This is a genomic window from Pseudomonas sp. DD1, from assembly GCF_044510355.1.
GTDB lineage: Bacteria > Pseudomonadota > Gammaproteobacteria > Pseudomonadales > Pseudomonadaceae > Aquipseudomonas > Aquipseudomonas shahriarae.
In genome coordinates, this window is record NZ_MSAJ01000008.1 from 57,672 (window position 1) to 113,222 (window position 55,551).

Sequence of the window (55,551 nt, forward strand, 5' to 3'; positions counted from 1 at the left end):
TGGTCATCGCGATCATCGTGGGTGCCCTGGTCGGCGGTTTGACCGGTGGCCTGGGGATCGACGCGACGCTCAGCGCGTTCAACAGCGGCTTGGGCGGCGGTGCCACGGTGGCGTTGTCTTACGCATTGCTCGGTGCTTTCGCGGTGGCGATTGCCAAGTCCGGCCTGGCCCATGCCCTGGCGGACAAGGCCCTGCTGCTGGTGGGCCGCCAGGACGCCACTGGCGGCAGTTCTGTCAAATGGCTGCTGATCTGCCTGCTGGGAGCGGTGGCGATTGCCTCGCAGAACATCCTGCCGATCCATATCGCCTTTATCCCGCTGCTGGTACCGCCGCTGCTGTATGTGCTGACCAAGTTGCAGATTGACCGGCGCCTGATCGCCTGCGTCATGACCTTCGGCCTGATCACCCCGTACATGTTCCTGCCGGTGGGCTTCGGCAATATCTTCCTCAACCAGATCCTGCTGGCCAATGTCGCCAAGAGCGGGGTGGATATCAGCCAGGTCAACGTTACCCATGCCATGGGTATTCCGGCGCTGGGCATGGTGTTCGGCCTGTTGGTGGCGGTGTTTATCAGCTACCGCAAAAAGCGCATCTACGACCTGCAGAAGATCGAGCGGGTCGAGCAAGTGGCGGTGCAGTACAACCCGCTGACCCTGCTGGTCGCCGGGCTGGCCATTGCTTCGGCTTTTATTATCCAGTTGTGGCTGGACTCGATGATCATCGGTGCTCTGGCGGGTTTCCTGATCTTCTCGGTATCGGGCATCGTGCGCTGGCGCGACACCGATGATCTGTTCACCGAAGGCATGAAAATGATGGCGATGATCGGCTTCATCATGATCGCGGCGTCGGGGTTTGCTGAAGTGCTCAAGGCCACCGGCCAGGTACAGACGCTGGTGCAGGCTTCGGCCGAATTCATCGGCCACAGCCGTGGCGTGGGTGCGCTGTTGATGTTGCTGGTAGGCCTGCTGGTGACCATGGGCATCGGTTCGTCGTTTTCCACCGTGCCGATCCTCGCGGCGATTTTTGTACCGCTGTGTGTGCAACTGGGGTTCAGCCCGCTGGCCATTGTCTGCATCGTCGGCACCGCCGGGGCCCTGGGCGATGCCGGTTCGCCTGCGTCCGACTCTACCCTGGGGCCGACCTCGGGTTTGAACATCGACGGCCAGCACCACCATATCTGGGACACCGTGGTCCCGACCTTCCTGCACTACAACCTGCCGTTGCTGGTGTTCGGCTGGTTTGCCGCGATGACCCTGTAACAAGCAGATTCCTACAGTTTTCTCCTTTAGGGCCGTTAACCTCGTAACGTTGCCCTACAAGAGAGAAGATCCATGCGTCTGAGTCTGAAGGCCAAAGTCCTGTCCCTCGCTGTACTGCCAGTGTTGTTGTTTGCCGTGGTCATCAGCCTGACCACCGTGTGGATCCTCAAGGAACAGGCGCGCACCGAGGTGGCCGAAACCCGCCAGCGCCTGCTCAACAACGCCAAGGCCACCCTGCAAAGTTATGTCGAAGTGGCGATGACCACCATCAAGCCGCTGTACGACGCCGCAGCCCCCGGCGATACGGAGGCGCGGGCGCAGGTGGTCAAGCTGTTGTCCAACACAACCTACGGCAAGGACGGCTATTTCTTCGGCTACGACTCCGAAACCATCCGCCTGTTCAAGGGCAACAGCCCCGACGGCGTGGGCAAAAGCTTCAAGGACAACCGTGACCCCAACGGCGTCTACGTCAACCGCGACCTGGTCAAGGTCGGCAAGGACGGCACCCACTACCTGCAATACAGCTCGACCCAGCCGGGGCAAACCGAACTGGTGCCCAAGCTCGGCTACACCGAGTACCTGCCCAAGTGGGACATGGTGATCGGTACCTCGGTCAACCTCGACGGTATCGAGGCCCTGGTCAGCGAAGTCGAAGCCAAGGTCAACGAGCGCATGGAAGGGGTGTTGTTGAGCATTGTCGGCATCGCCGTAATCCTGCTGTTGCTGATCGCTGCAGCGGGCATGCTGCTGGCCAATACCATCCTGCGCCCCTTGCACCTGATGAAAGCCAACCTCGACGATATCGCCGCCGGTGAGGGCGACCTGACCCGGCGCCTGGCAATCACCAGCCAGGACGAGTTGGGTGAACTGGCCGGCTCGTTCAATCGGTTTGTCGATAAGATCCACGGCCTGGTACGCCAGATCACTGACATGACCTCGCAACTGACCGGGCTGGTCAGCCAGGTGTCCGAGCAGGCCCATCGTTCGGAGCAGGCCATGGAACGCCAACGTCAGGAAACCGACCAGGTGGCGACGGCGATCAATGAAATGTCGTCTGCCGCCCATGAAGTGGCCCGAAGTGCCCAGGGCGCGGCCGTGGCGGCGCAGCAGACCGACGCCGAAGGCCAGGCCGCCAAGCGCGTGGTGGATGGCAGCATCGCGCAGATTCATGCGTTGGTGAATGACATCCGCAGCAGTGGCGTGTCCCTGGATAGCCTGCAACAGGACGTGTCGTCGATTGTCAGCGTGCTTGGGGTGATCCGCTCGATTGCCGAGCAGACCAACCTGCTGGCCCTCAACGCCGCCATTGAAGCCGCCCGTGCCGGTGAAGCCGGGCGTGGCTTTGCGGTGGTGGCCGATGAAGTCCGCGCACTGGCCAGCCGCACCCAGCAAAGTACCCAGGAAATCCAGGGCATGATCGACCGCCTGCAAAAGGGCACCGAGGCGGCCGTGGAGTCCATGCGCCGCTCCAGCGATGCCGGCGACGGCACCTCGGCCCAGGCCAACGAAGCCGGGGCGTCCCTCGATACCATGGCGCAACTGATCGGGACCATCAACACGATGAACGCGCAGATCGCCAGTGCTGCAGAAGAGCAAACCGTCGTGGCCGAAGAGATCAACCGCAGCGTGCATCAGATTGCCGTGGCGGTGGACAGCGTGGCGGACGAGACCCAGCAGGGCGCACAGACCTCCCGCAGCCTGGCGGAACTGGGGCAGCGGTTGGGGCAGTTGGTGGGGCAGTTCAGGATCTGATCTGGCAATTGCGGTGCTGGTTCTGGCCTCATCGCAGGCAAGCCAGCTCCCACACTTGATCGGTGAACATGGTCAAAATGTGGCGGTTGCTGGGGTAGTTCGGGATCTGATCTGGCAATTGCGGTGCTTGATCTGGCCTCATCGCAGGCAAGCCAGCTCCCACACTTGATCGGTGAACATGGTCAAAATGTGGCGGTTGCTGGGGTAGTTAGGGATCTGATCTGGCAATGGCGGTGCTGGTTCTGGCCTCATCGCAGGCAGGCCAGCTCCCACACTTGATCGGTGGACATGGTCAAAATGTGGGAGTTGCTGGGGTAGTTAGGGATCTGATCTGGCAATTGCGGTGCTTGATCTGGCTCCATCGCAGGCATGCCAGCTCCCACACTTGATCGGTGAACATGGTCAAAATATGGCAGTTGCTGGGGTAGTTAGGGATCTGATCTGGCAATTGCGGTGCTTGATCTGGCCTCATCGCAGGCAAGCCAGCTCCCACATGTTGAACTGTGAATGCAGTCAAATGTGGGAGCTGGTGGGGCAGTTCAGGATCTGATCTGGCAATTGCGGTGCTGGTTCTGGCCTCATCGCAGGCAAGCCAGCTCCCACATGTTGAACTGTGAATGCAGTCAAATGTGGGAGCTGGCTTGCCTGCGATGGGGCCCTAACAGCCGCTACACATCCCGCATCAACAACCCAAACCCGATATCCATGTCCAACGGCACCGGCACATACACCGTGTGCCCATCCCCCGGCGCCACCTCAATCGCCTCACCCTTGGCGTTATGCATCACCCCCAGGTCAAAATGGAAGTTCCCCGCCGGGGTCATCAATTCCAGGTGATTGCCCACGGCAAAGCGGTTCTTCACCTTGACCTCGGCCAGTTCCCCGCGCCGTTCGCCGGTCAATTCCCCGACAAACTGCTGTTGTTCCGAGACGGAGCTGCCGTTCTGGTAGTTCTGGTATTCGTCATGTACGTGGCGGCGCAGGAAACCTTCGGTGTAGCCACGCTGGGCCAGGGACTCAAGGTTGGTCATCAAGCCCCGGTCGAACGCACGACCGGCCACCGCATCATCAATGGCCTGGCGGTACACCTGAGTGGTGCGCGCCACATAAAAGTGGGACTTGGTGCGGCCTTCGATTTTCAACGAATGCACGCCCATCTGCGTCAGGCGCTCGACATGCTGCACCGCCCGCAGGTCCTTGGCGTTCATGATGTAGGTGCCGTGTTCGTCCTCGAAGGCCGGCATCTGCTCATCCGGGCGGTTGGCCTCCTGCAGCAGGAACACCTGGTCGGTGGGCGCGCCAAGGCCCAGGGTCGGCTCGGGCTGATACTGCTGGACGATATCGCCCACGGTGTTTTCGGTCGCGGGTGTGGCCTGGTATTTCCAGCGGCAGGCGTTGGTGCAGGTGCCCTGGTTGGCATCGCGCTTGTTCATGTAGCCGGACAACAGGCAGCGCCCGGAGTAGGCCATGCACAGCGCGCCATGCACAAACACTTCCAGCTCCATGGCCGGCACGTGCTGGCGGATTTCGGCGATTTCTTCCAGGGACAGCTCCCGCGACAGGATGATCCGGCAGATGCCTTGCTGCTGCCAGAACTCGACACTGGCCCAGTTCACCGTGTTGGCCTGCACCGACAGATGGATCGGCATCTGCGGGAAGTGCCGGCGCACCAGCATGATCAAGCCCGGATCGGACATGATCAGTGCGTCCGGGCCCATGGCGATCACCGGTTCCAGGTCCTTGAGGAAGGTTTTCAGCTTGGCATTGTGCGGCGCGATATTGACCACTACATAAAAGCGCTTGCCCTGGACCTGCGCCTCGGCGATGCCCAGGGCCAGGTTGGCGTGATCGAACTCGTTATTACGCACCCGCAAGCTGTAGCGCGGCTGGCCGGCGTAGACCGCATCGGCGCCGTAGGCAAAGGCGTAGCGCATGTTTTTCAGGGTGCCGGCAGGGGCGAGTAATTCGGGAGCGAGGACAGGGAGCATGGGATTCAGATCGCAAAAGGGCGGCAGGGTAGCCGAGCCGGGCCTGGCGGTTATTGATCTGGGTCTACGCTGTAGAAATAAAGATGGCACTCGCCGGATGCGCGGTGGACTAAGCAACAGGGCGCGCTGGGCGCCCGACGTTTTTCTGGCACGGATCGGACATGAACCAAACGAATCTGCAATTCAAAACCCTGCTATTGCTGCTGGTCCTGGTGACCCTCGCGTTTTTCTGGATCCTGTTGCCGTTCTACGGCGCGGTGTTCTGGGCGGTCATCCTCGGGATCATCTTTGCGCCTATGCAGCGGCGCCTGCAGCTCAAGTTTGGCTGGAACCGCAACCTCACGTCGCTGTGTACCCTGATGGTGTGCCTGGTGATCGCGATCTTGCCGGTGATCATCACCAGCGCCTTGCTGGTGCAGGAGGGGGCGACGCTGTACAAGAACGTCGAAAGCGGCAAATTGGATGTGGCGGGCTACATCGAGCAATTCAAGAACTTCCTGCCGCCGTACTTCCAGAACCTGCTAGATCGCTTCGGCATGGGCAACCTGGAAGGCCTGCGCGAGAAAATCGTCAAGGGCGCGATGCAGGGCAGCCAGTTCTTTGCCAGCCAGGCATTCAGCTTTGGTCAGGGCACCTTTGATTTCCTGGTGAGCTTTTTCATCATGCTCTACCTGCTGTTCTTCCTGCTGCGCGACGGCCCCGAACTGGTGCGCAAAGTGCGCACGGCGGTGCCGCTGGCCGAGCCACAGAAGCGTCGCCTGCAACTGAAGTTCAACCGCGTGGTGCGGGCGACCGTCAAGGGCAATGTGCTGGTGGCGGTGACCCAGGGGGCGCTGGGTGGCCTGATCTTCTGGTTTCTGGATATTCCCAGTGCGTTGCTCTGGGCGGTGCTGATGGCGTTTCTGTCATTGCTGCCGGCGGTGGGTGCCGGGATTGTGTGGGGGCCGGTAGCCGCGTACTTCCTGCTCAGCGGTTCAATCTGGCAAGGGGTGGTGCTGGCCTTGTTCGGGGTGTTTGTGATCGGCCTGGTGGACAACGTGCTGCGCCCGATCCTGGTGGGCAAGGACACCAAGATGCCGGATTACCTGATCCTGATCTCAACCCTGGGCGGCCTGTCGGTCTTCGGCCTCAATGGTTTTGTAATCGGGCCGTTGATTGCCGCGCTGTTTATTTCCAGCTGGGGGCTGTTTGTCGAAACCAAACCTCGGGTACGCCTGCCATTGCCCTAAGCCGAGAAACAATGGGCCATCTTGCGTGACAGGGCCTGGGCATCGGGCAGCGACGTCAGGGGGCCACTGATGGCTTCACCGTCGCGTACCAGGTACCAGCAGGCGAGCAAACCCAGCTCGCGAAGGGGGACAGGGACGGCACTGCCGACGACGGACATGATCTGGATAGTGGGCATATCTACCTCCATTGCTGATGGAGGTCACCTTACGGTGGCCCGGCGGCGAGGGAAAATCACCCTGCTCGATAGTCAACATCACTGTCATCGAGGCTGCACCGGCAGGGGCTCAGTCAACCACCTGGTCCAGCATGTGCAGCACTTCCTGTTCATTGAGCAGGCCCTTGTGGACCAGGTTTTCTGCCAGCAGCGAAAGAAACTTGGCGCTGCGATGGCCTTCCAGGTGCTTGAGCTCGGTCAAGGCGCTATAGACCTTGCTCGAGGTGCAGAGGCCGGCGGTACGGTGCGGATTTTGTGTGGGCATGCTGGGGCGTCCTTGTTGTTATGGCCTGTTATAGGGGACAGTTTTGATAGTGAGAGTGCCGTGTGACACAAACATGACAGCGCGGCCCCCCATTGGGCAAGTGCACGTTGCCCCTAATAATGTCGGAATTAACAGCCAGGGTTGTCCCCATAACGACCCTGGCGAGATTTACTCAGACCTGGCCACCCATAAAAAAGCCCCGCCGGGTGTGCGGGGCTTTTGCTGATGGGTTTACCAGCCACGCCCGTAATAGCCACGGGGCGGGCCGTAGTAGCCACGTGGTGGCCCGTAATACACGGGCGCCGGGCGGTAATACACCGGCTGCTGCACGTACACTGGCGCCGGCTGATAATAGACCGGTGGCGGGGCGGCATACACCGGCTGGGGCTGGTAATACACCGGTTGCTGCTGCACATACACCGGTCGATCATGGCTGGCGATCACAGAGCCCACTACGGCTGCGCCGACAACCGCACCCAATACGGCCGGGCCACCCCAACCGCCACCATGGGCGGAGGCTTGGCCGGCTACAGCAAGTGCACCGATCAGCAAAGCGATCCTGGGGATTTTACGAATCATGGTCTTTCCTCGGTTGGCCCCTGCGCTTGTGGTCTGCAATCAATAGACTCAAGGATTGTCGCGGGGATACTTTTAAGACAACGTATTTCAGGAAAACAGCACGGCCACTAGGTAAAGGTTGTGTAAGGTCTGTACCGATTTGCTTACTTCGAAGAGGCGTTACCGATGCTGATGAACCCCAACAAGGATACCCAGTTGTGCATGTCGCTGTCGGCCCGTCCGGGCAATTTCGGCCTGCGATTTCATAACCATTTGTATGAGCAGCTGGGGCTGAACTTCTACTACAAGGCGTTCAGCAGTCAGGACTTGAACGGCGCCGTGGCCGGGATCCGTGCCTTGGGGATTCGTGGGTGTGGGGTGTCGATGCCGTTCAAGGAAGCCTGCATCGAGCTGGTCGATGAGCTCGACGAATCGGCCCGCGCGATCGCCTCGATCAACACCATCGTCAACACCGCCGGGCACCTCAAGGCCTACAACACCGACTACATCGCCATCGAGCAACTGCTGCAAAAACACGCGGTGCCCAAGGACTCGACCTTCGCCCTGCACGGCAGCGGCGGCATGGCCAAGGCCGTGGCCAGTGCCTTGCGGGATGGTGGCTATGCCAATGGCGTGATCGTTGCGCGCAATGAAACGGCGGGCCGGGCCCTGGCGCAGAACCTGGGCTATCAGTGGCAGGCGACCTTGGGTGAAGCGCGCCCGCAGATGCTGGTCAACGTGACGCCGATCGGCATGACTGGCGGCGCCCAGGCGCAGGACCTGGCGTTTGCGGCCGACGCGATTGATGCGGCAGACACCGTGTTCGATGTGGTGGCCATCCCCGCCGAAACGCCGTTGATCGTGCGGGGCAGGGCCCAGGGCAAGCGGGTGATTACCGGCCTGGAAGTGATCGCGATCCAGGCCCTGGAGCAGTTCGTGCTGTACACCGGCATCCGGCCGACGGACGAACAGTTCCAGAAGGCGGTGGATTTCGCCCGGCAGTAAACACCGCCGGCCCATGTGGGAGCGGGCTTGCTCGCGAAGACGTCGGCCCAGCAAACATTGATGTTGACTGACCCACTGCTTTCGCGAGCAAGCCCGCTCCCACACAAGCCCGCTCCCATAAGGGGGGACGTTTATTCGAGGCGTGACAGGCGCTCTTCCAGCGCCGCAATCCGCGCCTCCAGCTCCTCGATGCGCTCCACGGAAACCCCACTGGCACTGCTGCGCTCCACCGGGCTACCGCGGGCGGCCAGGATCGCCTCGATATCCGCGGGATCGCCCAGGGAGTGGGTGTAGCGGTCTTCGCGCTGGCCGGCCTGCTTGGGTACTAGCACCGCCAGGTCACGGGCGATCAGGCGTTCCAGTTGATGCACCACCTGCTCGGCATCTTCAAAATCATGCATGCGCCCGCTGCGGGTCAGCAGTTCGTTGACCGTCTGCGGCCCGCGCAGGAACAGCAGGCCGGTAAGGATCACCTGTGCCGGCACCAGTTCCAGGGCCTTGTCCACGCGGTGTTCCCAGCGGTCGGCGCGACTGCCCATCACCAGCTTGGTAAAACCACGGCCCTCCAGGGCGCGCAGGCTCTGGCCAACCTGGCCCTGGCTGAGGTTCATCACCGGTTCCCGGCTGGTTTTCTGGTTGCAGGCCAGGACCAGGGCATTGAGGGTCAGCGGGTAGGTTTCCGGATTAGTGGCCTGTTTCTCGATCAGGCAGCCCAAAACGCGGATTTCCGTGCTGTTCAGGCGCGGCTCGGAAGAGGTGGTGTCGTGCTCGGCGGTCATCGCGCTTTCCCTATGCAGTGAGCCCACTAGCCTAATCCCGAAAAAATAAAAGACAAGCAGCGCTCATGTCTATAATCGCCGCTGTTCAAACCCTGTCACCACTGTCGAGACTGTCATGACTATTTCCCTGTACGCCGCTTCACTTCCGGTCTTCAAGCAAATGCTCAACGCCCTGAGCGATGTGCTGAACAAGGCCGAGGCCCACGCCACCGCCAAGAACATCGACCCTAACGCCTTGCTGCAGGCGCGTCTGTTCCCGGACATGTTCCCGCTGGTCCGTCAGGTACAGATCGCCGTGGATTTTGCCAAGGGCGTTTCCGCGCGCCTGGCTGAGATCGAAGTGCCGAAATACGAAGATACCGAAGTTACCTTCGCTGACCTGCAAGCGCTGATCGCCAAGGTCCTGGCCTTTATCGACACCATCATCCCGGCACAGATCGACGGCAAGGAAGGTATCGAGATCGTCACCCGTCCGGGCACGCCTAAAGAGAAGCGCTTCAGCGGCCAGTCCTACTTGCTGACCTACGGCCTGCCGCAGTTCTTCTTCCACGTCACCACCGCCTACGCCTTGCTGCGTCATAACGGTGTGGAAGTGGGCAAGCGTGACTACATGGGCGCATTCTAAGCCCCGAGTCACACCGCAAAACAAATGTGGGCGCTGGCTTGTGTGGGAGCTGGCTTGTCGGATCGCCGCATCGCTGCGATAGCATCACCTCGGTATCACTGATAGACCGAGTTGCTTGCATCGCAGGCAAGCCAGCTTCCACCCAAACCAGCGCCCACTTGCTTGCCGGGTTGTGTCAGGCCGGGTTCTTGTCTTCCTGGCCCAGGCACGCCGCAGCGGTGAACAACACGTCGGTAGACGAGTTCAGCGCGGTTTCCGCCGAATCCTGCAACACCCCGATAATGAAGCCTACGGCCACCACTTGCATGGCGATTTCACTCGGAATGCCGAACAGGCTGCACGCCAGTGGAATCAGCAACAGCGAACCCCCGGCCACACCCGACGCGCCACAGGCACAGATCGCTGCAACCACGCTGAGCAGCACGGCGGTCGGCAGGTCGACGGCGATGCCCAAGGTGTGCACGGCCGCCAGGGTCAGCACGGTAATGGTGATCGCGGCGCCGGCCATATTGATGGTCGCACCCAACGGGATCGACACCGAATAGGTGTCTTCATGCAGGCCCAGGCGCTCACTCAACGCCAGGTTGACCGGGATATTGGCCGCCGAACTGCGGGTGAAGAAGGCGGTGATCCCACTTTCACGCAGGCACAACAGCACCAGCGGGTACGGGTTGCGGCGCAGTTTCCAGAACACGATGGCTGGGTTGACCACCAGTGCCACGAACAGCATGCAGCCGATCAGCACCAGCAACAGGTGCGCATAACCTAGCAAGGCATCGAAGCCGGAAGCGGCCAGGGTCGAGGCCACCAGGCCGAAAATACCCAGGGGGGCGAAGCGAATCACCACGCGCACGATCAGCGTGACGCCGTTGGACAGGTCGGCCAGCACGGTACGGGTGGTTTCCCCGGCATGACGGATCGCGATGCCCATGCCGATGGCCCAGGCCAGGATCCCGATGAAATTGGCGTTCATCAGGGCGCTGATAGGGTTGTCCACCACGCTGAGCAACAGGCCCTGCATCACCTCGCCAATCCCGCCGGGGGCGCTGACGGCCACGTCATGGGTGCTGAGCACCAGGTTCGAGGGGAAGAGGGTGCTGGCAATGACCGCGACCACCGCCGCCGAAAAGGTGCCCAGCAGGTACAGGAACAGAATCGGCCGGATATGGGTTTCCTGGCCATGCTTGTGGTTGGCAATCGAGGCCATCACCAGCACAAACACCAGGATTGGCGCCACGGCCTTGAGCGCCGAGACAAATACCTTGCCGATAAACGCGGTGGACAGGGCCGCACTGGGCGACAGCAGGGCCAGCAAGATGCCAGCGGTCAGGCCGATGACAATCTGGGTGACCAGGCTGAGGCGCATAAGTCGTTGAAAGAGTGAGGGAGCAGCAGTCATAAGAGTGTCTCTAGTTTTTTTAATGTGTACAGCGCTATGCGGGGCGCGAAGTCTAACATGCTGTAGGAAATATCCAGTTTACTGCGGCATTCAGTCGCCAAGGCCGTGTGTGGCACGGTCACATTCTGTTAAGATTCGCCATCCTCTTCTTATATCTCTGTCAGCGGGCCTCAAGGCTAACGCTGGCGTCGCCGTTTCTGGAGTTGTGCATGTTGTTGCCCATCCTGCTGCTGTCCGCAGCCGGTTTTACCGTGTTGACCACCGAATTTGTGATTGTCGGGCTATTACCCTCCATCGCTCGCGACCTGGATGTGAGCGTGTCCCAGGCCGGTCTGCTGGTGACTTTGTTTGCCTTTACCGTGGCCGCGTTCGGGCCGTTTCTGACCGCGTATTTCGCGCGTTTCGAGCGCAAGCGTCTGTTTATCAGCATTCTATTGATGTTTGGCGCGGCCAATACCCTGGCGGCCCTGGCGCCGAATATCTGGGTGATGGCCGTGGCCCGCCTGATTCCCGCTCTGGGGCTGCCGGTGTTTTGGGCCCTGGCCAGTGAAACGGCAGTGGACATCGTCGGGCCGGACTACGCTGGCCGGGCGATTGCCAAGATCGGTTTCGGGATTGTCTGCGCTACCGTCTTCGGCATCCCGGTGGGCACCCTGATCTCCGATGCATTCGGCTGGCGCAGCGCCTTTGGCATCCTCGCCGGGGTGGCGATGCTCAAGGCATTGCTGCTGTTGATCTACCTGCCGGCCACCACCGTGAAAAAGGACGCGGTGACCCTGCGTTCGCAGTTCAAGATCCTGCGCAGCCCGTTGATGCAGGGCCATGTGTTGCTGTCGATCCTGGTCTTCAGCGGCATGTTCACCGCTTACACCTACCTGGCCGATATTCTGGAGCGCCTGGCCGGCTTCGATGGCACCCTGGTGGGCTGGTGCCTGATGGGCTTTGGCGCCGTCGGCCTGATCGGTAACTCCCTGGGCGGGCGCATGGTCGACAAGCATCCGCTGATCGCTTCCATGGTGTTCTGCGGCTTTATGATCGCCGGCATGGTAGCGCTGGTACCGGCGATCCACTCCACCCTCGGCCTGGCGGCGGCCATGGCGATCTGGGGCGTGACCCAGGCGGCGCTGTTTTTGGTCAGCCATGTGCGGTTGATGAAGGCCGCACCCCATGCGCCGGCATTTGCTGCGTCCTTGAACATTGCCGGGGCCAACCTGGGCATTGGCCTGGGCGCGATGGTCGGTGGGCGGGTGATCGACACCATGGGCCTGGGCAGCCTGGGGTTTGCCGCGTCGGGGTTTATCCTGCTGTCGATTCTCCTGGCCCTGTGGCTGATGACCGCCAAGACCCGGGTCGCCTGCGCCTAAAGCGCGGTAAACAGCTCGCGGCGAGCACCTTCGGTAATCGCCACGATGCCGGGGTGCTTGACCTTGCGCTCCACCGAGATGGCATAGAACGACTCGGTGACCGCGTCTGTCTGGCCAATCAATGCCACGCCGTATTGGCGTAGCACTTCCTCGGCAATCACGCTGGGGGCGATAAAAATCCCGCTGCCGGATTGGCCGAACGCCTGCATCAAGGCGCTGTCGTCGAATTCGCCGATAATCTTCGGACGGATCTGCTGCTCGGCGAACCAGCGCTGCAAACGGCTGCGCACCACGGTTTCTGCACCAGGAATCAACAGCGGCGCACCGTGCAGGCATTGTGGGAAATCGCCGCCGTGCAGGTCCGCCAACGCCTGGGTGGCGAAGAAGCTGATGCCACATTCCCCCAGCTTCTGGCTGTAGCCCTTGATATCCAGGTGCGTCGGCATCGGGCTGTCGGAGATCACCAGGTCCAGGCGCTGGATCGCCAGGTCGGCCAACAGCCGCTCGAGTTTGTCTTCGCGGCAGGTGATGCGCAGCGGCTCGCTCAGCTCCATGGTCGGCGCAATCAGGCGGTAGACGATGGACTTGGGCACCACGTCCGCCACGCCGACACGAAACACAATCTGTTGTTCATTGGGCTGGGCGCGCAACATCGCTTCCAATTCATTGCCGGTCTGGAACATCTGCTCGGCATAGGGCAGGGCCTGGCGCCCGGCCTCGGTCAGCTCCAACTGGCGGCCGACTCGTTGAAACAGTGCGATACCAAATGTCTGCTCCAGCAGGCTGATTTGCCCGCTGATGGTCTGCGGCGTGAGGTTCAGTTGCTCGCAGGCACGCACGATGCTGCCGGTCTTGGCGACCACCCAGAAGTAATGCAGTTGTCGGTAGTTGAGCATCAGGTGCCTCGGTTGCAGAGTGTTACTTCGTATAAATCGAAGTATAAGCGAAAAAAATACGAATTTTCCTGAAGTGTTCGCTTCCTTAGAATGCCTCGCTATCGCGGGCCCAATGCTTGGGCCCAACGGTTCTAACGAGGAATACATCATGAAACTCAATTCCCTGGGCGCGGCGTCGTTGCTTGCGCTTTCATTAGTGGTGCTCAGTGGTTGCGACCAGGTCGAGAAAAGCACGCAGCAGGTGCTGGGCAAAGCCAGCGAAGCGGCCAAGCAGGCCATTGACGACACCCATAAAGCCGCCGAACAGGCGTTGAGCGAAGCGACCCAGGGCTTGATCGCCCCCAAGGACGACGAGCAGGATCAGGACTCCGAGCCTGAGCCAAGTTCCAAAGAAGCTTAATTCCCCGTATACCGAGTCAGGACTGACCTATGGATTATCTTGTACAACTGGCCGCGAGCCCTACCGCCTGGGTGGCCCTGGCGACATTGATCGTCATGGAAATCGTGCTGGGGATCGACAACCTGATCTTCATCTCGATCCTCACCAATAAATTGCCGGAGCAGCACCGGGCCAAGGCACGGCGCATCGGCATCAGCATGGCGCTGATACTGCGCCTGGGCCTGTTGAGCACCATCGCGTTTATTGTGCAATTGACCTCGCCGGTATTCGAAGTCTTCGGCCAGGCGTTTTCGTGGAAGGACATGATCCTGATCGCCGGCGGCCTGTTCCTGGTATGGAAGGCAACCACCGAGATCCACCACAGCATGGACCCGGAGCCCGAAGAGAAGGCCAGCGTCGGCAACACAGTGGCTATCGGCTTTGCCGCGGCCATCGGGCAGATCCTGTTGCTCGACCTGGTGTTCTCTATCGACAGCATCATCACCGCCGTCGGTATGACCGAGCACTTGCCGATCATGATCATTGCTGTGGTGACTTCGGTAATCGTGATGCTGGTGGCGGCTGAACCCCTGGCCAAGTTCATCAACGACAACCCGACCGTGGTCATGCTGGCCCTGGGCTTCTTGATCATGATCGGCATGACCTTGATCGCCGAAGGCTTCGGTGCCCATGTGCCGAAAGGCTACGTGTACGCGGCCATGGCTTTCTCGGCTGCCATCGAGTGCCTGAACATTGCCCGGCGTAATCGCCACAAGCGTTTGCTCGCTGCCCGCCAGTAACCGCTGAACCCCAAAGGCCGGCTGCGCTCACAAGAGCCCAGCCGGCCTTTTGCTGTCTGTTAGAATCCCCGCACTTGATAGTTTGAGGTCCACCATGAACGAGCCGATTCGCCTGACCCAGTACAGCCACGGTGCCGGTTGCGGCTGCAAGATTTCGCCACAGGTGCTGGAGGTGATCCTCGCCGGTAGCGGTGCGCAGAACCTCGACCCCAAGCTCTGGGTGGGTAATGCCTCGCGGGACGACGCGGCGGTGTACGCCATCGATGACGAGCGCGGGGTGGTGTCCACCACGGACTTTTTCATGCCGATCGTCGACGATCCCTTCGATTTCGGGCGCATTGCTGCCACCAACGCCATCAGCGATATCTACGCCATGGGCGGCGATCCGTTGATGGCCATCGCGATTCTCGGCTGGCCGGTCAATGTGCTGGCCCCGGAAATCGCCCGGGAAGTGATTCGCGGTGGCCGTGCGGTGTGCGACGCGGCGGGCATTCCCCTGGCCGGTGGGCACTCCATCGACGCCCCGGAGCCGATCTTCGGCCTGGCCGTCACCGGGCTGGTGCACAAGCGTCATATGAAGCGCAACGACACCGCCACCGCCGGTTGCCGCTTGTACCTGACCAAACCCCTGGGCATCGGCATCCTTACCACCGCCGAGAAGAAGGGCAAGCTGCGGGAAGCCGATATCGGCCTGGCGCGGGACTGGATGTGCACCCTCAACAAGCCCGGCAGCCGCTTTGGCAAGCTGGCCGGGGTCAGCGCCATGACCGACGTGACCGGTTTCGGCCTGCTCGGGCACCTCGTGGAAATGGCTGACGGCAGCGGTTTGACCGCGCTTATCGAATACGAAAAAGTCCCACGCCTGCCAGGGGTCGAATACTACCTGGACCAGGGCTGTGTGCCTGGCGGTACGTTGCGCAACTTCGACAGTTACTCGCGCCAACTGGGCCGTATCAATGAGTTGCACAAGCGCGTGCTGTGCGACCCGCAAACCAGTGGCGGGCTGCTGGTGGCGGTCACGCCTGAGGGCGAAGCCGAGTTTCTCGCGGCAGCGGCCGAACTGGGGCTGAACCTTGCGCCCATTGGCCAGTTGGTCGAGCGACAGAGCCACGCGGTAGAGGTGTCTTGATGCCCATCGACATCACCGATTACCGCGATATCTTTCTTAACGACCGGCCGATGATGGATACCCGTGCGCCGGTCGAATTCGTCAAGGGTGCGTTCCCCTGCGTGGTCAACCTGCCGTTGATGAACGATGACGAGCGCCAGCGGGTGGGCACTTGCTATAAGCAGCAAGGGCAGCAGGCCGCGATTGTGCTGGGGCACCAACTGGTCAGCGGCGCAACGCTGCAGGAGCGACTGGCGCGCTGGACCGCGTTTGCCCAGGCCAACCCTGACGGTTACCTGTATTGCTTCCGTGGCGGCTTGCGCTCGCACTTGGTGCAGAAGGTGCTCAAGGACGAAGCGGGGATCGACTATCCCCGGGTCGGCGGTGGCTACAAGGCTATGCGTACCTTCTTGCTGGAGACCGTGGACCAGGCTGTGGAACAGTGCGATTTCGTCCTGCTGGGTGGCCTGACCGGCAGCGGCAAGACCGAAGTGCTCCAGCAACTGCGCAATGGCCTGGACCTGGAAGGCTACGCCAACCACCGGGGCTCCAGCTTTGGCAAGCGGGCCACGGGCCAGCCGTCGAATATCGACTTTGAAAACCGCCTGGCGGTGGACGTACTGAAAAAGCGCGCGCGGGGCATCGAGCAGTTTGTGCTTGAGGACGAAAGCCGCATGATCGGTAGCTGCGCTTTGCCGCTGAACCTGCACCGGGGCATGCAGGTGTACCCGATGGTGTGGCTGGAAGAGAGCCTGGAAAACCGCGTCGAGCGGGTCTTGCGCGACTATGTGATCGACCTGTGCGCGCAGTTCAACGCCGAGTTTGGCGAAGCGGGCTTCAGCCTGTTCGCCGAGCGCCTGGTGCAGAGCCTGGCCAATATCCACAAGCGTCTGGGTGGGGAGCGCTACCAGCGCTTGCACGGGCTGATGCAGGACGCCCTGGCCGAGCAGGCCCGCTCGGGGAACGTGGATTTGCATCGCGGGTGGATTGTCGGGCTGCGTGAATACTACGACCCGATGTACGCGTTCCAGCGTGAGAAGAAGGGCGCCCGGATCGAGTTTTCCGGGGAGCAGGGCGCGGTGGTGGAGTATCTGCGCGAGCGTGCTGCCCGGCGCGGGTGATTGGTTGGTTTTCAGGGCCCCATTGCAGGCAAGCCAGCTACACATCTCTTTAGTGATTTTTAGGTTTGTGTACATATCCGTTGCTGCGGTCATGGCCACTTAGGGTTCCGCCCTTACGGCGGCTCACTTTGGAAAAGCCCCAAAGTAAGCAAAGGGCTTTTGCCCCACCACTCGGCACCTCGCCTAGGCTCGGTGTGCCCGTCATCCGACATTGATTTGGGGGGCCGCCGCGATGGGCCATCCATGGCCCAGCGCGGCTAACCCGGCGTCCTGCCGGGTTACCCCCCAAATCAAAATCGGATGACGGCCAGCGTGGTTTAACGGGGCGCCTCAGATCAAGATCAAGATCAAAAGCAAAGCGAGGCGGCCTGGTAGCCGACCTGATCGTCGAGGCGTGTGGGTACCCCTGTGGGAGCGGGCTTGCCCGCGATGGTCGTTAACGATGACAAATGAATACCTGACACTCTGATGTGTTCTTTCGGGCGTCATCGCAGCGATGCGGCGATCCGACAAGCCAGCTCCCACAGGGAATGCAGTTTCGCGCTTTGGGATTGCTGTTGCTCTGCTTTTGATCTGGCTTTTGATCTTGATCTTAGGCGCCCCGTTAAACCACGATGGCCGCAGGCAGGTATTGCGCGGCGGGCCCACGGAGCAATGCCTGACTGCGGGCATGCCGAGCCTAGGCGAGGCACCGAGTGGTGGGGCAAAAGCGCTTTGCTTACTTTCGCGCTCTTCGAAAGTGAGCCGCCGTAAGGGCGGAACCAATAGCCGCCGTGACCGCAGCAACGGATATGTACACAGACCCAACAAGCACTAGATAAAAGAGTTGTGTAGATACCTATGCTGCGATGAGGCCCTGACAGTCAACCCTTCCTAAAGGACGACCACCGCCACCAACCCGCACACCACACCCATCAGCATGGTCAGCCCGGCCACCGTCACCAGCACCCGCGTATCGAAATCCTTGCGCAGCATCAACAGCGACGGCAGGCTCACGCTCGGCAGGGTCATCAGCAGTGCCACCGCTGGCCCGGTGCCCAGTCCCAGGGCCATCATGGTCTGCACAATCGGGATTTCTGCGGCGGTGGGGATCACAAACAGGGTGCCGACGATCGCCAGGGGCACTAGCCACAGCAGGCTGTCGGCCATCGCCCCGTCCACGTGTGGGAACAGCCACACCCGCGCTGCGCCCAGTAGCAACACCGCCAGGATGTAGATCGGGATGGTGCTCCAGAACAACTGCCACAGGGTGCGCAGCCAGCGGCTGAGGAACGGCTGGGTCTCGGTGCCGCTGACGTCGGCCACGGCCTCCAGTGCTACCTGGGGCACCTGCTCGGGGCGGGCGATGCGTTGGGCGATCAGCGCGACACCGATCACCAGCACGACACCGGCCACCAGGCGCAGGGCGGCAAAGTCCCAGCCCAGCACAAACCCCATAAACACCAGGGTCGCGGGGTTGAGCACCGGGTTGGCCATCCAGAACGCCAATGCTGCACCCACCGACACTTGTTGACGACGCATGCCGGCGGCCACCGGCGCGGCGCAGCAACTGCACATCATGCCCGGCAAGGCGAACAGCCCGCCACGCACCGTGGAGCCCAGCCCGGCGCGGCCGAACAGGCGCAACAGCCAGTCCCGTGGAATCAGCACCTGCAATAACGAACCGAGAATCACCGCCAGCACGGCGGCTTTCCAGATCGCCAGGAAATACACCTGGGCATAGGCCAGGGCGGCCGCCAATGGCGAGCCCTGCTGGTCATTGAGAATCGAGTTGCCGATGCTGTGGCTGTCGGCCGCGACAAAGGCCTTGAAGTAGTAGGGCGACCACTTCACGTAATACAGGCCGACGCAGGCCACCAACAGGAACAGCGCCGGTTTCCACCAGAAGGACCAGCCGCGAGCAGGGCTGGCAGAGGTGAGGTTAGACATGGTCAAGATCCGCAGATAAGTCGATAGCGACGCATCATACGCGGTCCCGGTGTCAGGTGTCGGCGGCTACGTGCGTTGCATCCGGGCAAGTCTGCAAGCCGTTATCCAGGCCTTGCTTGTAGTTGCGGCTGAGCAGGCTGGCCTTGCCGTTCTGCCAGGTCAGGGTCAACACGTACAGGGTGTCGAAATCGCCGCCGGACCAGTCTTCGGTGATGGTGTACTTCTCACCGACCGCTTCACTGGCCACCTTGTTGATCAATTCCGGCAGGTAGCCATGGGACCAGGCCGTGTAGATGGTGGAGTTGTGGTACTTGTCCTCCATCAATTCGTCAGCCAGGTCGCTGGTATCGTTGGCCGAAAACTCGATGTTCACCGGCAGCCCGAGTTTGATCGCGCTGGGGCTGATGGTCATCAATGGCCGAATGTAGCTGTAGGAATTGTCGAACTCGCCTTCCTCGACATTGCGCGTCGGGTTGGCCGCGAACACAAAGTCGGCAGCGCCGAATTTTTCCGGCAATACCGTGGCCAGGTTCATTGCGCGGTTGAGGCCCTGGCAATTGAGTTGGCCCAGGCCGCCCACAGGCTTTTCACCATGACGCAGGAACACCAGGGTTTGCACGCCGTTCTTCGGCTCGGCGCTGCTTTCGCGGGCTTCGAAAGCCAGCATCAAGGCACCGCCGACGAACACCGTTGGCACCAGGAAATAAGCATATTTTTTGAAACGTTTGCCAAGGCACAAAGGCTTGATTTTCATTAGTGGTCGAGTCTTCGGTGCGTCGGATCAAGGCTGGAAGGCCCAGCCACAGCGATGCTCCAAGCAACGTGCGGTTTTCCGTGACAGTTATGGCGGTATGCCTCCATTCAACCGTTCAAGCGCTTCTAAGAGTGCGCCAGGGCGTTTTGGTTCGCTTGGTGCAAGAGATTAACCAGCGCATGTTGCGAATTGAAGACCGATGCAGGCGCGCCGCCGGATGGCTATCATGGGTTTTTCTCACCTTGAGGTATATCGATGATTTCAGCTGCAGCGTTTCCGATTATTACCAAATGGCCAGCTGAGCATCCTGAACGCCTGCAGCTGTACTCGTTGCCGACGCCCAATGGGGTCAAAGTCTCGATCATGCTCGAAGAGGTGGGCCTGGCCTATGAGGCGCATAAGGTCAGCTTCGATACCCAGGACCAACTCTCGCCCGAGTTTCTGTCCCTGAACCCCAACAACAAGATCCCGGCGATCATCGACCCCAACGGTCCCGGCGGTGAGCCGCTGGCGTTGTTCGAGTCGGGGGCGATCCTGATTTACCTGGCAGAGAAAACCGCGCAACTACTGCCCCAGGCACCCGCCGCGCGCTACGAAACCCTGCAATGGCTGATGTTCCAGATGGCCGGGATCGGGCCGATGTTCGGCCAGGTCGGTTTCTTCAATAAGTTCGCCGGCAAGGCCTACGAAGACAAGCGCCCCCGCGACCGCTATGCCGCTGAAGCCCGACGCCTGCTGGAGGTGCTGGAAAAACGCCTGCTGGGCCGCAGCTGGATCATGGGGGATGAGTACAGCATCGCCGATATCGCCACCTTTCCCTGGATCCGAAACCTGATTGGCTTCTATGAATCGGGCGATCTGGTGGGCATCACCGACTTCCCCAATGTACTGCGCGCGCTGGATGGCTTTGTCGCCCGGCCGGCGGTGATCCGTGGCCTGAACATTCCGAGCTGACCCATGCCGACTTTTGATTTCAAGCAACTGGACGTGTTCAGCAGCGTGGCGCTCAAGGGCAACCCGCTGGCCGTGGTGCTGGGCGCCGATAGCCTCAGTGACCAGCAGATGGCTGACTTCGCCAAGTGGACCAACCTCAGCGAAACCACGTTCCTGCTGCAACCGCGCGACCCGCGTGCGGATTACCGGGTGCGGATTTTCACCACCGTGCAGGAGCTGCCGTTCGCCGGCCACCCAACCCTGGGCAGTTGCCGGGCGTGGTTGCAGGCCGGTGGTGTGCCCCGGGGCGACGAGATCATCCAGGAATGCGAGATCGGCCTGGTGCGCATCCGTCGCCAGGGCGAGGAGCTGGCGTTTATCGCGCCACCCTTGCTGCGTTCAGGGCCGTTGGATGCCGAGTTGCTGGAGCGTGTGCGCCTGGCGCTCAACCTTGAGCCCGAAGCGATTGTGCGCAGCCAGTGGGTCGATAACGGCGCCGGTTGGCTGGCGCTGATGTTGACGGACCGGCAGACGGTGCTGGAGTTGCAGCCGGACTATTCAAAACTGCTCGGGCTGGCGGTGGGCGTGGTTGCTCCGTGCGACCCGACGCGCGACGAGGTGGATGCGCAGTTTGAAGTGCGCGCGTTTATTGCCGGTGACGGCGCCCCCGAAGACCCGGCCACCGGCAGCCTTAACGCGGGTGTCGCACAATGGCTGCTCGGTGCGGGCCTGGCCCCCAGCGAATACGTGGTCAGCCAGGGCACGGCCATCGGCCGCGCCGGGCGTATTCGCGTGCAGCAGCAGGGCGATGAGATCTGGATCGGCGGCGCCGTCTCGCTGTGTATCGAAGGGCGCCTGGGCCTGTAACGCCGTAACGCACCTGTGGGGAAGGGGGCAGCTCGGTCTCTACAGGTCACTCGTTGCTGCTCCTGCTTGTTTAGCCTAGACCGCATTGTTACGTGAATGGCAAAACACCGTTATGGCCGCCGTATTTGTGCTCTCGGTCAATCCGGGCATAAGCTTTCGCCCTTAAGCTAGCGGCCTTGCCACGTGCCCTGGCCTTTTTTGTAGGAAACCCCATGTCCAGTCAGTTCCCCGAAGCCCGTTCCCGCCGCCTGCGCCGTTCCCCTGAGCTGCGCAGCCTGTTCCAGGAAACCGAGTTCACCCTCAATGATCTGGTATTGCCGATTTTCGTCGAAGAAGAAATCGATGACTTCGTGCCGATCACCAGCATGCCCGGCGTGATGCGCATCCCCGAATCGAAACTGGCCAGTGAAATCGAGCGCTTTGCCCGTGCCGGGATCAAGTCGGTGATGACGTTCGGCGTGTCCCATCACCTGGACGCCAGCGGCAGCGATACCTGGAACGAGCGCGGGCTGGTGTCGCGCATGTCGGCGATCTGCAAGGACGCGGTGCCGGAAATGATCGTGATGTCCGACACCTGCTTCTGCGAATACACCGACCACGGCCATTGCGGCGTGATGCACGGCAATGAAGTGGACAACGACCGCACCCTGGCCAACCTGGGCAAGCAAGCGGTGGCGGCAGCCCGTGCCGGTGCCGATGTGATCGCGCCGTCGGCCGCGATGGACGGCCAGGTCCAGGCCATTCGCCGGGCGCTGGATGCGGCCGGGTTCAGCCATATCCCGATCATGGCGTACTCCACTAAATTCGCTTCGGCCCTGTATGGCCCGTTCCGCGAGGCGGGTGGCAGCGCGCTGAAGGGCGACCGCAAAAGCTACCAGATGAACCCGATGAACCGCCGCGAAGCCGTGCGCGAATCCTTGCTCGATGAGCAGGAAGGGGCCGACTCGCTGATGGTCAAGCCGGCCGGTGCTTACCTGGACATCATCCGCGACATCCGCGAAGCCTCGCGTTTACCGGTGGCGGCGTACCAGGTCAGTGGCGAATACGCGATGATCAAGTTCGGCGCCCAGGCCGGCGCCATCGACGAAGCGCGGGTGGTGCGCGAAACCCTGGGTTCGATCAAGCGCGCCGGTGCGGACCTGATCTTTACCTACTTTGCGATGGACCTGGCGCTCGCCGGTATCTGATCCCAGCGCATGTACTGTGGGAGCCGGCTTGAGGGCGCCATCGCGGGCAAGCCCGCTCCTGCAGGGGGTGGGCGTGGGTTTGTGAGATAGTGGGCACTTTCAGCGACTCACAGGACACCCCCCGCATGCTTTCATCCCGGCTGACTCTCGGCCTGGCCGCCTTATTGGTGCTGGCCGGCTGTTCGACCCAACGCAGCCAGCAACTCCCCGAACGCAGTGAGGCCGAGGTCAAGGCGCAGATTGTGCGACTGATGCCGGCCAGGGTGCCGGATCGTGCCGGTTGGGCCCAGGATATCTACACGGCGCTCGACAGCCAGAAGATCTACCCCAGCACCGAAAATATCTGTGCGGTGCTGGCGGTCACCGAGCAAGAGTCCACCTATCAGGTCGACCCGCCGGTGCCGAACATGGGCAAGATCGCCCAGGATGAAATCCTCAAGCGTGCAGCCAAGGTGCATGTGCCGGCCGTGCTGGTGCGCACCGCGTTGCAACTGCGCTCGCCTACGGGTAAGTCCTACGCCGACCGCCTGAGCGCTGCGCGTACCGAGAAGGACCTGAGTGGGATCTTTGACGACTTTATCGGCACAGTGCCGTTGGGCCGCACCTTGTTTGGCAGTTTCAACCCAGTGCATACCGCAGGCCCGATGCAGGTGAGCATTGCCTTCGCAGAGCAGCAGGCGCGCAATTATCCCTACACCGTAGACGGGAGCATTCGCCGCGAAGTGTTCACCCGGCGTGGCGGCATGTACTTCGGCATTGCCCATTTGCTGGGTTACCCGGTGAGCTACGAGAAGCCGCTGTACCGCTTTGCCGACTTCAACGCCGGTTGGTACGCCAGCCGCAATGCCGCGTTTCAGGCCGCGGTCAGCCGTGCTTCCGGGACCCGCCTGGCGCTGGATGGCGATTTGATCCGCTATGGCTCGATCATGCCCGGCACCACGGAGTTGGCGGTGCGCTCACTGGGCAAGAAGCTGGACATGCGCAACCCGAGCATTCGCAGCCAGTTGGAGCAGGGTGATCGCCTGGATTTTGAACAGACCACCCTGTACCAGCGAGTGTTTGCCCTGGCCGAGAAAGCCGAAGGCAAGCCGCTGCCACGGGCGATCCTGCCGGGGATTGTGCTCAAGAGCCCGAAGATCACCCGTAACCTCACCACGGCCTGGTTCGCCAAGCGCGTGGATGAGCGTTACCAGCGCTGCATGAAGCGCTGAGGTCAGGGGCGGCGCTTGACCAGCTTGCGCCACAACCAGACCCACAGCCACAACACCGGGAAGGCGAGGATCACGAACGGCAGCACGTAGCTGGAGCGTTCCAGGGCATCGGCGGTGCCGTCGACCAGGTTGTCGCCGAGGTTGCCGAACATCCGCGCAAAACGTGATTGCTGATGCTCGCCGTCGGATGGACTGAAGTTCAAGGTCACGCGGTTGGTGTCCAGGCGCCGTTGCTGGCCGGCGGCGATCTGCGCCAGTTCCTGCAGCTCGTTTTCGATGGAGGCCTGTTCCTTGGTCAGGGTGATCAGGTCACCCACGGTGATGTCCTTGCGCGCCGCCAGTTCATCCAGGCGTTTTTGCTGGGCCTGCAAACGTTCCTGGCGACGGCGCACATCGGCCACCGCGTCGGCCAGGTCTTCGGCGCTGGTGATGCGCTGGCCCAGTTGCCCACCCTCGGCCACCATCTTCACCAAGGGTTCGACCCCGCTGGGGGCGATGCGCAACACGATCGTGCCGCCGTCGCTGTTCTCTTCGATACGCAGGATGTTGCAGGCGCCGAACTGTGCCGACTCGCAGGCTTGGCGGGTGGCCTGCATGCGCGGCGCGAGCAGGGCCAGCGGCATCGCCAGGCTCAACTCGTGTTCATAGGCCAGCAGCGCGCCGGCCCGGCCCTGTTCGCCATTGATCGGCGTCGACTCGGAATACTCCTTGGGCGAACAGCCGCCGAGCAGCAGGGCGGCCAATAACATCAATGCAGTAGATCTGCCTTCCAGGTGGCGCATTACGGTTCCTTCAAGTGTGCGGGATAAAGTGCGCGGCGATTAAAGCCGGTTTGCCCGGCGAACGCAAAGCGGGTGCAGGCTTATCGTCACAGATTTACCCGGTTGATCATGCTGGTTGCATCCACCGGAGCAGGTTAAACCTCGGGCCCGGTCACAAGGAATATCCACCATGACTCACGTCCCAGAAGGCTTTATTCCCTTGCCCCGCAGCAGCCCGCTCCTGGATTTGCTGGGGCCGGTGTATTGCCGTGGCGAGGGCCTGCACCTGCAACTGGGCCTGCGCGCCGACAACCGCCATGCCAACGGGCGCGGCACAGTACATGGTGGCGTGCTGGCGACCCTGGCGGATGTCGGCATGGGGTACGCCATGGCATTTTCCAGCGACCCGCCGTTGCCGTTGATTACCGCGAGCATGACCCTCGATTATCTGGGGGCGGTGCAGGTGGGGGAGTGGATCGAGGTGCAACTGGAGCACCACAAGCGCGGACGGCAGATGGCGTTTGCCACGGTCAGCTTGCAGGTGGGGGAAAAGGTGGTGGTGCGGGCCACCGCGGTATTTTCCGTGCCGCAATCCAATGGACGCTAGAAGTCTAATGTGGGAACTGGCTTGCCTGCGATAGCGGTGTATCAGTCAATGCTGCCGGTGACTGCCCCTCCGCTATCGCAGGCAAGCCAGCTCCTACATTGGAGGGGGTTCGCAAATCAAATAGGCAAAAAAAGGCCCGGCTTTTCGTGGAGCCGGGCCTCTTTCATGTTGCTCGTTGAATCAGTCGCGCTCAAGGGCCAGTGCCACGCCCTGGCCGCCGCCGATGCACAAGGTCGCCAGGCCTTTCTTGGCGTCGCGCTTGAGCATTTCATGCAGCAGGGTCACCAGCACACGGCAGCCTGAGGCGCCAATCGGGTGGCCAATGGCAATCGCGCCGCCATTGACGTTGACCTTGGCCGCGTCCCAATCCAGTTCCTTGCCCACTGCCAGCGCCTGTGCGGCGAAGGCTTCGTTGGCTTCGATCAGGTCCAGGTCGGCCAACTGCCAGCCGGCCTTGTCCAGGCAACGAAGGGTCGCGGACACCGGGCCAATGCCCATGATCGCCGGATCGACACCCGCATTCGCGTAGCTGGCGATACGCGCCAGCACCGGCAGGCCGAGGGCCTTGGCTTTATCGGCACTCATCAGCAACACGGCGGCGGCGCCGTCGTTGAGGCTCGACGCGTTGCCGGCGGTGACGCTGCCGTCTTTCTTGAAGGCCGGTTTGAGTTTGCCCAGGGATTCGGCGGTAGTGCCGGCGCGGGGCTGCTCGTCCACCGCAAAGGCAATCGGGTCGCCCTTGCGCTGGGGAATCAGGATCGGGGTGATTTCATCGGCAAAGCGCCCGGCTTCAATCGCCGCGGCCGCTTTTTGCTGGGAGGCAGCGGCGAAGGCGTCCTGGGCTTCACGGCTGATGCCGTACTTGTCCACCAGGTTCTCGGCGGTGATGCCCATGTGGTAGTCGTTGAACGCGTCCCACAGGCCGTCGGTGATCATGCTGTCGACCATCTTCGCGTGCCCCATGCGCAGGCCGGTGCGGGCGGCGGGCAGCACGTACGGGGCCAGGCTCATGTTCTCCATGCCGCCGGCGATAATCACCTCGGCGTCACCGCAACGGATGGCCTGTGCGCCCAGGTGCAGGGCCTTGAGGCCCGAGCCGCAGACCTTGTTCAAGGTCAGGCTGGGCACTGCGTGTGGCAGGCCGGCAAGGATCGACGCCTGGCGTGCCGGGTTCTGGCCCGAACCTGCGGTCAGGACCTGGCCGAGGATCACTTCGTCCACTTGCGCAGGGTCCAGGCCGGTCTGCTCCAGCAGGCGGCGGATCACGGCGGCGCCCAGTTCCGGTGCCGGGATGCCGGCCAGGGCTCCTTGAAAGCTGCCCACGGCGGTGCGGGTGGCAGCAACAATCACGACGTCTTGCATGGAATCTGTCCTCACTGGAAGTGCATTTCTGGAACGTGGTCCGGGACGATCAGTTTACCGGCGGTCTTGCTCACAATCTCTTCAACGCTGACGCCAGGTGCGCGTTCCTTGAGGACAAAAGCGCCATTTTCGATTTCCAGGTACGCCAGGTCCGTCAGCACGCGCTTGATGCAGTGGGCACCGGTCAGCGGCAGGCTGCACTGGCTGAGCAGCTTGGACTCACCGTCCTTGGAGGCGTGGGTCATGATCACGATGATGTTTTCTGCGCCGGCCACCAGGTCCATGGCACCGCCCATGCCCTTGACCAGCTTGCCGGGGATCATCCACGAGGCGATGTTGCCGTGTACGTCCACTTCAAAGGCGCCGAGTACCGTGAGGTCTACGTGGCCGCCGCGAATCATTGCGAAGGACTCGGCCGAGGAGAAGATCGAGGCGCCGATACGCGCGGTGACGGTCTGCTTGCCGGCGTTGATCATGTCGGCATCAATGGTGTCTTCGGTAGGAAACGGTCCCATGCCCAGCAGGCCGTTTTCCGATTGCAGCATCACTTCCATGCCTTCGGGAATGTAGTTGGCCACCAGGGTCGGGATGCCGATGCCGAGGTTGACGTAGAAGCCGTCCTGCATTTCGCGGGCGACGCGTTGAGCCATTTGTTCGCGGGTAAGAGCCATGGTGCTGTTCCTCTTATTGTTCGGGCTGGGCAGATTATTTGCGGACGGTGCGCTGTTCGATGCGCTTCTCGAAGGTGCCGCAGATGATCCGGTCGACGTAGATGCCAGGGGTGTGGATCTGCGCCGGGTCCAGCTCGCCCGGTTCGACGATTTCCTCGACTTCGACCACGGTGATCTTGCCGGCGGTGGCGGCCAGCGGGTTGAAGTTCTGGGCGGTGTGGCGGTAGATGACGTTGCCGAAATGGTCGGCTTTCCAGCCTTTGACGATGGCGAAGTCGCCGGTGATGGATTCTTCCATCAGGTACGGGCGACCATTGAACTCGCGGGTTTCCTTGCCTTCGGCGACGGGCGTGCCAACACCGGTGGCGGTAAAGAACGCCGGAATGCCCGCGCCGCCTGCACGCATTTTTTCGGCCAGGGTGCCCTGGGGCGTCAGCACGACTTCGATTTCACCGCTGAGCAGTTGCTTCTCGAACAGGGCGTTTTCACCGACATAGGAGGCGATGACCTTGCTGATCTGTTTTTCTTCGAGCAATACACCCAGGCCAAAGCCATCGACGCCGCAGTTGTTGGAGACCACCGTGAGGTCGCGGGTGCCTTTGCGCTTGATTTCGGCGATGAGGTTTTCCGGGATGCCGCACAGGCCAAAGCCGCCGGAGAGTACGGTCATGCCGTCTTCCAGGCCTGCCAGCGCTTCTTCATAGGACGCCACGCGTTTATCGAAACCTGCCATATGCACCTCTTTTATTGTTTGTGGTCCAGCCAGTGACTCGAGTGTTGCGCTGACAGATTGATTTGTTAAGTTGTTTTTTAAGGTTGATTGATTTAAAAAACAGCACAATCGCCAAGCCGTAGGAGCAGCGTCATGACAGTTAAACAGATGCGGGCCTTTCTTGCCGTGGCCCAGAGCCTGAGTTTTGCCGCCGCCTGTGAGCGCCTGCATTTGTCCCAGTCGGCCCTGAGCCTGACCATCAAGGGCCTGGAGGAGGGCCTGGGCGGGCGGCTGTTCAGCCGCAATACGCGCAACGTCGCGCTGACCCCTGAAGGCGAATCCCTGTTGCCCCTGGCTCGCCGGTTGATTGCCGACTGGGACAATGCCGAGGATGAACTGCGCCAGCGTTTTACCCTGCAGCGCGGGCGCGTGACGGTGGCGGCGATGCCGTCGTTTGCCGGCAACCTGCTGCCGCCGATCCTGAAGGTGTTCCGTGCGCGGTTTCCCCAAGTCAATGTCACGGTGCACGATTTGATCAATGAGCAGGTCCTGGAAATGGTCCGTGATCGCCAGGTGGAACTGGGTGTGGCGTTTGAGCCTTCACCGGGGTCGTCGCTGGCCTTCACCCCGCTGTATCTGGACCGCTTTGTCGCAGTGGTGCCCGGCGACTCGCCGCTGGCGGACATGACCGCGATCGACTGGAAAACCCTGCTGGCGCAACCGTTCATTACCTTGCAGCGGCCTTCCACGGTCCGGGTGATGCTTGAGGAGCACCTCGGCGCGTTACAGATGAAACTGCCGGTGGCGTTGGAAAGCCATCAATTGGCAACCGTGGGCAAGATGGTTGCCAGCGGCCTGGGCGTCAGCGCCGTGCCTGCATTGTGCGCACAGCAGATGGAAGAGGCGGGGGCCCGTTGCATCACCTTGTGTGACCCGGTGATCGAGCGGCCGATTGGGGTGCTGACCAAACCTGGGCATGAGCTGTCGGCGGCGGCGCAGGCGCTGTTTGATATCTTCCGCGATGAAGCGGGGAAGGGGCGATTCCCGGGGATTTAAGTCGACACAAACAAATGTGGGAGCTGGCTTGCCAGGGATAGCTATTTAACACTCAACAACTAGGTTGATCGTTAAACGGTTATCTCAGGCAAACCAGCTCCCACAAAGGTCTAGTTATTCTTAGTAGTAGCGGTCAATCACTTTAACTTGCGAGTTGTCCTTGAACGACTCCCAGGCATTGTTAAGTGTATCGAAGACCTGCTCGATAAAGTTGCGATCGGCAGCTGCTTTTTTACCAACATAACCCTGGCCGCGGCGGTACATCTTCAGGCGCGCCGCCAGTTCACGGTTATTGCGGTCGAACTCGGCTTCTTCGGTATGGGGCGCCAGGCAGTCAATTTGCACTTCGCCCGATTTGCCAATCCACAGGATATGGTCGTCGAGTGTGTCTTTCTGCGCTGCGAACATCTCAGCCAATTCATCAATAGTTGGTTGGTTGTTCAGATTCATGTGTAAGCCCCTTGACCAGTTGGCGATCTTCAGTTGATTCGTTAATTCACGTTAGTTGTCTCCGGCTATGAAAACCGGGCGTCAGAAACGGTCTGCCAAATACGGGCAGGGTCTTGAACCTGATGCATGTAGTGTTTCTGAAGAACTGCTACGCAATGGTTTCATAACGAAGACAAGCAGCATTTGAGCTTCTTGTACCGATCCTTTCGGGCCGGTCAGCTTCATCAATCTGCCTTGTGGGCAGTGCACATCCGGAAAAACAGCTCGGCGGTCAGACGAGCTTGTTCAAAACGCTTGTTACCAACGCTCCCGATCCGGGAGACGCTTGAATCATGCAAGCTCAAAATGGTTACGTCAACGGTTATGTAGTGATTATTTTTGCTCACTACATATTTTTTGCAGAAGAGAGGGTGGTCTGGGGAAAGGTGACTTGGGCGTCACTTTTTGTGCCGGGGAGTCGGGGGGTTGCGCTGCTGTGGGAGCTGGCAAGCCAGCTCCTACATTGGATTTGTGGTGCTTAGGGGAATGCTATTCGCCGCGGATGTACTGTTCCAGTTGCTGGATCAGTGCCGCCTGCTCGGCGATGGCTTCCTTGACCAGGTCACCGATGGACAGCAGGCCCAGCAGTTCTCCTTCTTCCACCACTGGCAGGTGGCGCAGGTGGCCGTCAGTCATGATGCCCATGCAATCTTCGACGCTTTTGTGGGTGTCCACGGTGATTGCCGGGGAACTCATCACCTGGTGGACCTGAGTGGTGGTCGAGGACAGTCCATGGAGAATCAGTTTGCGCGCGTAGTCGCGCTCACTGATGATGCCGACGACCTTGCCGTCCTTGACCACCGGCAAGGCGCCGACGTTCTTCGCTGCCATCACCACCAACGCTTCAAACACGGTGTGATTCCACTGGATGGTATGGACTTCCTGATTCTTCTGGTCCTTGGACTTGAGCAGTTGTGCGACGGTCTTCATGGTGTCCACCCCGGTTTTGTTATTAGGCAGTGCCTACAGAATCCTCGACCGCTGGCGCCAGGGCAAGAGCCAAAGCGGCGTATATCCGCTTGAAAAGCGTCATTACCTGACTTTTTTTGCAATTTCAGCCCTTGTTTGCCGGTTTTACCGCCCGTTTCGGGCTGGCGGCGGTCTTGCGGCTGGCCGGCTTGCGTTTGTTTTTCCAGGGGGTGGCACCACGACCTGCCGGGCTGGCCGGGCCGCTGATGGTCATTTGCATACCATTGCAGCGGGCCACTTGCTTGCTCATCCAGGCGGCCTGTTTGGCGACGAACTCTTCCAGGCTCATCTCACCGCTCTGCACCATGTCCAGGGCCTGCTCCCAGATGGCGGTGGTGCCGGGATCGGCAATCGCCCTGGGTACCGCGTCGATCAGGCTGAAGGCCGCCGGTGTGGCAGACAGCGCCTTGCCGGTTTTCACCAAGTAACCACGGTCCAGCAGGCCCTGGATGATCCCGGCCCGAGTCGCCTCGGTACCGATGCCGGTGGTGTCCTTTAGCTTTTGTTTGAGCAGCGGGTCTTGCACCAGTTTGGCGACGTTTTTCATCGCCTTGATCAGGTCGCCTTCGGTAAAGGGCTTGGGTGGCTGGGTCCACAGGTCCTTGAGGTTGACCTTGGCCACAGCGTAATCCTGGCCCTGCACCAGCGCCGGCAGAGGCTGCGGCGCCGGCGCCTCACGGCCTTGGCTCGGGGCCAGCGCTTCGGGCAACGCACGCTTCCAGCCGGGTTCCACCACCACTTTACCTACGGCGCGCAAGGCTTCGCCGGCACAGTCGAAGTCCGCCTGGGTGCGGTCGTATTCGTGATTGGGCAGGAACTGCGCCAGGTATCGGGCGCGGACCAAGGTGTAGACGGCGCGGTGTTTGCCGGTCAACTGCGCAAGATCTTTGCCGGCGCCGGTAGGAATAATGCCGTGGTGGGCGCTGACCTTGGCATCGTTCCAGGCGCGGGAGCGGCGCTGCGCATCGAGGTGTGGCATCAACGCGCTCACCGCCGGGTCGGCACGGCCCAGTGCCGCGAGAATCGTCGCCGCGTCGCCATGCTGGCTCACGGGCAGGTAACCGCAGTCGCTGCGCGGGTAGGTGATGACCTTATGGGTTTCGTAGAGGGACTGGGCGATATCCAGGGTTTCCTGGGCGCCGAGCCCGAGTTTCTTCGAGCAGATTTCCTGCAGGGTGCCCAGGTCAAAGGGCAGGGGTGCCACTTCGCGCATGCGTTCGGTGCGCAGCTTCACCAGGCGTGCGCTGGCCGCGTTGCTCATCGCCGTCGCCGCGTGTTGTGCCCGCTCCGGGTTGAGGCAACGGCCCTGGTCGTCACAGATATCGTCGGCGGCGCGCCATTGCGCGATAAAACGCATCTGCTGGTGCAGCAACTCAACATCAATGGCCCAGTAAGCCACCGGGACGAAGTCGGCAATGCTGCGGTCGCGGTCCACCACCAGGCGCAGGGTCGGGGTTTGCACCCGCCCAACGGGCAATACACCTTGATAGCCGGACTGACGGCCGAGCAGGGTAAACAGGCGGCTCATGTTCATGCCGATCAGCCAGTCGGCACGGGAGCGGCCCAGGGCCGAATGGTAGAGGCTGAAGGTGTCTGCGCCAGGCTTCAACGATGCCAGGGCCTTGCGGATCGAGGCATCGTCGAGCGCCGACAGCCACAGGCGCTGGATCGGCCCGCGATAGCGGCAATGCTCCACCAGTTCGCGGGCGATCATCTCGCCCTCGCGGTCGGCATCGGTGGCAATCACCAGTTCCCGGGCTTCCCCCAGTAGGCGCTTGACCGCCTTGTACTGGCTGGCGGTCTTGGGCTTGACCGTCATCTTCCATTTTTCCGGGACGATGGGCAGGTCAGCCAGCACCCAGCGCTTGTACTTGGCGTCGTAGGCATCGGGCGGGGCGGTTTCCAACAGGTGGCCGATGCACCAGGTGACGGTGACGTCCGTGCCCAGCCAGCAACCATCGCCCCGGCGCCGGGCGCCAAGCACGGCCGCGATATCCTTGGCCTGGGAGGGTTTTTCACAGAGGAACAGCCGCATGCTCAGCCCATTCGTTACACAGTTGAATGGGCGAAGGATGGGCAAAAGAAGGCAATTGAGCAACCTTTATCTGGATGGATATACAGCAATTTGTGTGGGCGGCGGGAAACCAATGTGGGAGCGGGCTCGCCCGCGATAGGGGGGGTGCCAGTCAGTACATTCATTGACTGACCCACCGCTATCGCGGGCAAGCCCGCTCCCACAAGGGATTTACAGGGTTTGCGGGAGATTAGTTTTTATCCAGATCCACGTTCTTGGTTTCCTTCAGGCACAGCAGCCCGACGATCAGGCTCACCCCGGTAATCACCACCGGGTACCACAGCCCGTAGAAGATATCGCCGGTGTACACCACCAAGGCAAACGACACGGTCGGCAGGAACCCGCCAAACCAGCCGTTACCGATGTGGTAGGGCAGGGACATGGAGGTGTAGCGGATCCGCGTCGGGAACAGTTCCACCATCAGTGCGGCGAGTGGGCCGTAGCACATTGCGGCGATCAGGATCAGGGCGACGATCAGCACCACCACCATGGTTTTGTTGACCTGGGCCACGTCTGCCGATTTCGGGTAGCCGGCCAGGGTCACGGCGCCGCGCAGGGCGTCTTCGTCGTAGCCGTCGATGCGCACATCGCCGATGCTGACTTGCACCGCGCTGCCGGCAGGTGCGGCTTCGCTGCTGTAGGGCAGGCCCTGTTTGACCAGGAAGGTCTTGACCTTGTCGCATGGGCTGTCAAACCGCGCCTTGCCCACCGGGTCGAACTGGAAGGTGCAGGTGGCCGGGTCTGCCAGCACGGTGATCGGGGCCTGGCGGCTAGCCTGGTCCATCGCCGGGTTGGTGTAGTGGGCCAGGCCCTTGAAGATCGGGAAGTACAGCGCGGTGGCCAGCAGCAGGCCAACCATCAGTACTGGTTTGCGCCCCCATTTGTCCGAGAGCCAGCCGAAGAAGATAAAGAACGGCGCGCCAATCACCACGCTGATGATCAGCAGCATATTGGCCAGGGCCGGGTCCATCTTCAGGAACTGGGTGAGGAAGAACAGTACATAGAATTGCGCGGCGTAGAAGGTCACGGCCTGGCCGGCGTTGATACTGAACAGCGCAATCAACACCACCTTGAGGTTTTGCCAGTTACCGAACGACTCGCGGATCGGGGCTTTGCTGGCCTTGCCTTCCTCTTTCATTTTCAGGAACGCGGGGGATTCGTGCAGGCTCAAGCGGATCCAGGTGGAAATCCCCAGCAGCACGATGGACAGCAGGAACGGCAGGCGCCAGCCCCAGACTTCAAACTGATCGCCCGTGAAATAACGGCAAGCCAGTACCACCAGCAACGACAGCAACAGGCCGAGGGTCGCGGTGGATTGAATCCAGCTGGTGTGGAAGCCGCGTTTGCCGGCGGGGGCGTGCTCGGCGACATAGGTCGCGGCGCCGCCGTATTCACCGCCCAGGGCCAGGCCCTGGAGCATGCGCAGCACTACCAGGATGATCGGCGCGGCTATACCAATGCTGGCGTAGGTGGGCAACAGGCCCACACAGAAGGTCGCCACGCCCATCAGGACGATGGTGGCGAGGAAGGTGTACTTGCGTCCGATCATGTCCCCCAGGCGGCCGAACACCAGCGCGCCGAACGGCCGCACCACAAAGCCGGCGGCAAAGGCCATCAGGGCGAAGATAAAGGCCGTGGTGTCGTTGACCCCGGCAAAAAATTGCTTGCTGATCACCGCCGCGAGGGCGCCATAGAGGAAAAAGTCATACCACTCGAACACCGTCCCCAGGGACGAGGCGAAGATGACCTTTTGCGACTCCTTGCTGCTGACAGTGGCGCCAGGCATGGCGTCCAGGGGTTGAGCACGTTCTGACATGGGGTAGCCCTCACAGTGATTATTTATTGTTGTTCCACTGTCGGCGCCAACTTCAGCGCCGCTCTTGTCCTGTAGGTGCGAGCAAACTCGCGCCTACAGGTCATGCCGGTGTTGTCTGTTCTCTTTCGGGGGTGAGGTTCCTTGTTTGAGGGGACAGAATCAGTTGCGCGGCTTTTTCCGCGATCATCAGGGTGGGTGAGCAGGTATTGCCGGAGGTGATGCGCGGCATGATCGAGGCATCGGCGATGCGCAGGCCGGGCACGCCGTGCACGCGCAACTGGGCATCGACCACCGCGTCTTTATCCGGGCCCATGCGGCAGGTGCCAACCGGGTGAAAAATCGTGGTGCCGATCCGCGCCGCCGCCTCTTGCAATTGTTCATCGCTTTGCAAGGCCTCACCGGGCAGGTATTCCACCGGGTTGAAGGGGCGCAGGGCCTGGGCGCCGACAATGCGCCGGGTCAGGCGGATGGCATCGGCGGCCACGCGCAAGTCTTCGGGATGGCTCAGGTAGTTGGGCTGGATCAATGGCGGCGTCGCGGGATCGGCCGAGCGGATATCAATGCGTCCGCGACTCTGCGGGCGCAAGTCGCAAACCGACGCAGTAAATGCCGGGAACGCGTGCAGCGGTTCGCCAAAGCGTTCCAGCGACAGTGGTTGCACGTGGTATTCGAGGTTGGCCGAAGTCTGTTCCGGCCCCGAGCGGGCGAAGGCGCCGAGCTGGCTGGGCGCCATGGACAGCGGGCCGCTGCGGTCATACAGGTATTGCAGGCCCATGCCCATCTTGCCCCACACGGAGCCGGCGATCTGGTTCAGGGTGCGGGCGTTTTCCAGTTTGTAGATCAGCCGCAGTTGCAGGTGGTCCTGCAGATTGCCACCGACCCCTGGCAGTTCGTGCAGGACCTCGATGCCCAAGGGCTTGAGGATGCTCGAAGGCCCTATCCCGGAGCGCTGCAGGATGCCGGGCGAACCCACCGCCCCGGCGCACAGGATGATTTCCTTATGGGCTTTCCAGGTCACCCCTTGCCCTAGCTGGCGGCCCACCACCGCACTGGCGCGGCCGTTTTCCAGGAGTACACGGTCGACTTCCACGCCGGTGAGCACCGTGAGGTTGGCGCGCTGGCGGATGGGCTTGAGAAACGCCTTGGCCGCATTCCAGCGTACGCCGCCTTTCTGGTTGACCTGGAAGTAGCCACACCCTTCGTTATCGCCCTGGTTGAAGTCGTCGATGCTGGCGATGCCACTTTGCTTGGCGGCTTCGCGGAAGGCGTCGAGGATCGGCCAGTGCAGGCGCTGTTGCTCCACGCGCCACTCGCCGCTGTCGCCATGTAGGGGCGAGGCGCCGGCAAAATGGTTTTCGCTTTGCTTGAACAGCGGTAATACATCGTCCCAGGCCCAGCCGGGGTTGCCTTCGGCGGCCCAGCCATCGTAGTCGTTGGCCTGGCCGCGCATGTAGATCATGCCGTTGATCGACGAGCAGCCGCCCAGCACCTTGCCCCGTGGATAGCTCAGGGCACGACCTTGCAGGCCGGGTTGGGTTTCGGTCTTGAAGCACCAGTCGGTGCGCGGGTTGCCGATGCAGAACAGGTAGCCGACGGGGATATGAATCCAGGGGTAGTTGTCGCGCCCGCCCGCTTCAAGCAGCAGCACACGATGGGCAGGGTTGGCGGACAGTCGATTGGCCAGCAGGCAGCCCGCAGGGCCGGCGCCTACTACCACGTAATCGTATTGCGCAGGTGCAATAGTCATCTGGGGTCTCGCTTGTTTTTCTTATTGGCTCCATCCTAGTTGTTAGTTTTCGTCTTAAAAATGTTAGTTTTTACCCAGCTGCTGTGCGTTTTTAAACAGCGCTGCGCTCATGGCCGAGAGGGGAGGTGACATGTTCGACTGGAATGACCTGCGGTATTTTCTTGAGTTGCAGCGCAGCGGGCGCCTGCTCACCGCCGCCCAGCGCCTGAAAACCACGCATGCCACTGTGGCCCGGCATATCGAGGCCATCGAGAAAAGCCTCGGCACCGCGCTGTTTGTGCAGCATGCCCAGGGGTACGAACTGACGCCATCGGGCGAAGCACTGCTCAAGCATGCCGAAGCCATGGAGAACGTTGCACTGCTCGCCGAAGAAGAGCTGACCCATTCCGCCGCGCCCCTGGGCAAGATTCGCCTGGGGGTCGCCGAAGGCTTGGGGGTGATGTTCCTTGCCAGCCGCATGGGCGGCCTGTTCGAGCGTTATCCGGGGCTGGAAGTGGAACTGGTGGCGGTGCCGCGTTTTGTCAGCATCCTCAACCGCGAGGCGGAGATCAGCATCCACCTGGAGCGCCCCAGCGTCGATCAACTGGTCACGCGCAAACTCACCGACTACCGCCTGGCCCTCTATGCCAGCCGCAGCTACCTGGCGCGCACGCCAGCCATCGAGAAACGCGAAGACCTGGCCGCCCACGCGTGGATCGACTACGTCGACGACCTGCTATTCAGCCAGGAACTGAAACTCCTCAGCAGCTTTTGCCGCAACCCCCGGGTGGTATTCCACAGCACCAGCGTCATAGCCCAGCACCAGGCGGCGCGCTCGGGGTTGGGGATTGCCGTGTTGCCGTGTTTTGTCGCCGCCGGGGACCCGGACCTGGTGCCGCTATTGCCGGAAGAGGGCATCCAGCGCAGTTACTGGATCAGCTCCCGACGCGAATTGCACAAGTCGGTGCGGTTGCGGGTGTTGTGGGATTACGTGGTGGAGTTGTGTGCCAAGGAGCAGGGGCTGCTGTTGGGCGCGTAGCGAAGGGCAAGGGGGATCTACAGAGATCATATGTGGGAGCTGTCGAGCCCTAGCGAGGCTGCGATGGCGGCGGTACTGCCAGCATTGATGTTGACTGACCTGCCGCCATCGCAGCCTCGCAGGGCGAGACAGCTCCCACATGGGACTGTGTGTGGGCTTAGAGTTTTACTGTCTGGTGTACCTGTTCACCACACGCACGAGCATCGTTGATCATCTTTTCAAACGGCGCGCTGACGATTTCATCATGGCTCAACCAGCGCACTTTCTGGGTCAACCGGTAGTGGTAGCGCAAGCCATCCTTGAGCTGTTCGCCATCGAGTTCCAGGTCATACCACGGCGAGTGGATCTTGCAGCCTTGAACAGGCTTGTCCATCTGCCCGCCGGTCAAGGTAAAGGTGTAGTCGACGGTGTCCGGGTTGCCCATGTACAGGTCGCCCCGTTGCCCGTTGCGGCGGTAGTTGAGCAGGCCGTCCCATTTCTCTTTGAGCGACTGGTCGGTGTAGACGTAGCCTTCGTCGAGTTTTTCCAGGGCGCCCAGGTCGGTCATGCTGGCCTTGACCGTGTAGCTGTCGGGCTGCACGAACCCGGTGGGCTGGCGGGTGACCTGGCAATCGCTGATCTCGCGGCCAAAGTTGTCGCAGATGTTCTGGTCGGTGGCGGTAGCCCCCTGTTCGCGATCAGCCATGCTCAGTTGCATCAGGGGCAGGCGGCTGAAGGTGACGCTGGCGCGGGTCGTGCCATTGCCCTGTTTGTCGTAATGCACCTGCTTGTCCAGGCGGATGCTGGTGTCAGGGCGTGCCAGGGGGATATGTTCCTCACGCACCCGGCCCTGGGCATCGTTGACCAGTACCCAGCGGTCCTGGATATCGGGCAGGGTCTGGCCTGGGGCGAACACCGGGTTGGTCGGGTCCAGCCACCACACCTGGCCGGCCACTTCGGCGCGCACGATGGCATGGTTGGGCGCACCGGTGCCCGGCACCAGCAGCGAATCCACTACATCCCCACGGCTGACCCAGGCAGTCTCGGCCTTGATCCCGCTGGCCTTGAGCATGGCGGTGAGGAGGATGGACAGGTCCTTGCAGTCGCCATAACCGTGCTGTTCGATCTCCTCCAGGTTAAACGGCACATAGCCGCGATCGGTGGCACGCCAGTCACCCAGGTAACGGTAATGGTCGTTGATGTGCTGCATCAGGCCGGCCACTTGCTGCGCCGGGTCCAAGCCCTTCACCGCAGCTACGGCGGCGGCACTGTCAGCCGGCAGCTTGGCCGCGAGGATCTGGTTGTAGCGCTGGGCAAAACCGCCGAAATGTTTTTGCACATCGAGGCTGCTGCCCACTTCGATCCGTGGGATCAGGCGGATATAGGCGTGGCCCGATTCGTTGATGTAGTTGAGATAGGTCGGCGTCTTTTGCTCGATATCCAGGGTCTTGCGATTGACCGAGGGGGTAATGGTGAAGCCGTCCATCAACTCGGCGCGCCACTCGATCGGCCGTTCTGCGGTGAAGCGCGCCTTGAGCCGGTCGCGCCGCGCATTGCTGGGGCCGAACTGCAGGGCGTAGTGGAACTCGGTCATCAGCGGCTTGGCGGGGTGATGCTCGCGCACGGTGTAGCGGATCTGCGTGCCGACCCGCAGGTTGGGGAATGCCAGGGACGTTTGCTTCAGCCTGGAAAACCCCTGGTCAGGGTTGGGCGCGGTGCGCGTGTCGATCTGTGCTTCGCCGAGCAGCTGTGGCTTGCCGCCGGGCTGGGTGGACTCGGCGTGCAGCACTTCAAAGCTATCGCCTTCGGCATAGTTGAAGTCGATTCGCGACAAAATTTCCCGGCCGCTGGGCTTGAGAATGGTATAGCGGTAGGTGGTGGTGCAATCGGTGCTGGCATCACGGTTGAAGTGGCAGTGCAGCTCGGATTCGTTGGCAAGTGCAGCTTCGGCCATGGGTTGCAACGCGGCATGAGCAGTGTGCGAAACAAGCCCCAGACTGGCGCAAATCAAAGGGCAGTAAAACGAGAAACGGTGCATGGGCGCCTCAGGTGGAACATTGACACAGATACCCTGGCGGGTACCAAGAAGGCGGCAGATGATAATTGATCGCAACACCAAAAACCAGTATTGTCGGACAATAAATATCGCTGAAAGGCCCGAGATAGAGCCTTCGTCTTGGTAAAAGTGGTCAGTCGAGCAGCTCGAAGTCGCTGCTGGCCAGGCGTTCGCCGTTCACCAGCACATGCACCGTATGCCGGCCGGGGTAGTGCTTGCGCGTGGTCATATCGCGGATATGTTGGCCACGCAGCAGCGTATGCCGTTCACCCGCGCCGAGGGTAAAAGCCTTGAGCTTGAACACTTTGGCGGCGCTATGGCCTGCGCTTTTTACATAGTCGATGGCGTAGTCCACCACCAGTTTTTGTGGGGCGCTGGTGGTGGATTCGAGGCTGAACGACAGGTTGATCCGCTCACCCAGGCGAATCACCGGGGGCTCGACCTTGAACTGGTGGATTTTCACCTCGGCCCGCGCCCCGGCCCCCATGATCGTCAGCGCGCGGGTATTGCCTTGTTTGATCAGGCTGCGCAGGGCGTGGCGGGCGATCCAGGCGGTGTGGGGGTTGTCCAGGGACCAGCTTTCGATGACATCCAGCACCCAATCCGGATGGTCCTTGGTGATGTCATTGAGGTGGTTGGCCACAGACTTGCGTACATACAGACTGCTGTCGGCCTTGAGGTTCTCCAGGATCGACGCGCACAGGCGCGGATCGGCCTGCACCTGGGCCAGGCGAAACGACCATGGCAACCTCGGCCGCGAGCCCTCGCTGGCGAGGCGGCGTACGTGCTCGTTGTCATCCAGCGACCACTGCTGCATCACCGCCAGGGTGCGTTGGAAATCCTTGAGCAGAAAGGCCCGCACAGCAAATTCGGCAGAGCCAAATGTGGTGAAGTACTTGAGCGCCGCCATTGATCGCTGGAAATCATCCAGGCCATAGCTGGCCACATAATGCCCGAGGAACAGGCTGACAAAACCACTGTTCAGGCGCGGGGCCAGGGCATACAAATGTTCGAGGGTTTGCGGGTAGTCCAGGGGCATCACCGCGTGCAAGCTTTCACTGACCCGGGCCATGCGCTGCATGACCGACAACCCGGCCAGGTCACGCTTGGCGTGCTTGAGAAAGCCCTGGGCATCGAAGGGCGGGTACACCGCGCTCATCTCATCGGCGATGTGTTGCAGGCGTTCGACGTTGAAGATTTCCTTGAGGGCAGGGGCGCTTTGGTCGGTCATGGGCAATCCGCAGGAGAGGGCGATGGTCGGGCTTTTTCAAAGTAGCACCTTACTCAAGGCCGCGAAGCTCAAAATGTGGGAGCCAGCTCCCACAAGGAATATGCAGGGTGCTCGGTATCTACAGGTACCAGCGATATTCCCGCGCATTGATCTCCTGCTGGAAGGCCAGGTGATCCTGGCGTTTGTTTTCGCAATAGACGTCGACAAACTCCGCCCCCAAGCCCTCGCGCAGGATCGGTTGTTGCTGCATGGCGCGCACCGCCTCGAGCATTTCCAGGGGGAAGTCATGGCCGCTGGTGCGGTCTTCGTTCAGCGGTGCGATAGGCTCCTGTGCGGCGTCCAGGCCGTGCTCCAGCCCGACCAGGATCGCCGCCAGCACCAGGTACGGGTTGGCGTCGGCACTGGCCAACCGATGTTCGATCCGCAGGTTGCGCGGGTCGGACTCGGGAATGCGCACGCAGGCGTCCCGGTCCTCATAACCCCAGCAGGCCTTGGTGGCCGCATTGACCGTGCCGCCCAGGCGGCGGAAGGCGTTGTGGTTGGGCGAGAAAATCGGCATGCAGTGCGGCAGCAGTGCCAGGCAACCCGCCACCGCGTGGCGCAACGGCTGTTGCTGGTGCGCCGCCAGCAGGTTGTTGCCGGCGGCGTCATACAGGCTCACATGCACATGCATGCCACTGCCCGGATGTTGCAGGTAGGGCTTGGCCATGAAACTGGCGCGATAGCCATGCTTGAGCGCCACGCCACGGGTACTGCGGCAGAACAGGGCGGCCCAGTCGGCGGCGCGCAGGCCATCGTCGAGGTGACCAAAGTTGATTTCAAACTGGCCGGGGCCCAGTTCGGCAGTGATCACCGTAATGTCGATCCCCTGGGCCTGGGCGGTCTGCACCATATCATCGAGCACCGGCGCAAAACGCGACAGCCGCTCGATATGCAGGGTCGGTTGGTCATCGGGGTCGTCGCTCAACGGGTCCCGGGCAAATTGCGGCAGGCCGTCGTTGAGCTTTTTATCGAACAGGTAGAACTCCAGCTCAAACGCCACCACCGGGTGAATGCCCTTGCGGTGCAGGCGCTCGAGGACTTTGGCCAGGACTTCACGGGGTTCGAATTCGATGGGGGCCTCGGTGCCGTCGGAGGTGATCAGCATTTGCCCCAGAGGCTGGGCTTCCCAGCTCACCGGCTTGAGCGTGCCGGGCACCAGGCGGCGGTTGGCGTCGGGGTCGCCGTCATGGAAGCAGTAGTCGCCAATCTTGAACAGACCGCCCTGGGCGCCCAGCAGCACGGCGTTCTGCGGCAACTTCAGGGGGCTGCCGGCGGCGACTTTTTCCAACATTTCAATCGGGTAGCGCTTGCCGTAGAAACGCCCTGGGATATCCAGGGCGATCAGGTCGACATAACGTACATCCGGATGGTTCTGGCGAAAGGTCCGTACTTCGGCCAGTAACGTGGAGGAATGGCTTTTCACGGGTGACGCTCCTTGGTGTGCCTTAGTTGTAGACCCACAGCACGCGTGCCGGCAGGTCGGTCAGGTTGCCGTAGCGGCAGTGGGCAAAACTGGCGAGGTGAAAGCTGTCGCCCGGGCCGAGAGTCACCGCGTCGGCCTCGCCTTCGACCCACAGGGTCAGGTGGCCTTCGAGTACATAACCGGCCTGCTCGGCGCGGTCGCTCATGGTCTGCTCGCCACTGTTGGCGCCGGGTTCGAGCAGGCTGTCGAGGATCGAAAACGCCCCCTGCATGCTGGGGGAGACGAGGATGTCGGTGATGCCGTTGGCGTAATACACCGTGCGCCGCTCGTTGGGGCGGGTGACCCAATCCACCGCCTTGGGTTTGGGCACGCTGTAGAAATAAGTGGTGGGCACATCGAGGGCATGGCTGATGGCAGTCAGGTCCGCCACGGTAGGTCGCGACAGACCCCGCTCGACCTGGGACAGGAAACCTACCGAACGCTCGATCTTTTGTGCCAATTGAGTGAGGGTGAGTTTCTTATGCTTGCGCAGATCGTGGATCAGGGTCGCCAGGGCGGCAAGTTCTTCTTGTGGTGTCATGAAATTTATGTCGAGAAATTTCATGAAAACTTACAGGAAATATTTCACGCCGGCAATGGTGGAACCCCGTCAGTTTAAAGCGCGGGTGTTTCAAGCCCTTCCGGCATCCTGCATCTCACCTCGGGGATTCCAATCATGGAACCTCGGGGTATTCGCCATCCCAGTCGGGATCAAGGCGCCAGATGCGCTTTTCCAGAGGAGGGTAAGGTGAGTCCAGGCGTTGTTCGAGATTTTTGAACGGCGTTGCGAAAAACATCTGAGGGCAATCTTCCTTGTCACGATATCCAATGAGTGCGCCGTATTCATGCCCGCCAATTTTCCTCAGGGCGCTTGCTACGCTCTGCGGGTTACGTGTGAATTGCGCAGCGGCGGCGTCGGCCAGGTACTTTCGCTGGCGACGGACGCGGGACATGGCAAGGAACATAAGGAAGATCCAGCCCAGACCAACGGGGAGCAAGGATGCGGAGCTCAAACCGATGATTAAAACCAACAGGCCGGAACCTAAGTGTACCCCTTTCATCCGTGTATCAAGACGCATGTCGTTGCTGTGAATCGCGCTGAACAAATGGGCGATAACGCCTTGCATTTCTTCACGGTCGAGAATGGCTGCGGCGCCATAGGTCACACCCATGACCGAGTCCTGCGGGGTGCGTCCGGCGGCAAAGGCGTTGATGCCATCGGCATCAAGCAGGTAAACCATGGGCACCGGGCTGCCGGAGGCGATGGCCATTTCCTCGACAATATCCAACAGCCAGCGATCATTCTCATGGGGATCCAGGCTGATCAGATACCCGCCGTATTGTTCGGCAATGGCGCTGCCGCCGTCCTTCAGCTTGCGGTTTAGGAACCAGTAACTTACCGAGATGAAGAGAAGCATCGCCACACAGATTTCGGCCCAGCCCACGTCGTCGATCGTCTCGGTCGATAGGCCCCATAGCAGTGCCGGGCCGAGCACGATGACCGAGGTCAGCAGCGTGTAATACCTGGAACCGCGCCGAGCTCGATCCTGGTGCGCAAAAAAATTCATGCGGCCATCCGTGGCTGGAATCAGGTAAAGGATACGGTTGGGGCGTTTTGAATCTGCTTGCTGTCTTCAAACACCAGCAAGGTAGCGTCCGAGCCATGTCCGACGGCATCGGCCATCAAGATCGTCGGGAATTGCTGGCGGAAGATGTTGTATTCCATCACCGCGTCGTTGAAAAACTGCCGTGCATACGCGATGCGGTCTTCGGTACTGGTCATTTCATCGTTCAGTTGCATCATTATTTCTGATGCTTGCAGGTCAGGATATTCCTCAAGCGAAACATTCAGGTTATCCATTGCAGTGTTAAGTCGCCCCTCATCTTTGCCTAACTGCACGATTGACCGGGCACTGCCCGGTTCTGCTGCCGCGAGCTTGAGGCAGGCGGCGGCGACGTTGCGGGCCTCGGTGACGGCCACTAGCGTGCCGCGCTCATGGTTCATGTAAGCCTTGGCGGTCTCCACAAGATTGGGGATCAGGTCATGGCGCCGTTTGAGTTGCACTTCGATCTGGCTGAACGCGTTCTTGAATCGATTTCGCAAAGTGACTAGCGAGTTGTAGAGACCGATCAAGTAAAGCGCGATCACACTTAGAGAACCGATCAAGATGACCCAGAAAACGGCGCCGAACATTGGATTTCCTTATCTGTAGGATTAAAGGCGCTGATCATAGCGGATGTCGCCCGTATCGAGCTGCCTTGTCAGAAAGATATGGCTTACTCGCGCTGGTAGGAGTCCACCTGCACCCCGTCAGCATCAAACACATTCACCCGGTTCTCGTCTTTCACATCCCAGATGCTATAGGTCGCGTCGTTACTGTTGTACGGGAAGCTGTACTGGGTATACGACCCCAGTTTTTTCACCACGCGGTTGTTTTTGTCGATCAATACCAAGCCTTCAAACCCATCCATTTCTGCCGAGGCGAGGTTCTTCTGGAAGGGGTTGAGTTTGCTGTAGGTCACGGGCACGCGCAGTTTGCCGTGTACATCAATGGCGCCATAGCGGCTGCCCTTTTGCACCACCGCCATGCCGTTGGAGAACGGGTTGACGTCATCGAATGGCAGGCTCAAAGGCAGCGCCTTGCCCTGTTCGTTGATAAAGCTGTATTTGCGGCTGCCACGGTCCTGGATCAGCAGGGGCTGGCCCTGGACAAACTGGCCGAAGACGGTCGCGCCGGGTGGGTTGAGTTTCTTCATCTGCAGGTTGTAGACGTCGGTCTGTTTCTGGTCGGCGGAGGTGGCGTAGATAAACTCGCCGCTGCCGTTGATTGCGGAGTAGCGCGGTGCCAACAGCTCCTTGCCGCTCAGGCTCCAGGCGCCGTACAACGAGTTCGAGCCATAGGTGGTCTCGCCAGGGCGGGCGATGAACACGTTGCCGATCACACTGGGGTTGACGTACTTCATGGGCACCACGACCTGTAGCTTCTTCACGTCGTAGACCCCATAGGGGCCGTTGGTTTCACGCTCGACAATCATTAGGTCGTCGTTGACCGCGCTGTCTATGATTTCGAAGGGCAGTTCTTTCAACGTTTGCGTACCGGGTACAAAGGCAAAGTACTTGAACTGCAATTCGCTCCAGCCCTCGCCGGAGGATTTTTCGCCGACCATGATGTGGTACACACCGGGCATCTCGGTGGTATCAATGCGCTTGAAGCGCGGCTTGACCACCCATTGCCCCTTGCTGTCGATAAAACCGCTGCTTTCGCTGGCGCTGTCGTAGGCGATGTAGCGCTCGCGAGGGGTGGTGCTGTTGTGCATGTCCCAATCAAGGGTTTGGGGTTGGAGCGGGTCCAGCACGTAAATCACGATGCTGGCGGGGGTGTCTTCGAATTGGTAGGTGGCCTGCACGTTACTCAGCTCGCTGTCGGAGCTGGGCAGGTTGCTGGCGAACTGTTCCAGATGATCCTGCACCGCCGCGGCACTCTTGAAGTCGGCGAAGTTGTCTTCCATACGCAGCAGTTCGTTGTAATAGGCCCGCAGGTTGGCCTTTTGTTCGGCGGTGGGCGAGGAATTGGAGCTGTTGCCGCCGCTGTACAGGGTCTTGCCATCGGCCGTCAGGCCCTGGATCACATAGGATTTGTTTTTCGGCGTTGCCAGTTGCAAGGAGGCGCTGGCGTCGCCCAGATGGGTCAGTTGGTACACCTCGCCACCCTCGGCGGTGGCTTTCGGGTGGGCCCGGTCCAGGACGATTTTATTGAAGCCGGGGTAGGCCTGATACGTCAGGGCCAGGCTGATGCGTTCCAGGGGCTTGTTGAGCTTGAGTTCGGCCTGGGTGGTGTCCTGGTCTTGCTCCTCACTGTCCTCATCCTTGATCGCCACCTCGGCGAACGGCTGCTGCGAGCCGTCGCGAAAGTACAGGGTCTGGATGCGATAGCTGGCTTCGGTCTGCTGATCGGGCAGGGCCCCGCGCTTGAGCACCTCGCGAATCGCCTCGACTTCCAGCTTCAGCCCGGACGCATTGTCGAAGAACAACTGCTGGAACTGCCCCGGTGTACGCTTGAGGTCGGTCAATGCCGCCTTCAGTTCGGCGGCGGGGAAGGGCACGAACGGCTCCTCATAGTTCAGCTCTTTCTGTTCGCCTGGTGTAGCGGTGGCCGGGCCGATTTCCAGGCGCATGCTTTCGAGCATGGCGATGCGGTTGATGCCGTCGCGCATATCGAGGATCAGGTAATTCAGGCGTTTTTTTGCTTCTGGCAACGGCAGGTCCCGGATGCCATCCACACCGCCCTCATTGAGTTGCGCTTCGCTGTATTCGGGACCGTCAAGCAGGCCGTGGGTGGCGCGGCGGTCCAGCAAGTAATAAGTGGCACCGCCAATCACGGCGATCACGATCAGGGCGCTGGCCAGCAGTTTGGTTCGGGTCAGGGCTGTTTTCATTGTTATCGGACTCGATGGAGGGCTGGCGCAAGATTAGCAGGCACCGATACCCGTGGCTGTATTGCCGGTGAATGATTGCAGGGCCCTGCTGTCGGAACCTGGGTACGCATTATTTACTGAAGGAATACCCATGAAAGCAACGTCCCTGATTGCCAGCCTGCTGGTTGCCGCCAGCCTGTCCACCGCCAGCGTTACCGTGCAAGCCGAGGACAATCCGCAGAAAACCGTGGAGCCTTCGAACATCAACACCCGAGACTTGAAAGTCGGAGACCGTGCGCCGGATATCCTGGTGCGCAAGGAGTCGGCCCTGGGCGACTGGAAAAAGCGCGGCCTGAAACCGCCCCACGACGACAGCCAGTGGGCGCGGATCAATGATCGTTATGTGCTGGTGAAAATCACCAATGGCACCATCCTCGACATCACCCCTGCCAAATAACGGGTGTGGGGGGAAACGGGCTGATGCCGCTTTTCCCCCCTTCGCTGCGCGCATTTAAAAATTGCATGCACGAATGCATAAAACAGTCTTTTTTGCTGCTCATCCTGAGGTAAGGTAGCTGCGCAATGCGCCCGTCATGGCGTGTGCTACGACTCTTTTCAGGAAACGAGAGCAGGATGCTGAAAACAATAAAAAACTACCCCCGCAGCGTAAACCTGCTGCTATCGGCCACGCTGGTACTGACCCTGGCCAAGGCGATCACCTTTCCGTACATGGTGATCTACCTGTCCAGTCACTTCGCCCTGGGCATCAGCCAAGTGGGCCTGGTGATCGGCAGCTCGTTGATCGTCGGTTCCCTGTTGAGCGTGTACGGCGGTTTCCTCGTGGACCGGGTCAATAGCTACCGGCTGTTGCTGGGCCTGAGCCTGCTGTTCGTCCTGGGATTCGTCGGCACCTTGCTGGCTCGCGAGCTATGGCTTTTCTACAGTTGCCTGATCCTGATCAACTTGGCGTATGCGGTGATCGATGTCGCGGTCAAGGCCGGCTTTGCCAGCCTGTTGCCGGTCGATGCGCGCAGCGAAGTGTTTTCCATCAAGTACACCCTGACCAATATCGGCTACGCGGTAGGGCCGTTTCTGGGGGCGATGGTGGCCAAGGTCGATATGAGCTTGCCGTTTGTCTTGTCGGTGCTGCTGGGGATGGGGTTCTTCCTGCTGTACTGGCGCTGGGGCGACCGCAGCCTGGCCACGGTGGACGCCGCGCAAAAACCGGTGCCGTTCCTGGCGGTGGGCCGGGTATTGCTGCGCGATCATCGCCTGGTGTGCTTCACCCTCGGCGGCCTGCTCAGTGCCGTGGTATTCGGGCAGTTCACCGCCTACCTGTCGCAGTACCTGGTGACCACCTCGGACGCCGAATACACCTACACCGTGATCAGCGCCATCCTGACCACCAACGCCCTGCTGGTCATCGCCCTGCAATACGTGATCGGTCGGCAGATCAGCCACCGTCACCTGAGCCGCTGGCTGATCTTCGGGCTGGGCATGTTCATGCTCGGGGTGATGGGTTTTGCGCTGTCCACCAGCGTGTGGTGGTGGGTGGTGTCGATGGCGATCTTCACCGTGGGGGAGATCATCGTGTTTCCCGCCGAATACATGTTTATCGACCGCATCGCCCCTGACCACCTGCGCGGCATGTACTACGGTGCGCAAAACCTCTCCAACCTCGGCGCCGCACTGGGGCCGGTGTTGTGCGGCCTGGTGCTGGCCAGCCTGCCGGCGCACTACATGTTCTACATGTTGGCGGGGTTTATCGTGGCCGGGGGGCTGTTCTACTTTATAGGGGCATCGTTGAAGCCACGCCCGCTGTAGACAAGGCCAAAGCAGCGGAGCTGCGCCCCTGTGGGAGCGAGCTTGCTCGCGATGGCGGTGGGTCAGTCAAGTCACTGTTGGCTGTCTCACCGCCATCGCGGGCAAGCCCGCTCCCACAGGGGTAGGCGTCCCTACAGAGGGGGTGTTGTCAGATGGAGAGCGCGCCGCCCACGGTGTTGCTGTGCAATTCGTAGCGCAGTTCCTCGACCATCGTTGCGACGTCCTCCGGGGTCTTGAGTTTGTTGACGCTGATCCCGGTGACCACCAGGTCCACGCGGCCGCTCTGGGCGTCAAACACTTTCAAGGTCAGTGACGAGTCGCGGCACAGGGTGAATTCGCAGGTCAGCGGCAACAGGGCTTCTTCGATGCAATTACGCAGTTGGGCCAGGGTAAACATGCCAGCCCCCATCAACGACGACGCAGCAACAGGCCCAGCACCAGGCCCACGCCAGCAACGATCGCCACGGTGGCCAGGGGCTTGCGCTGGGCAAAGTCACCAACAGTGTCCAGCGCATCGCCATAGGTCTGTTGCAATTGGCCGGCCGCCTGGCGCGCTACGCCCTGGGCCTGCAGTTGTTCGTCGTCGGTCATTTCGCCGAGAAAGTCCTGAGCCTTGCCCACGGCTTTTTTCACGCGGCCGGTGACTTGTTCACTGTTCATGCTGCCTCCTTCAAGGGCAAAAAACTCGCCATGACACAGGGCATCAAACCCTGTGCCTACCCTTCAAGGTTAAGCAGCCCATCGCCCGGCAATAAGGCGAATTTGCACTGGTCGCCCTAGTGCATTTGCACCTTATTTCGCACTTTTTGCCCGCCGTTCCCCGGCAAACAACCCGCGTTCCCTGGCCCAGACGATGGCGGCGCTGCGGCTGTGCACGTTGAGCTTGGAGTACACCGTGGCCACATGATTGCGCACGGTATTGGGTGCCAGCTTCAAGCGCGAGGCGATTTCCTTGTCGGCCAGGCCTTCGCAAATCAGCCCCAGCACATCCCGCTCGCGGGCGGTCAGGTCGGTAAAGGCGATGGTCGTCAGGTTGGGGCTGTTGACGCTCTTGGCGTTGGCCAGTTTTTCGATCAGGGTCTGGCTGAACCAGGACGCGTCCTTCATCACTTCCTCGATAGCCGACACCAACTCCAGCTCCGAGCGTTTGCGCTCGGTGATATTCATCATCACCAGCAGGTAACAGGTCGTGTCCTGGATGCTCACGGTGTCGGCCGACACCACGCAATCAATCACCTCATTGCCTTTTTTGCGGATTTTCAGGTCCTGGCCGTCGAGGTTGCCGGCTTTTTCCAGAGTGGCGAACAACTGCGTGCAGGCCTCCTTGCTGTCGATGAAGTCGATATCGCTGATGGACTTCCCAATCAACTCTTCGCTGGTGTAGCCGGTGACGCTCATGAACGCGTCGTTGACGTCCACCACCTGCTGATTGTCCGCGTCGCACACCAGGGTCGGCACCGGCGTCAGTCGGAAGGACTTGGCAAACCGCTCCTCGCTCTGGCGCAGGGCGGTTTCGGCCTTGCGCCGGGGCTCTAGGTCAGTGAAGGAAAACAGCATGCATTCCTCATCGTTCATATCCAGCGGCTGGCCGGCGACAATTACCAGCTTGCTGCCGCCTTCGGGCAGTTTCAGCTCGGCTTGCATCTGCGGGATGGTCGCGCCTTCGCCCAGGCGCTGGATTGCCAGCTCCTTGCGCTCGGCCTGTTCCAGCACGTCCAGTTCGTACACAGAACGGCCGATCACCTGGTCGCGGTTGTAGCCAGTCATCTCCAGGAAGCCCTGGTTGACCTTGATATAGCGCAGATCGCTCAAGCGGCAGATCACCGCCGGCGCCGGGTTGGCGTTGAAGGTCTTTTCAAAGCGCTGCTCGGCGCTGGCCCATTCGGTGGCATCGCTCAAAATCAGCACCAGCAGTTCCGGCTTGCCGGCGCTGTCGGTGAGCGCCAGGCTGCGCAGGCGGTGGACCCAGGTGCGGTCGGTGTCGGCGCTGGGCGTGACTTCGACCACCACATCACTGAACTCTTCGCCGTTTGCCACCCGGCTCAGCGGATAGGCTTCCAGGGGCAGCGGGTGATTGTTGCGGTAGCGCAGGGCAAAGCGCTCGGCGTATTCGGCGGTGTTGGCGCCGAGCCCGGCAATGTCATCCAGGCCATGCATGGCCAGCGCGGCTTCGTTGGCCCAGAGAATGCTCTGGTCGATCTCGGCGAGAATCACCCCATCGGACAGTCCGGAAATGATCTGCTGCAATTGGCGGCGATTGGTTTCTTGGGCGAGAACGGCCTGGCTCATGGTTTCTCCAAAATGGCTACATAACGACATCGGCGCCTGCAACAGGGCGTGTCTGGCTTGTGTGGAGTACGACAACTGGCCTTGAGCATAGTGCAGACCGATTCAGCTTGACGGGGTGCGAATGCACCAGTCGTCCTAGTGCATTTGTGCCGAGACCGCAGGCGTCGGCCTGGACAAACTGAAGGTCTACTCATTTGTCCAAGGAACGATTATGACCCCCCTCTATGAAACCCATCGCTCGCCTTTTCGTGTGTCCTGGGGCTCGGTACTGGCCGGCAGTGCAATTGCCCTGGTGACCTACCTGGTACTCAGCGTACTGGGCACCGCCATCGGCGCCAGTGCGGTCGACCCCATGGCGGCAGGCAACCCGTTGAGCGGCTTTGGCACTGGCGCCGGGATCTGGCTGTTTGTGTCCACGCTGTTGGCGATTGGCGTGGGCGCCTTTGTCGCCGGCCGCACAGCCCCGGATCGTGGCGGCTTGCATGGTGTCCTGAGCTGGACCATCACCACCTTGCTCACCACGTGGCTGCTGGCGGCATTGGCCACCAGCGTGGTCGGCGCCGCGGGCAATGTCGTAGGCAAAGGCCTGTCGGCGGCCGGTAGCGGCATTGCCGCCGTGGCCCCCGGCATCAGCGACAGCGTCAAGCAGCAGTTGGACGAAAAGGGCATCAGCCTGGATTGGGATAGCCTGCAGGGCGAACTCGACACCTTGCTCAAGCAAAGCGGCAAGGCTGAACTGGATCCGGCTAACGTCGAGCAAACAGCTAACCAGGCAGCGGCAGACGGTCAGCAATCGGCCACTGATGCCGCCACCAACCCGGCCCAGGCCGCGAGCGAACTCAAGCAATGGTTCGAGCGCGTCAAAGCCTCTGGTGAGCCGGCGTTGAATGCGGCCGACAAAGAGGCGCTGGTGAACATCGTCGCCGCCCGTACTGGCAAGAGCCAGGCCGAGGCCAGCCAGATTGTCGAGAACTATGCCCAGGCCTATCAGCAGGCCGTGCAGAAAGTCGAAGAACTCAAGGCTCAGGCCGAACAAAAGGCCCGCGAGGCCGGTGAAGTGGCGGCCAAGCAACTGTCCCGCGCGGCGTGGAGCACCTTGTTGATGTTGGTACTGGGTGCCGCATTGAGCTTTGGCATCGGTCGCCTGGCCATTTCGACCCGCAAAGTGCCCGTGGCTTGATCAAGGCCCACTGATTCGTAACCGCAACACCTTGCGTGAGCGCGTAAACTGTCTGCTTTTTTCGCGCTCACGCAAAGGTATGCTTTTGACCCCGGTAAAAACCACAGCCCTCCTGCTATTCACCACCCTGTTGGCGGCGTGCGGTACCTCGCCGCCACGCACCCCTGACGACATCTGCGGCATCTTCCGCGAAAAGGACGACTGGTACGACGCAGCCAAAGTCACCCAGAAGCGCTGGGGTGTGCCGATCCAGGTGCCGTTCGCCATCATGTATCAGGAATCGGGCTTCCGGCAGAACGCCAAGACTCCGCGCAAATACCTGCTGTGGATCATCCCCTGGGGCCGCGTCAGCACCGCTGCCGGCTACGCCCAGGCCAAGGATGAAGTGTGGGGCGACTACCAGAAAAGCACCGGCCGCAACTGGGCCAGCCGCCAGGACTTCGACGACGCGATCGACTTTGTCGGCTGGTACATGGACAAGACCGCCAGCATCAACGGCGTATACAAATACGACGCCTATGGCCAGTACCTCAACTACCACGAAGGCTGGGGCGGCTACCGGAATCGCACCTATGCCAGCAAGGCGTGGCTGTTGCCGGTAGCCGGCAAGGTCAAGGCCCGTTCCGATCTGTATGCGCGCCAGTATGCAGGGTGCAAGGCGGATCTGGAGCGGGGGTTCTGGGGGCGGTTTTGGCGGTGGTTGTGAGGTCCGACTATTCCGATGCTTGCCAAAAACCGCTGATTCTGGGAAAACCCGAATCTGTTGAACCCAACGAGATCCCCCATGAGCAACGAAGAACTACAAATCACCGACATCCGCCAAGGCGACGGTAAAGCCGTGGTCAAGGGGGCGCTGATCACCACTCAATACACCGGCACCCTGGAAGACGGTACGGTGTTTGATTCGTCCTGGGAGCGGGGCAAGCCGTTCCAGTGTGTGATTGGCACCGGGCGTGTGATCAAGGGGTGGGACCGGGGCTTGATGGGGATGAAGGTCGGCGGCGTGCGCAAGCTGTTTGTGCCGGCGCATCTGGCGTATGGCGAGCGGGCGATGGGCGCGCATATCCAGCCCCATAGCAATCTGCATTTCGAGATTGAGTTGTTGGAAGTGCTGACGCGCGACGATTGAAGGCTCGGGGTCGCTCAACTGTTCTTGATATGTTTGAAAAAACGTCGGCAGCTCCCACAACTATTTGTTCTACCGTTCGCCGATCTCTCCTTGAATGCCGGGTATCGCTGCTGATACTGTACAAAAATACAGTATCCGGTGGCCCGCCATGCAGTTGATCGAAAAACTCAGCATCCTCGCCGATGCGGCCAAGTACGACGCGTCTTGCGCCAGCAGCGGGGCGCCCAAGCGCACCTCCGAGGGCAAGGCCGGGCTGGGTTCGAGCGATGGCATGGGCATCTGCCACAGCTACACACCCGATGGGCGCTGTGTGTCGTTGCTCAAGGTGCTGCTGACCAATTTCTGCCTCTACGACTGCCAATACTGTGTCAACCGCCGCTCCAGTGACGTGCCCCGTGCGCGGTTCAACCCGGAGGAGGTGGTGAGCCTGACCCTGGACTTCTACCGGCGTAATTGCGTCAGCGGGCTGTTTCTCAGTTCGGGGATCATTCGTTCGGCGGACTACACCATGGAGCAACTGGTGCGGGTCGCCAAGTTGCTGCGTGAGGAGCATGACTTTCGCGGTTATATCCACCTCAAGACCATCCCCGAAGCGGATCCTGCATTGATTGCCGAGGCCGGGCGATATGCCGATCGCTTGAGCGTGAACATTGAGTTGCCCACCGATAAAAGCCTGCAGATCCTCGCGCCGGAGAAACAGATCGGTTCGATCAAGCAGGCGATGCAGACGATTTTCACCGGCGAGCAAACCGTGCTCAACGAGCCCCGGGCACCGCGGTTCGCCCCGGCCGGGCAAAGCACGCAGATGATTGTCGGCGCCGATGACACCGACGACAGCACCATCCTGCACGGTGCCGAGGCGCTGTATGGCAACTTCAAGTTGCGCCGGGTGTACTACTCGGCGTTCAGCCCGATTCCCAATAGCCCGAAAAGCGTGCCCCTGGCGGCGCCGCCGCTGATGCGCGAGCACCGTTTGTACCAGGCCGATTTCCTGCTGCGCAGTTATGGCTTCCGCGCCAACGAACTGTTCGCGGGGCCGGGGGATCTGGCGCTGGATATCGACCCGAAGCTGGCCTGGGCCCTGGAGCATCGCGAGGTGTTCCCGCTGGACCTGAACCGTGCCGAGGCGACGTTGATCGCGCGTATCCCGGGGATTGGCCTGCGTACCACCGAACGCCTGGTGGAGCTGCGCCGGCAACGCAAGATCCGTTTTGAAGACCTGGCGCGTATGCGCTGCGTGTTGACCAAGGCCAAGCCGTTCTTCATCACCAGCGACTACCACCCCCAGCAGGCGGAAAGCACCAGCGTGCTGCTGCGCGAGCAACTGCGCGACCGCCCGCAACCGCAACAGATGGGGTTATGGGGATGATCAGCCTGGAATGCGACAACCTGTTCAGTACCTGGCGCGAGCAGGCGCGCTGGCTGCTCAGCCATCAGATCGACCCCAGCCATGTCAGTTGGGGCGAAGTGGAAGTGGCGGACCTGTTTGCCACCGATGAACACTACCCCACGCACAATGGCCCGTTCCAGGCACGCATTCCCAAGGCGCTGCTGGAGCTGCTGGAAAGTGCCGCCTGTTACCACGGTGAGCAGCGCTGGAGCCTGTTGTATGAAGTGCTGTGGCGCGTCAGCCATGGTGACCGCACGGCGATGATGGCGGGGGATCAACTGGGCAGCGAGTTGCAACGGCGGATCAAGCAGGTAAGGCGTGAGGCCCACCATCTGCATGCGTTTGTGCGTTTTATCGCGCTGCCGGCGGCGGCGGGGCCGGAGTTGCCGGAGTACGTGGCCTGGCACGAACCGGCCCACGATATTTTGCACAGTGCCAGCCAGCATTTTGTCGGGCGCATGGGCCGTCATCGCTGGATGATCGCGACGCCCCTGGATGGGGTGTATTACGACGGTGAGCAGTTGATTCATCAACGCCAGTGCCCGGAGCAATGGCAGCAGTTGGCGCAGAATGTCGAAGATCCACACAGTGCCATGTGGCTGACCTATTACAGCCATATCTTCAACCCGGCGCGGTTGAATCCCAAGGTCATGGAGGGGCACCTGCCGAGCCGGTTCTGGAAGAATTTGCCGGAGGGTAAGTTGATACCGGGGTTGATCAGCGAGGCGCGGACGGGGAAGCAGCGGGATGGGCAGGCGAAGCTGATTGGTGAGCGCCCCGGCAAGCGGATTTCAGGCGGGCACGGTTAAAACATGTGGGAAACATATGGGAAGCATATGGCGGGCTGGCTTGTGTGGGAGCTGGCTTGCCTGCGATAGCATCACCTCGGTATAGCTGATAGACCGAGGCGTCTGCATCGCAGGCAAGCCAGCTCCCACACAGGCAAGCCCACACAAGTCCACCCCCCCACATCTGATCTGCATCGTGTGAGGCGATGGGGTTCAGGCCAACTCAGTCGCGGTGTTTTTCACCACCGCCAGCTCCGGATGGGCCACCAGTTTGTCGATGTGCAGCTCATCATTGTTCAACCAGGTTTCCGTCAGCACGCGGTAGTGCTCCATGTCCCGGCAGCGCATGCGCAGGCTGTAGTCGAAGGGGCCGCTGATCAATTGGCACTCGAACACCTGTGGGCAGGCTTTGACGCAGGCTTCGAAGGCTTTTTGCGCCGAGCGCCCGCTCTGGTTCGACAAGGCCACCAGTACCAGCAAGGACAACCCCGGCGAGACCATTTGCACATCAATGATCGCGCCGTAGCCGCGAATCACCCCGCGCCGCTCCAGCTTGCGCACCCGCTCCAGGCAGGGCCTGGGCGTCAGGTGCACCAGCGAAGACAGCTTTTCGTAGGTGATACGCCCCTGATGGCGCAAGACATCAATGATGGCTTCATCAATGCGATCCAGCACTGGGGTGGAATGGGGTCCGTTGGCCTTGGTATCCATGGTCGATTCTGTGTTCACTTCAAGCGGTTGGAGAGAAATTGCTGCAAGCGTTCGCTGGTCGGATGGTCGAGAATCTCGGCGCTGCCTTGTTCTTCGACACGGCCCTGGTGCAGGAACAGCACCTGGCTGGAGACTTGCCGGGCAAAGCC

The 55,551-nt window shown here is 61.1% G+C and carries 55 protein-coding genes and 1 pseudogene (2 of these 56 running past the window's edge); 26 read left to right on the forward strand and 30 right to left on the reverse strand.

The features are described 5' to 3' along the window. From PSFL_RS06545 to PSFL_RS06555, 3 genes and pseudogenes are all read left to right on the forward strand, one after another. Window positions 1-1,259 carry the 3' portion of a Na+/H+ antiporter family protein gene (locus tag PSFL_RS06545; RefSeq protein WP_169961237.1) on the forward strand. It extends 61 nt beyond the left edge of the window, so only the last 1,259 of its 1,320 coding nucleotides appear in the window; its start codon lies off the left edge, out of view; its stop codon occupies window positions 1,257-1,259. A gap of 72 nt (window positions 1,260-1,331) precedes the next feature. Further along, a pseudogene (locus PSFL_RS06550) lies at window positions 1,332-2,153 on the forward strand (cache domain-containing protein); the annotation flags it as partial. A 102-nt stretch (window positions 2,154-2,255) separates the two neighbouring features. Next, window positions 2,256-3,011, forward strand: coding sequence for a methyl-accepting chemotaxis protein (locus PSFL_RS06555; RefSeq protein ID WP_397469840.1), 756 nt, complete (start codon window positions 2,256-2,258; stop codon window positions 3,009-3,011). Window positions 3,012-3,679: 668 nt separating this feature from the next. On the opposite strand, the gene yegQ is transcribed toward PSFL_RS06555, so the two are convergent. After that, window positions 3,680-4,999 (reverse strand): tRNA 5-hydroxyuridine modification protein YegQ, encoded by a 1,320-nt coding sequence (gene yegQ / locus PSFL_RS06560; protein WP_397469828.1) that lies wholly within the window; start codon window positions 4,997-4,999, stop codon window positions 3,680-3,682. A 161-nt stretch (window positions 5,000-5,160) separates the two neighbouring features. Here yegQ and PSFL_RS06565 point away from each other — a divergent pair, with 161 nt between their 5' ends. Beyond that, entirely contained in the window at window positions 5,161-6,228 is a 1,068-nt protein-coding gene (locus PSFL_RS06565) for an AI-2E family transporter (protein ID WP_115128547.1), read from the forward strand. On the opposite strand, the gene PSFL_RS06570 is transcribed toward PSFL_RS06565, so the two are convergent. From PSFL_RS06570 to PSFL_RS06580, 3 genes are all read right to left on the reverse strand, one after another. After that, window positions 6,225-6,404, reverse strand: coding sequence for a hypothetical protein (locus PSFL_RS06570; protein WP_057439464.1), 180 nt, complete (start codon window positions 6,402-6,404; stop codon window positions 6,225-6,227). The genes PSFL_RS06565 and PSFL_RS06570 overlap by 4 nt on opposite strands. A 109-nt stretch (window positions 6,405-6,513) precedes the next feature. After that, window positions 6,514-6,708, reverse strand: a complete 195-nt coding sequence (locus PSFL_RS06575; RefSeq protein ID WP_029296627.1) for a hypothetical protein — start codon at window positions 6,706-6,708, stop codon at window positions 6,514-6,516. 231 nt (window positions 6,709-6,939) lie between these two features. After that, window positions 6,940-7,287: a hypothetical protein gene (locus PSFL_RS06580; protein ID WP_169994850.1), complete on the reverse strand. Its 348-nt coding sequence runs from the start codon at window positions 7,285-7,287 to the stop codon at window positions 6,940-6,942. 165 nt (window positions 7,288-7,452) lie between these two features. Here PSFL_RS06580 and PSFL_RS06585 point away from each other — a divergent pair, with 165 nt between their 5' ends. Then, window positions 7,453-8,271 carry a shikimate 5-dehydrogenase gene (locus PSFL_RS06585; protein WP_273866682.1) on the forward strand — a complete coding sequence of 273 codons (819 nt, stop codon included), beginning with the start codon at window positions 7,453-7,455 and terminating at the stop codon, window positions 8,269-8,271. Window positions 8,272-8,402: 131 nt separating this feature from the next. On the opposite strand, the gene PSFL_RS06590 is transcribed toward PSFL_RS06585, so the two are convergent. Further along, the gene (locus PSFL_RS06590) at window positions 8,403-9,050 is read right to left on the reverse strand and encodes a YceH family protein (RefSeq protein WP_057439461.1); all 648 of its coding nucleotides are present in this window, start codon (window positions 9,048-9,050) and stop codon (window positions 8,403-8,405) included. A gap of 115 nt (window positions 9,051-9,165) precedes the next feature. Here PSFL_RS06590 and PSFL_RS06595 point away from each other — a divergent pair, with 115 nt between their 5' ends. Further along, complete coding sequence (locus tag PSFL_RS06595; RefSeq protein WP_397469829.1) at window positions 9,166-9,675, forward strand: DUF1993 family protein; 510 nt, start codon at window positions 9,166-9,168, stop codon at window positions 9,673-9,675. Between the two features lie 175 nt (window positions 9,676-9,850). On the opposite strand, the gene sstT is transcribed toward PSFL_RS06595, so the two are convergent. After that, a complete protein-coding gene (gene sstT, locus PSFL_RS06600) occupies window positions 9,851-11,074 on the reverse strand; it encodes a serine/threonine transporter SstT (protein ID WP_397469830.1) in 1,224 nt (407 codons plus the stop codon). Window positions 11,075-11,283: 209 nt separating this feature from the next. Between sstT and PSFL_RS06605 the strand changes: the two genes are divergently transcribed. Beyond that, window positions 11,284-12,438 (forward strand): MFS transporter, encoded by a 1,155-nt coding sequence (locus tag PSFL_RS06605; RefSeq protein ID WP_057439459.1) that lies wholly within the window; start codon window positions 11,284-11,286, stop codon window positions 12,436-12,438. Here the strand turns inward: PSFL_RS06605 and nhaR are convergent. After that, complete coding sequence (gene nhaR / locus PSFL_RS06610; RefSeq protein ID WP_115128544.1) at window positions 12,435-13,334, reverse strand: transcriptional activator NhaR; 900 nt, start codon at window positions 13,332-13,334, stop codon at window positions 12,435-12,437. The two genes, PSFL_RS06605 and nhaR, sit on opposite strands and share 4 nt — an antisense overlap. 148 nt (window positions 13,335-13,482) lie before the next feature. On the opposite strand from nhaR, the gene PSFL_RS06615 reads away from it, so the two are divergent. The 4 genes from PSFL_RS06615 to mnmH all read left to right on the forward strand — a co-directional run bounded on the left by PSFL_RS06615 (window position 13,483) and on the right by mnmH (window position 16,742). Then, entirely contained in the window at window positions 13,483-13,734 is a 252-nt protein-coding gene (locus PSFL_RS06615; RefSeq protein ID WP_200660030.1) for a hypothetical protein, read from the forward strand. Between the two features lie 29 nt (window positions 13,735-13,763). Next, entirely contained in the window at window positions 13,764-14,513 is a 750-nt protein-coding gene (locus PSFL_RS06620; protein ID WP_057439456.1) for a TerC family protein, read from the forward strand. Window positions 14,514-14,607: 94 nt separating this feature from the next. Further along, window positions 14,608-15,642, forward strand: coding sequence for a selenide, water dikinase SelD (gene selD, locus PSFL_RS06625; RefSeq protein ID WP_057439455.1), 1,035 nt, complete (start codon window positions 14,608-14,610; stop codon window positions 15,640-15,642). Further along, window positions 15,642-16,742: a tRNA 2-selenouridine(34) synthase MnmH gene (mnmH, locus tag PSFL_RS06630; RefSeq protein ID WP_397469831.1), complete on the forward strand. Its 1,101-nt coding sequence runs from the start codon at window positions 15,642-15,644 to the stop codon at window positions 16,740-16,742. The genes selD and mnmH overlap by 1 nt, the downstream gene beginning before the upstream one ends. Window positions 16,743-17,615: 873 nt before the next feature. Here mnmH and PSFL_RS06635 read toward each other — a convergent pair. Next, on the reverse strand, window positions 17,616-18,671 hold the full coding sequence (locus PSFL_RS06635) for a permease (protein WP_057439453.1): 1,056 nt from the start codon (window positions 18,669-18,671) through the stop codon (window positions 17,616-17,618). A 52-nt stretch (window positions 18,672-18,723) separates the two neighbouring features. Beyond that, the gene (locus PSFL_RS06640; RefSeq protein ID WP_057439452.1) at window positions 18,724-19,425 is read right to left on the reverse strand and encodes a hypothetical protein; all 702 of its coding nucleotides are present in this window, start codon (window positions 19,423-19,425) and stop codon (window positions 18,724-18,726) included. Window positions 19,426-19,680: 255 nt separating this feature from the next. Between PSFL_RS06640 and PSFL_RS06645 the strand changes: the two genes are divergently transcribed. From PSFL_RS06645 to PSFL_RS06660, 4 genes are all read left to right on the forward strand, one after another. After that, window positions 19,681-20,379 carry a glutathione S-transferase N-terminal domain-containing protein gene (locus PSFL_RS06645; protein ID WP_057439451.1) on the forward strand — a complete coding sequence of 233 codons (699 nt, stop codon included), beginning with the start codon at window positions 19,681-19,683 and terminating at the stop codon, window positions 20,377-20,379. A gap of 3 nt (window positions 20,380-20,382) precedes the next feature. After that, the gene (locus PSFL_RS06650) at window positions 20,383-21,225 is read left to right on the forward strand and encodes a PhzF family phenazine biosynthesis protein (protein ID WP_397469832.1); all 843 of its coding nucleotides are present in this window, start codon (window positions 20,383-20,385) and stop codon (window positions 21,223-21,225) included. Window positions 21,226-21,437: 212 nt separating this feature from the next. Then, window positions 21,438-22,412 carry a porphobilinogen synthase gene (gene hemB, locus PSFL_RS06655; protein ID WP_057959111.1) on the forward strand — a complete coding sequence of 325 codons (975 nt, stop codon included), beginning with the start codon at window positions 21,438-21,440 and terminating at the stop codon, window positions 22,410-22,412. A gap of 125 nt (window positions 22,413-22,537) precedes the next feature. Beyond that, on the forward strand, window positions 22,538-23,623 hold the full coding sequence (locus PSFL_RS06660; protein ID WP_170060318.1) for a DUF1615 domain-containing protein: 1,086 nt from the start codon (window positions 22,538-22,540) through the stop codon (window positions 23,621-23,623). Between the two features lie 2 nt (window positions 23,624-23,625). On the opposite strand, the gene PSFL_RS06665 is transcribed toward PSFL_RS06660, so the two are convergent. Continuing rightward, window positions 23,626-24,405, reverse strand: coding sequence for a DUF4349 domain-containing protein (locus PSFL_RS06665; protein ID WP_057439448.1), 780 nt, complete (start codon window positions 24,403-24,405; stop codon window positions 23,626-23,628). Between the two features lie 169 nt (window positions 24,406-24,574). Between PSFL_RS06665 and PSFL_RS06670 the strand changes: the two genes are divergently transcribed. Continuing rightward, complete coding sequence (locus PSFL_RS06670; RefSeq protein WP_170060317.1) at window positions 24,575-24,991, forward strand: PaaI family thioesterase; 417 nt, start codon at window positions 24,575-24,577, stop codon at window positions 24,989-24,991. 180 nt (window positions 24,992-25,171) lie between these two features. Here PSFL_RS06670 and PSFL_RS06675 read toward each other — a convergent pair whose 3' ends face one another. Genes PSFL_RS06675 through PSFL_RS06685 form a run of 3 tightly spaced genes read right to left on the reverse strand, consistent with a single transcriptional unit; the run spans window position 25,172 to window position 27,757 of the window. Beyond that, on the reverse strand, window positions 25,172-26,353 hold the full coding sequence (locus PSFL_RS06675; protein WP_170060316.1) for an acetyl-CoA C-acetyltransferase: 1,182 nt from the start codon (window positions 26,351-26,353) through the stop codon (window positions 25,172-25,174). Between the two features lie 11 nt (window positions 26,354-26,364). Then, complete coding sequence (locus PSFL_RS06680) at window positions 26,365-27,024, reverse strand: CoA transferase subunit B (protein WP_057439446.1); 660 nt, start codon at window positions 27,022-27,024, stop codon at window positions 26,365-26,367. Between the two features lie 34 nt (window positions 27,025-27,058). Further along, the gene (locus tag PSFL_RS06685; RefSeq protein ID WP_010211319.1) at window positions 27,059-27,757 is read right to left on the reverse strand and encodes a CoA transferase subunit A; all 699 of its coding nucleotides are present in this window, start codon (window positions 27,755-27,757) and stop codon (window positions 27,059-27,061) included. A 132-nt stretch (window positions 27,758-27,889) separates the two neighbouring features. Between PSFL_RS06685 and PSFL_RS06690 the strand changes: the two genes are divergently transcribed. Further along, window positions 27,890-28,792, forward strand: a complete 903-nt coding sequence (locus PSFL_RS06690; RefSeq protein WP_057439445.1) for a LysR family transcriptional regulator — start codon at window positions 27,890-27,892, stop codon at window positions 28,790-28,792. Window positions 28,793-28,912: 120 nt separating this feature from the next. On the opposite strand, the gene PSFL_RS06695 is transcribed toward PSFL_RS06690, so the two are convergent. Beyond that, window positions 28,913-29,242: a hypothetical protein gene (locus tag PSFL_RS06695; protein WP_029296579.1), complete on the reverse strand. Its 330-nt coding sequence runs from the start codon at window positions 29,240-29,242 to the stop codon at window positions 28,913-28,915. A gap of 332 nt (window positions 29,243-29,574) precedes the next feature. On the opposite strand from PSFL_RS06695, the gene PSFL_RS06700 reads away from it, so the two are divergent. Then, window positions 29,575-29,763, forward strand: a complete 189-nt coding sequence (locus tag PSFL_RS06700) for a hypothetical protein (RefSeq protein WP_115128540.1) — start codon at window positions 29,575-29,577, stop codon at window positions 29,761-29,763. A gap of 7 nt (window positions 29,764-29,770) precedes the next feature. Here the strand turns inward: PSFL_RS06700 and PSFL_RS06705 are convergent, their stop codons facing one another. The 4 genes from PSFL_RS06705 to PSFL_RS06720 form a co-directional block, all read right to left on the reverse strand. Then, window positions 29,771-30,211 carry a CBS domain-containing protein gene (locus PSFL_RS06705; RefSeq protein ID WP_057959116.1) on the reverse strand — a complete coding sequence of 147 codons (441 nt, stop codon included), beginning with the start codon at window positions 30,209-30,211 and terminating at the stop codon, window positions 29,771-29,773. 124 nt (window positions 30,212-30,335) lie between these two features. Then, the gene (locus tag PSFL_RS06710; protein WP_397469833.1) at window positions 30,336-32,285 is read right to left on the reverse strand and encodes a DNA topoisomerase III; all 1,950 of its coding nucleotides are present in this window, start codon (window positions 32,283-32,285) and stop codon (window positions 30,336-30,338) included. A 229-nt stretch (window positions 32,286-32,514) separates the two neighbouring features. Then, window positions 32,515-34,140 carry an MFS transporter gene (locus PSFL_RS06715; RefSeq protein WP_057439443.1) on the reverse strand — a complete coding sequence of 542 codons (1,626 nt, stop codon included), beginning with the start codon at window positions 34,138-34,140 and terminating at the stop codon, window positions 32,515-32,517. Window positions 34,141-34,240: 100 nt separating this feature from the next. Continuing rightward, complete coding sequence (locus PSFL_RS06720) at window positions 34,241-35,887, reverse strand: GMC family oxidoreductase (RefSeq protein WP_057439442.1); 1,647 nt, start codon at window positions 35,885-35,887, stop codon at window positions 34,241-34,243. A 130-nt stretch (window positions 35,888-36,017) separates the two neighbouring features. On the opposite strand from PSFL_RS06720, the gene PSFL_RS06725 reads away from it, so the two are divergent. Continuing rightward, window positions 36,018-36,905 carry a LysR family transcriptional regulator gene (locus tag PSFL_RS06725; RefSeq protein ID WP_397469834.1) on the forward strand — a complete coding sequence of 296 codons (888 nt, stop codon included), beginning with the start codon at window positions 36,018-36,020 and terminating at the stop codon, window positions 36,903-36,905. Between the two features lie 157 nt (window positions 36,906-37,062). Here PSFL_RS06725 and PSFL_RS06730 read toward each other — a convergent pair whose 3' ends face one another. From PSFL_RS06730 to PSFL_RS06760, 7 genes are all read right to left on the reverse strand, one after another. Beyond that, window positions 37,063-38,922: a DUF3857 domain-containing transglutaminase family protein gene (locus PSFL_RS06730; RefSeq protein ID WP_315492812.1), complete on the reverse strand. Its 1,860-nt coding sequence runs from the start codon at window positions 38,920-38,922 to the stop codon at window positions 37,063-37,065. A gap of 151 nt (window positions 38,923-39,073) precedes the next feature. After that, window positions 39,074-40,171, reverse strand: a complete 1,098-nt coding sequence (locus PSFL_RS06735) for a DNA alkylation repair protein (RefSeq protein ID WP_120733544.1) — start codon at window positions 40,169-40,171, stop codon at window positions 39,074-39,076. A 118-nt stretch (window positions 40,172-40,289) separates the two neighbouring features. Beyond that, the gene (locus PSFL_RS06740; protein WP_170045452.1) at window positions 40,290-41,636 is read right to left on the reverse strand and encodes a glutamine synthetase family protein; all 1,347 of its coding nucleotides are present in this window, start codon (window positions 41,634-41,636) and stop codon (window positions 40,290-40,292) included. Between the two features lie 22 nt (window positions 41,637-41,658). Further along, window positions 41,659-42,216, reverse strand: coding sequence for a helix-turn-helix domain-containing protein (locus PSFL_RS06745; protein WP_057439438.1), 558 nt, complete (start codon window positions 42,214-42,216; stop codon window positions 41,659-41,661). Window positions 42,217-42,349: 133 nt separating this feature from the next. Next, window positions 42,350-43,243 (reverse strand): M48 family metalloprotease, encoded by an 894-nt coding sequence (locus PSFL_RS06750; protein WP_115128537.1) that lies wholly within the window; start codon window positions 43,241-43,243, stop codon window positions 42,350-42,352. A gap of 20 nt (window positions 43,244-43,263) precedes the next feature. Next, on the reverse strand, window positions 43,264-43,869 hold the full coding sequence (locus PSFL_RS06755; RefSeq protein WP_057444126.1) for a LemA family protein: 606 nt from the start codon (window positions 43,867-43,869) through the stop codon (window positions 43,264-43,266). An 83-nt stretch (window positions 43,870-43,952) separates the two neighbouring features. Continuing rightward, the gene (locus PSFL_RS06760) at window positions 43,953-46,112 is read right to left on the reverse strand and encodes a WG repeat-containing protein (RefSeq protein ID WP_170045451.1); all 2,160 of its coding nucleotides are present in this window, start codon (window positions 46,110-46,112) and stop codon (window positions 43,953-43,955) included. A gap of 130 nt (window positions 46,113-46,242) precedes the next feature. Here PSFL_RS06760 and PSFL_RS06765 point away from each other — a divergent pair, with 130 nt between their 5' ends. Together PSFL_RS06765 and PSFL_RS06770 are read left to right on the forward strand one after the other, a co-directional pair. Further along, entirely contained in the window at window positions 46,243-46,548 is a 306-nt protein-coding gene (locus PSFL_RS06765) for an RcnB family protein (RefSeq protein ID WP_057959123.1), read from the forward strand. Between the two features lie 176 nt (window positions 46,549-46,724). After that, window positions 46,725-47,915, forward strand: coding sequence for an MFS transporter (locus PSFL_RS06770; RefSeq protein WP_057959124.1), 1,191 nt, complete (start codon window positions 46,725-46,727; stop codon window positions 47,913-47,915). Window positions 47,916-48,063: 148 nt separating this feature from the next. Here the strand turns inward: PSFL_RS06770 and PSFL_RS06775 are convergent, their stop codons facing one another. From PSFL_RS06775 to PSFL_RS06785, 3 genes are all read right to left on the reverse strand, one after another. After that, window positions 48,064-48,312 (reverse strand): DUF1652 domain-containing protein, encoded by a 249-nt coding sequence (locus PSFL_RS06775; RefSeq protein WP_057439435.1) that lies wholly within the window; start codon window positions 48,310-48,312, stop codon window positions 48,064-48,066. A gap of 11 nt (window positions 48,313-48,323) precedes the next feature. Then, window positions 48,324-48,575 carry a CsbD family protein gene (locus PSFL_RS06780; protein ID WP_057439434.1) on the reverse strand — a complete coding sequence of 84 codons (252 nt, stop codon included), beginning with the start codon at window positions 48,573-48,575 and terminating at the stop codon, window positions 48,324-48,326. Window positions 48,576-48,707: 132 nt separating this feature from the next. Further along, complete coding sequence (locus PSFL_RS06785) at window positions 48,708-50,204, reverse strand: PAS domain S-box protein (protein WP_057439433.1); 1,497 nt, start codon at window positions 50,202-50,204, stop codon at window positions 48,708-48,710. 211 nt (window positions 50,205-50,415) lie between these two features. Here PSFL_RS06785 and PSFL_RS06790 point away from each other — a divergent pair, with 211 nt between their 5' ends. From PSFL_RS06790 to PSFL_RS06810, 5 genes are all read left to right on the forward strand, one after another. Continuing rightward, the gene (locus PSFL_RS06790) at window positions 50,416-51,384 is read left to right on the forward strand and encodes a hypothetical protein (RefSeq protein ID WP_170045450.1); all 969 of its coding nucleotides are present in this window, start codon (window positions 50,416-50,418) and stop codon (window positions 51,382-51,384) included. A 79-nt stretch (window positions 51,385-51,463) separates the two neighbouring features. Continuing rightward, a complete protein-coding gene (locus tag PSFL_RS06795) occupies window positions 51,464-52,090 on the forward strand; it encodes a hypothetical protein (RefSeq protein WP_057439431.1) in 627 nt (208 codons plus the stop codon). Window positions 52,091-52,168: 78 nt separating this feature from the next. After that, entirely contained in the window at window positions 52,169-52,513 is a 345-nt protein-coding gene (locus tag PSFL_RS06800) for an FKBP-type peptidyl-prolyl cis-trans isomerase (RefSeq protein ID WP_057959126.1), read from the forward strand. 148 nt (window positions 52,514-52,661) lie between these two features. After that, window positions 52,662-53,882, forward strand: coding sequence for a putative DNA modification/repair radical SAM protein (locus PSFL_RS06805; RefSeq protein ID WP_115128533.1), 1,221 nt, complete (start codon window positions 52,662-52,664; stop codon window positions 53,880-53,882). Continuing rightward, on the forward strand, window positions 53,879-54,712 hold the full coding sequence (locus PSFL_RS06810) for a TIGR03915 family putative DNA repair protein (RefSeq protein ID WP_057439426.1): 834 nt from the start codon (window positions 53,879-53,881) through the stop codon (window positions 54,710-54,712). Before PSFL_RS06805 ends, PSFL_RS06810 begins: the two co-directional genes overlap by 4 nt. A gap of 192 nt (window positions 54,713-54,904) precedes the next feature. Here the strand turns inward: PSFL_RS06810 and PSFL_RS06815 are convergent, their stop codons facing one another. After that, window positions 54,905-55,402, reverse strand: a complete 498-nt coding sequence (locus PSFL_RS06815) for an Lrp/AsnC family transcriptional regulator (protein WP_057439425.1) — start codon at window positions 55,400-55,402, stop codon at window positions 54,905-54,907. Window positions 55,403-55,416: 14 nt separating this feature from the next. After that, window positions 55,417-55,551 carry the end of an ABC transporter ATP-binding protein gene (locus tag PSFL_RS06820; RefSeq protein WP_225923795.1) on the reverse strand. The gene runs 708 nt beyond the window's last position, so 135 of the gene's 843 nt are visible here — the last part of the coding sequence; the start codon falls outside the window, past its right edge — the gene reads right to left on this strand; its stop codon occupies window positions 55,417-55,419.

Coding starts and splice junctions, on each gene's coding strand:
- PSFL_RS06555 (WP_397469840.1), top strand. CDS start 2,256: ATGGAACGCCAACGTCAGGAAACCGACCAGGTGGCGACGGCGATCAAT.
- yegQ (WP_397469828.1), bottom strand. CDS start 4,999: ATGCTCCCTGTCCTCGCTCCCGAATTACTCGCCCCTGCCGGCACCCTG.
- PSFL_RS06565 (WP_115128547.1), top strand. CDS start 5,161: ATGAACCAAACGAATCTGCAATTCAAAACCCTGCTATTGCTGCTGGTC.
- PSFL_RS06570 (WP_057439464.1), bottom strand. CDS start 6,404: ATGCCCACTATCCAGATCATGTCCGTCGTCGGCAGTGCCGTCCCTGTC.
- PSFL_RS06575 (WP_029296627.1), bottom strand. CDS start 6,708: ATGCCCACACAAAATCCGCACCGTACCGCCGGCCTCTGCACCTCGAGC.
- PSFL_RS06580 (WP_169994850.1), bottom strand. CDS start 7,287: ATGATTCGTAAAATCCCCAGGATCGCTTTGCTGATCGGTGCACTTGCT.
- PSFL_RS06585 (WP_273866682.1), top strand. CDS start 7,453: ATGCTGATGAACCCCAACAAGGATACCCAGTTGTGCATGTCGCTGTCG.
- PSFL_RS06590 (WP_057439461.1), bottom strand. CDS start 9,050: ATGACCGCCGAGCACGACACCACCTCTTCCGAGCCGCGCCTGAACAGC.
- PSFL_RS06595 (WP_397469829.1), top strand. CDS start 9,166: ATGACTATTTCCCTGTACGCCGCTTCACTTCCGGTCTTCAAGCAAATG.
- sstT (WP_397469830.1), bottom strand. CDS start 11,074: ATGACTGCTGCTCCCTCACTCTTTCAACGACTTATGCGCCTCAGCCTG.
- PSFL_RS06605 (WP_057439459.1), top strand. CDS start 11,284: ATGTTGTTGCCCATCCTGCTGCTGTCCGCAGCCGGTTTTACCGTGTTG.
- nhaR (WP_115128544.1), bottom strand. CDS start 13,334: ATGCTCAACTACCGACAACTGCATTACTTCTGGGTGGTCGCCAAGACC.
- PSFL_RS06615 (WP_200660030.1), top strand. CDS start 13,483: ATGAAACTCAATTCCCTGGGCGCGGCGTCGTTGCTTGCGCTTTCATTA.
- PSFL_RS06620 (WP_057439456.1), top strand. CDS start 13,764: ATGGATTATCTTGTACAACTGGCCGCGAGCCCTACCGCCTGGGTGGCC.
- selD (WP_057439455.1), top strand. CDS start 14,608: ATGAACGAGCCGATTCGCCTGACCCAGTACAGCCACGGTGCCGGTTGC.
- mnmH (WP_397469831.1), top strand. CDS start 15,642: ATGCCCATCGACATCACCGATTACCGCGATATCTTTCTTAACGACCGG.
- PSFL_RS06635 (WP_057439453.1), bottom strand. CDS start 18,671: ATGTCTAACCTCACCTCTGCCAGCCCTGCTCGCGGCTGGTCCTTCTGG.
- PSFL_RS06640 (WP_057439452.1), bottom strand. CDS start 19,425: ATGAAAATCAAGCCTTTGTGCCTTGGCAAACGTTTCAAAAAATATGCT.
- PSFL_RS06645 (WP_057439451.1), top strand. CDS start 19,681: ATGATTTCAGCTGCAGCGTTTCCGATTATTACCAAATGGCCAGCTGAG.
- PSFL_RS06650 (WP_397469832.1), top strand. CDS start 20,383: ATGCCGACTTTTGATTTCAAGCAACTGGACGTGTTCAGCAGCGTGGCG.
- hemB (WP_057959111.1), top strand. CDS start 21,438: ATGTCCAGTCAGTTCCCCGAAGCCCGTTCCCGCCGCCTGCGCCGTTCC.
- PSFL_RS06660 (WP_170060318.1), top strand. CDS start 22,538: ATGCTTTCATCCCGGCTGACTCTCGGCCTGGCCGCCTTATTGGTGCTG.
- PSFL_RS06665 (WP_057439448.1), bottom strand. CDS start 24,405: ATGCGCCACCTGGAAGGCAGATCTACTGCATTGATGTTATTGGCCGCC.
- PSFL_RS06670 (WP_170060317.1), top strand. CDS start 24,575: ATGACTCACGTCCCAGAAGGCTTTATTCCCTTGCCCCGCAGCAGCCCG.
- PSFL_RS06675 (WP_170060316.1), bottom strand. CDS start 26,353: ATGCAAGACGTCGTGATTGTTGCTGCCACCCGCACCGCCGTGGGCAGC.
- PSFL_RS06680 (WP_057439446.1), bottom strand. CDS start 27,024: ATGGCTCTTACCCGCGAACAAATGGCTCAACGCGTCGCCCGCGAAATG.
- PSFL_RS06685 (WP_010211319.1), bottom strand. CDS start 27,757: ATGGCAGGTTTCGATAAACGCGTGGCGTCCTATGAAGAAGCGCTGGCA.
- PSFL_RS06690 (WP_057439445.1), top strand. CDS start 27,890: ATGACAGTTAAACAGATGCGGGCCTTTCTTGCCGTGGCCCAGAGCCTG.
- PSFL_RS06695 (WP_029296579.1), bottom strand. CDS start 29,242: ATGAATCTGAACAACCAACCAACTATTGATGAATTGGCTGAGATGTTC.
- PSFL_RS06700 (WP_115128540.1), top strand. CDS start 29,575: ATGCAAGCTCAAAATGGTTACGTCAACGGTTATGTAGTGATTATTTTT.
- PSFL_RS06705 (WP_057959116.1), bottom strand. CDS start 30,211: ATGAAGACCGTCGCACAACTGCTCAAGTCCAAGGACCAGAAGAATCAG.
- PSFL_RS06710 (WP_397469833.1), bottom strand. CDS start 32,285: ATGCGGCTGTTCCTCTGTGAAAAACCCTCCCAGGCCAAGGATATCGCG.
- PSFL_RS06715 (WP_057439443.1), bottom strand. CDS start 34,140: ATGTCAGAACGTGCTCAACCCCTGGACGCCATGCCTGGCGCCACTGTC.
- PSFL_RS06720 (WP_057439442.1), bottom strand. CDS start 35,887: ATGACTATTGCACCTGCGCAATACGATTACGTGGTAGTAGGCGCCGGC.
- PSFL_RS06725 (WP_397469834.1), top strand. CDS start 36,018: ATGTTCGACTGGAATGACCTGCGGTATTTTCTTGAGTTGCAGCGCAGC.
- PSFL_RS06730 (WP_315492812.1), bottom strand. CDS start 38,922: ATGCACCGTTTCTCGTTTTACTGCCCTTTGATTTGCGCCAGTCTGGGG.
- PSFL_RS06735 (WP_120733544.1), bottom strand. CDS start 40,171: ATGACCGACCAAAGCGCCCCTGCCCTCAAGGAAATCTTCAACGTCGAA.
- PSFL_RS06745 (WP_057439438.1), bottom strand. CDS start 42,216: ATGACACCACAAGAAGAACTTGCCGCCCTGGCGACCCTGATCCACGAT.
- PSFL_RS06750 (WP_115128537.1), bottom strand. CDS start 43,243: ATGAATTTTTTTGCGCACCAGGATCGAGCTCGGCGCGGTTCCAGGTAT.
- PSFL_RS06755 (WP_057444126.1), bottom strand. CDS start 43,869: ATGTTCGGCGCCGTTTTCTGGGTCATCTTGATCGGTTCTCTAAGTGTG.
- PSFL_RS06760 (WP_170045451.1), bottom strand. CDS start 46,112: ATGAAAACAGCCCTGACCCGAACCAAACTGCTGGCCAGCGCCCTGATC.
- PSFL_RS06765 (WP_057959123.1), top strand. CDS start 46,243: ATGAAAGCAACGTCCCTGATTGCCAGCCTGCTGGTTGCCGCCAGCCTG.
- PSFL_RS06770 (WP_057959124.1), top strand. CDS start 46,725: ATGCTGAAAACAATAAAAAACTACCCCCGCAGCGTAAACCTGCTGCTA.
- PSFL_RS06775 (WP_057439435.1), bottom strand. CDS start 48,312: ATGTTTACCCTGGCCCAACTGCGTAATTGCATCGAAGAAGCCCTGTTG.
- PSFL_RS06780 (WP_057439434.1), bottom strand. CDS start 48,575: ATGAACAGTGAACAAGTCACCGGCCGCGTGAAAAAAGCCGTGGGCAAG.
- PSFL_RS06785 (WP_057439433.1), bottom strand. CDS start 50,204: ATGAGCCAGGCCGTTCTCGCCCAAGAAACCAATCGCCGCCAATTGCAG.
- PSFL_RS06790 (WP_170045450.1), top strand. CDS start 50,416: ATGACCCCCCTCTATGAAACCCATCGCTCGCCTTTTCGTGTGTCCTGG.
- PSFL_RS06795 (WP_057439431.1), top strand. CDS start 51,464: ATGCTTTTGACCCCGGTAAAAACCACAGCCCTCCTGCTATTCACCACC.
- PSFL_RS06800 (WP_057959126.1), top strand. CDS start 52,169: ATGAGCAACGAAGAACTACAAATCACCGACATCCGCCAAGGCGACGGT.
- PSFL_RS06805 (WP_115128533.1), top strand. CDS start 52,662: ATGCAGTTGATCGAAAAACTCAGCATCCTCGCCGATGCGGCCAAGTAC.
- PSFL_RS06810 (WP_057439426.1), top strand. CDS start 53,879: ATGATCAGCCTGGAATGCGACAACCTGTTCAGTACCTGGCGCGAGCAG.
- PSFL_RS06815 (WP_057439425.1), bottom strand. CDS start 55,402: ATGGATACCAAGGCCAACGGACCCCATTCCACCCCAGTGCTGGATCGC.